The 41,471-nt window shown below is 73.8% G+C and carries 41 protein-coding genes and 3 tRNA genes; 18 read left to right on the forward strand and 26 right to left on the reverse strand.

Annotated elements, in window-relative coordinates:
* The first annotated feature begins 565 nt into the window (after window positions 1–565).
* Both H9624_RS15485 and H9624_RS15490 read left to right on the forward strand, forming a co-directional pair.
* A complete protein-coding gene (locus H9624_RS15485) occupies window positions 566–2,131 on the forward strand; it encodes an SPFH domain-containing protein (RefSeq protein WP_251840800.1) in 1,566 nt (521 codons plus the stop codon).
* A gap of 225 nt (window positions 2,132–2,356) precedes the next feature.
* A complete protein-coding gene (locus H9624_RS15490) occupies window positions 2,357–3,856 on the forward strand; it encodes a SulP family inorganic anion transporter (protein WP_251840838.1) in 1,500 nt (499 codons plus the stop codon).
* Here the strand turns inward: H9624_RS15490 and H9624_RS15495 are convergent.
* Complete coding sequence (locus tag H9624_RS15495) at window positions 3,853–5,331, reverse strand: MFS transporter (RefSeq protein WP_251840801.1); 1,479 nt, start codon at window positions 5,329–5,331, stop codon at window positions 3,853–3,855. The genes H9624_RS15490 and H9624_RS15495 overlap by 4 nt on opposite strands.
* 42 nt (window positions 5,332–5,373) lie before the next feature.
* On the opposite strand from H9624_RS15495, the gene H9624_RS15500 reads away from it, so the two are divergent.
* Window positions 5,374–6,735, forward strand: a complete 1,362-nt coding sequence (locus H9624_RS15500; protein ID WP_251840802.1) for an MFS transporter — start codon at window positions 5,374–5,376, stop codon at window positions 6,733–6,735.
* Here the strand turns inward: H9624_RS15500 and H9624_RS15505 are convergent.
* The 8 genes from H9624_RS15505 to H9624_RS15540 all read right to left on the reverse strand — a co-directional run bounded on the left by H9624_RS15505 (window position 6,702) and on the right by H9624_RS15540 (window position 15,925).
* Entirely contained in the window at window positions 6,702–7,946 is a 1,245-nt protein-coding gene (locus H9624_RS15505) for an APC family permease (protein ID WP_251840803.1), read from the reverse strand. The genes H9624_RS15500 and H9624_RS15505 overlap by 34 nt on opposite strands.
* Window positions 7,947–8,051: 105 nt before the next feature.
* On the reverse strand, window positions 8,052–9,704 hold the full coding sequence (locus H9624_RS15510) for an ABC transporter permease (RefSeq protein ID WP_251840804.1): 1,653 nt from the start codon (window positions 9,702–9,704) through the stop codon (window positions 8,052–8,054).
* Complete coding sequence (locus H9624_RS15515) at window positions 9,701–10,627, reverse strand: ABC transporter ATP-binding protein (RefSeq protein ID WP_251840805.1); 927 nt, start codon at window positions 10,625–10,627, stop codon at window positions 9,701–9,703. Before H9624_RS15515 ends, H9624_RS15510 begins: the two co-directional genes overlap by 4 nt.
* Before the next feature lie 11 nt (window positions 10,628–10,638).
* Window positions 10,639–11,301 carry a TetR/AcrR family transcriptional regulator gene (locus H9624_RS15520; RefSeq protein ID WP_251840806.1) on the reverse strand — a complete coding sequence of 221 codons (663 nt, stop codon included), beginning with the start codon at window positions 11,299–11,301 and terminating at the stop codon, window positions 10,639–10,641.
* Window positions 11,302–11,347: 46 nt separating this feature from the next.
* Window positions 11,348–12,571: an ABC transporter permease gene (locus H9624_RS15525; protein WP_251840807.1), complete on the reverse strand. Its 1,224-nt coding sequence runs from the start codon at window positions 12,569–12,571 to the stop codon at window positions 11,348–11,350.
* The gene (locus tag H9624_RS15530) at window positions 12,568–13,290 is read right to left on the reverse strand and encodes an ABC transporter ATP-binding protein (protein WP_251840808.1); all 723 of its coding nucleotides are present in this window, start codon (window positions 13,288–13,290) and stop codon (window positions 12,568–12,570) included. Before H9624_RS15530 ends, H9624_RS15525 begins: the two co-directional genes overlap by 4 nt.
* Window positions 13,287–14,873 (reverse strand): efflux RND transporter periplasmic adaptor subunit, encoded by a 1,587-nt coding sequence (locus H9624_RS15535; protein ID WP_251840809.1) that lies wholly within the window; start codon window positions 14,871–14,873, stop codon window positions 13,287–13,289. The genes H9624_RS15530 and H9624_RS15535 overlap by 4 nt, the downstream gene beginning before the upstream one ends.
* Entirely contained in the window at window positions 14,870–15,925 is a 1,056-nt protein-coding gene (locus H9624_RS15540) for a hypothetical protein (protein ID WP_251840810.1), read from the reverse strand. Before H9624_RS15540 ends, H9624_RS15535 begins: the two co-directional genes overlap by 4 nt.
* 154 nt (window positions 15,926–16,079) lie before the next feature.
* Here H9624_RS15540 and orn point away from each other — a divergent pair, with 154 nt between their 5' ends.
* The 4 genes from orn (at window position 16,080) to ribA (ending at window position 19,589) form a co-directional block, all read left to right on the forward strand.
* The gene (orn, locus tag H9624_RS15545; protein WP_307784974.1) at window positions 16,080–16,766 is read left to right on the forward strand and encodes an oligoribonuclease; all 687 of its coding nucleotides are present in this window, start codon (window positions 16,080–16,082) and stop codon (window positions 16,764–16,766) included.
* A gap of 74 nt (window positions 16,767–16,840) precedes the next feature.
* Window positions 16,841–16,913 (forward strand) — tRNA-His (locus H9624_RS15550).
* A gap of 536 nt (window positions 16,914–17,449) precedes the next feature.
* Window positions 17,450–18,136 (forward strand): HAD family hydrolase, encoded by a 687-nt coding sequence (locus H9624_RS15555; protein ID WP_251840811.1) that lies wholly within the window; start codon window positions 17,450–17,452, stop codon window positions 18,134–18,136.
* A 40-nt stretch (window positions 18,137–18,176) separates the two neighbouring features.
* On the forward strand, window positions 18,177–19,589 hold the full coding sequence (gene ribA, locus H9624_RS15560; protein ID WP_251840812.1) for a GTP cyclohydrolase II: 1,413 nt from the start codon (window positions 18,177–18,179) through the stop codon (window positions 19,587–19,589).
* On the opposite strand, the gene H9624_RS15565 is transcribed toward ribA, so the two are convergent.
* From H9624_RS15565 to H9624_RS15575, 3 genes are read right to left on the reverse strand one after another with little or no spacing between them, the layout of a single operon-like run.
* Entirely contained in the window at window positions 19,563–20,615 is a 1,053-nt protein-coding gene (locus H9624_RS15565; RefSeq protein ID WP_251840813.1) for a glycosyltransferase family 4 protein, read from the reverse strand. The two genes, ribA and H9624_RS15565, sit on opposite strands and share 27 nt — an antisense overlap.
* A 3-nt stretch (window positions 20,616–20,618) precedes the next feature.
* Window positions 20,619–21,005: a 6-pyruvoyl trahydropterin synthase family protein gene (locus H9624_RS15570; RefSeq protein ID WP_251840814.1), complete on the reverse strand. Its 387-nt coding sequence runs from the start codon at window positions 21,003–21,005 to the stop codon at window positions 20,619–20,621.
* On the reverse strand, window positions 21,006–21,980 hold the full coding sequence (locus H9624_RS15575) for an MDR/zinc-dependent alcohol dehydrogenase-like family protein (RefSeq protein WP_251840840.1): 975 nt from the start codon (window positions 21,978–21,980) through the stop codon (window positions 21,006–21,008). It abuts the gene before it with no gap.
* A gap of 136 nt (window positions 21,981–22,116) precedes the next feature.
* Between H9624_RS15575 and H9624_RS15580 the strand changes: the two genes are divergently transcribed.
* Complete coding sequence (locus H9624_RS15580; RefSeq protein ID WP_251840815.1) at window positions 22,117–23,067, forward strand: DUF808 domain-containing protein; 951 nt, start codon at window positions 22,117–22,119, stop codon at window positions 23,065–23,067.
* Between the two features lie 72 nt (window positions 23,068–23,139).
* Here the strand turns inward: H9624_RS15580 and nadE are convergent, their stop codons facing one another.
* Window positions 23,140–23,982, reverse strand: a complete 843-nt coding sequence (gene nadE, locus H9624_RS15585) for an NAD(+) synthase (protein WP_251840816.1) — start codon at window positions 23,980–23,982, stop codon at window positions 23,140–23,142.
* A 93-nt stretch (window positions 23,983–24,075) separates the two neighbouring features.
* On the opposite strand from nadE, the gene H9624_RS15590 reads away from it, so the two are divergent.
* Window positions 24,076–25,617, forward strand: a complete 1,542-nt coding sequence (locus H9624_RS15590; RefSeq protein WP_251840817.1) for an SDR family oxidoreductase — start codon at window positions 24,076–24,078, stop codon at window positions 25,615–25,617.
* A gap of 27 nt (window positions 25,618–25,644) precedes the next feature.
* Here the strand turns inward: H9624_RS15590 and H9624_RS15595 are convergent, their stop codons facing one another.
* Complete coding sequence (locus H9624_RS15595; RefSeq protein WP_251840818.1) at window positions 25,645–26,121, reverse strand: SRPBCC family protein; 477 nt, start codon at window positions 26,119–26,121, stop codon at window positions 25,645–25,647.
* Window positions 26,122–26,137: 16 nt separating this feature from the next.
* Between H9624_RS15595 and H9624_RS15600 the strand changes: the two genes are divergently transcribed.
* Together H9624_RS15600 and H9624_RS15605 are read left to right on the forward strand one after the other, a co-directional pair.
* Complete coding sequence (locus H9624_RS15600) at window positions 26,138–26,464, forward strand: ArsR/SmtB family transcription factor (RefSeq protein WP_251840819.1); 327 nt, start codon at window positions 26,138–26,140, stop codon at window positions 26,462–26,464.
* Between the two features lie 36 nt (window positions 26,465–26,500).
* A complete protein-coding gene (locus tag H9624_RS15605) occupies window positions 26,501–27,052 on the forward strand; it encodes a DUF488 domain-containing protein (RefSeq protein WP_251840820.1) in 552 nt (183 codons plus the stop codon).
* A gap of 69 nt (window positions 27,053–27,121) precedes the next feature.
* On the opposite strand, the gene H9624_RS15610 is transcribed toward H9624_RS15605, so the two are convergent.
* From H9624_RS15610 to H9624_RS15625, 4 genes are all read right to left on the reverse strand, one after another.
* Entirely contained in the window at window positions 27,122–27,700 is a 579-nt protein-coding gene (locus H9624_RS15610; RefSeq protein ID WP_251840821.1) for a dihydrofolate reductase family protein, read from the reverse strand.
* 128 nt (window positions 27,701–27,828) lie between these two features.
* On the reverse strand, window positions 27,829–28,053 hold the full coding sequence (locus H9624_RS15615) for a sulfurtransferase TusA family protein (RefSeq protein ID WP_251840822.1): 225 nt from the start codon (window positions 28,051–28,053) through the stop codon (window positions 27,829–27,831).
* A 13-nt stretch (window positions 28,054–28,066) separates the two neighbouring features.
* Window positions 28,067–29,122, reverse strand: coding sequence for a YeeE/YedE family protein (locus H9624_RS15620; RefSeq protein ID WP_251840823.1), 1,056 nt, complete (start codon window positions 29,120–29,122; stop codon window positions 28,067–28,069).
* A gap of 332 nt (window positions 29,123–29,454) precedes the next feature.
* Entirely contained in the window at window positions 29,455–30,369 is a 915-nt protein-coding gene (locus H9624_RS15625; RefSeq protein WP_251840824.1) for an ATP-grasp domain-containing protein, read from the reverse strand.
* 138 nt (window positions 30,370–30,507) lie between these two features.
* On the opposite strand from H9624_RS15625, the gene H9624_RS15630 reads away from it, so the two are divergent.
* Window positions 30,508–30,583, forward strand: a tRNA-Lys gene (locus H9624_RS15630).
* On the opposite strand, the gene H9624_RS15635 is transcribed toward H9624_RS15630, so the two are convergent.
* Complete coding sequence (locus tag H9624_RS15635) at window positions 30,562–31,458, reverse strand: M23 family metallopeptidase (RefSeq protein ID WP_251840825.1); 897 nt, start codon at window positions 31,456–31,458, stop codon at window positions 30,562–30,564. The two genes, H9624_RS15630 and H9624_RS15635, sit on opposite strands and share 22 nt — an antisense overlap.
* Window positions 31,455–31,946, reverse strand: a complete 492-nt coding sequence (locus tag H9624_RS15640; protein ID WP_251840826.1) for an ArsR/SmtB family transcription factor — start codon at window positions 31,944–31,946, stop codon at window positions 31,455–31,457. The genes H9624_RS15635 and H9624_RS15640 overlap by 4 nt, the downstream gene beginning before the upstream one ends.
* Window positions 31,947–32,044: 98 nt before the next feature.
* Here H9624_RS15640 and bcp point away from each other — a divergent pair, with 98 nt between their 5' ends.
* The 4 genes from bcp (at window position 32,045) to H9624_RS15660 (ending at window position 33,634) form a co-directional block, all read left to right on the forward strand.
* Entirely contained in the window at window positions 32,045–32,521 is a 477-nt protein-coding gene (gene bcp, locus H9624_RS15645) for a thioredoxin-dependent thiol peroxidase (RefSeq protein ID WP_251840827.1), read from the forward strand.
* Between the two features lie 19 nt (window positions 32,522–32,540).
* Window positions 32,541–32,622, forward strand: a tRNA-Leu gene (locus H9624_RS15650).
* A gap of 50 nt (window positions 32,623–32,672) precedes the next feature.
* Window positions 32,673–33,206, forward strand: coding sequence for an NUDIX hydrolase family protein (locus tag H9624_RS15655; protein ID WP_251840828.1), 534 nt, complete (start codon window positions 32,673–32,675; stop codon window positions 33,204–33,206).
* Entirely contained in the window at window positions 33,203–33,634 is a 432-nt protein-coding gene (locus H9624_RS15660) for a DUF3054 domain-containing protein (protein WP_251840829.1), read from the forward strand. The genes H9624_RS15655 and H9624_RS15660 overlap by 4 nt, the downstream gene beginning before the upstream one ends.
* Before the next feature lie 123 nt (window positions 33,635–33,757).
* Here the strand turns inward: H9624_RS15660 and rdgB are convergent, their stop codons facing one another.
* From rdgB to H9624_RS15675, 3 genes are all read right to left on the reverse strand, one after another.
* Window positions 33,758–34,381, reverse strand: coding sequence for an RdgB/HAM1 family non-canonical purine NTP pyrophosphatase (gene rdgB / locus H9624_RS15665; protein ID WP_251840830.1), 624 nt, complete (start codon window positions 34,379–34,381; stop codon window positions 33,758–33,760).
* The gene (rph, locus tag H9624_RS15670) at window positions 34,378–35,148 is read right to left on the reverse strand and encodes a ribonuclease PH (protein WP_251840831.1); all 771 of its coding nucleotides are present in this window, start codon (window positions 35,146–35,148) and stop codon (window positions 34,378–34,380) included. The genes rdgB and rph overlap by 4 nt, the downstream gene beginning before the upstream one ends.
* A 98-nt stretch (window positions 35,149–35,246) precedes the next feature.
* The gene (locus H9624_RS15675; protein ID WP_251840832.1) at window positions 35,247–35,975 is read right to left on the reverse strand and encodes a GAP family protein; all 729 of its coding nucleotides are present in this window, start codon (window positions 35,973–35,975) and stop codon (window positions 35,247–35,249) included.
* Between the two features lie 121 nt (window positions 35,976–36,096).
* On the opposite strand from H9624_RS15675, the gene H9624_RS15680 reads away from it, so the two are divergent.
* Window positions 36,097–37,308 (forward strand): sensor histidine kinase, encoded by a 1,212-nt coding sequence (locus H9624_RS15680; RefSeq protein ID WP_251840833.1) that lies wholly within the window; start codon window positions 36,097–36,099, stop codon window positions 37,306–37,308.
* A complete protein-coding gene (locus tag H9624_RS15685; protein ID WP_251840834.1) occupies window positions 37,305–37,952 on the forward strand; it encodes a response regulator in 648 nt (215 codons plus the stop codon). Before H9624_RS15680 ends, H9624_RS15685 begins: the two co-directional genes overlap by 4 nt.
* Window positions 37,953–38,009: 57 nt before the next feature.
* Here H9624_RS15685 and H9624_RS15690 read toward each other — a convergent pair whose 3' ends face one another.
* From H9624_RS15690 to H9624_RS15700, 3 genes are read right to left on the reverse strand one after another with little or no spacing between them, the layout of a single operon-like run.
* Window positions 38,010–39,455 carry a GH1 family beta-glucosidase gene (locus H9624_RS15690; protein ID WP_504740266.1) on the reverse strand — a complete coding sequence of 482 codons (1,446 nt, stop codon included), beginning with the start codon at window positions 39,453–39,455 and terminating at the stop codon, window positions 38,010–38,012.
* 46 nt (window positions 39,456–39,501) lie between these two features.
* Window positions 39,502–40,392 (reverse strand): carbohydrate ABC transporter permease, encoded by an 891-nt coding sequence (locus H9624_RS15695; protein WP_251840836.1) that lies wholly within the window; start codon window positions 40,390–40,392, stop codon window positions 39,502–39,504.
* Complete coding sequence (locus H9624_RS15700; protein WP_251840837.1) at window positions 40,389–41,396, reverse strand: carbohydrate ABC transporter permease; 1,008 nt, start codon at window positions 41,394–41,396, stop codon at window positions 40,389–40,391. Before H9624_RS15700 ends, H9624_RS15695 begins: the two co-directional genes overlap by 4 nt.
* Window positions 41,397–41,471 lie beyond the last annotated feature (75 nt).

A 41,471-nucleotide genomic window follows, 5' to 3' on the forward strand; every position in this document is an offset into this window, starting at 1 on the left:
CGACCCCACCCCCTCTGCGGGTTCCGACTGCTCTGCCGTCCTGCTCCAAGGCTATGACCGACCACTGACATCCGAGCTCCGTCCGTCCTCAGGGCAGCTCGGACGTCCGCAGCCCGGAGAGGGGCGCCGCAGAGGAGGTGGCGAGGCGAGCCACAGCGCCGTCATCGCACTGGTCATGACCAAGGCGCCCCACTTCCGGCGACGACGGCGGTGAGCGGCACGACGCCGAGCATCTACCCGCTGGCCACCAGGACGGTGCCCAGCGCCCGCGACGGCGCGAGACGGGACACGAAGCTGGCCCCCCACCATCGCGATGGAATGAGCACCGCCGGCGAGAGCCGACTGGCTGGAAGCGCCACAACTCGACCGGTCCACGAAGAAGAGGGGCAGCGGCAGCAGGCTCGTTGCCCGAGACGGTCCTGGCCGTCCCATGAAAAACGACAGCTGTCGAGGCCGACGTCGGTAGGGTGGCGGTGCCCGCCGATCTGCGGGCACCAGTCCCCGCCGGCAACGCTCGCCGGCGGCGGCTGCGCACGGCCGTACCGCTCACCTGCATAGGAGCTCCATGGAACTCGCCGGCACCGCCCTGATCGTCGTCGTGGCGGTCGTTGCCCTCATCGCCCTCGTCATCATCGGCTTCGTCTACGCCAAGGTGCGCTTCAAGATCGCCACCCCGGACGAGGCGCTCATCATCACCGGCCGCAAGAGCGGCAAGCCCGTCATCAACCCGGAGACCGGGGACGAGACCACCGACCTGTCCGGCCAGCGCGTCGTCATCGGGGGCGGCACCTTCGTCAAGCCGGTCTTCGAGCAGGTCGTGCGCCTGTCGCTGGCCTCCCAGAGCTTCTCGGTCGCCGCCGAGGACGCGACGACGAAGAGCGGTGTCGGCGTCACGCTGCGCTCCATCGCCGTCGTCAAGGTCGGTGGCACCGAGCGGATGGTGCGCGCCGCCGCCCAGCGCTTCGCGGGCCGCAGCCAGGAGCAGGTCATCGAGCAGCAGACGAGCGAGGTGCTCGTCGGTGTGCTCCGCACGATCGCCGGAACGCTGACCGTCGAGTCGATCCTCTACGAGCGCCAGGAGTTCTCGAAGGAGGTCAAGGACATCGCCGTCCCGATGCTCGCCGAGCGTGGCCTCGTCCTGGAGAACTTCGAGATCCAGACCGTCGAGGACTCCGGGGACTACATCCGCAACCTCGGGCGTCCCCGCGCCGCCGCCGTCGCCCGTGACGCGGAGATCGCCGAGGCGCAGGCGCAGCAGGAGAGCACCGAGCGGTCCAACGAGGCCGCGGTCCAGATCGCCGAGTCGAACAAGGCCCTGGCCCTGCGCAACGCCCAGATCGCCCAGCAGACGGCGCAGGCGCAGGCCGAGGCGGAGGCGGCGAAGGAGCGCGCCGAGGCTGAGGCCCAGCAGGCCGTCCTCGTCGAGCAGGAGCAGGTCGCCGTGCGCCGCGCCGCGCTGCGCGAGCAGGAGCTGCAGACCGAGGTCCGCAAGCCCGCCGAGGCCCGCAAGTACGAGGCCGCGCAGGAGGCCGACGCCCGCAAGTACTCCGTCGAGCAGGAGGCGGAGGCGTCCAAGACCACCGCCATCCGTAAGGCCGAGGCGGAGGCCCAGCGGACCATCGCGCAGGCCGACGCCGAGGCGTCCGCCGCCCGCGCCCGCGCCGAGGCCGACCTCGTCCAGCAGCAGCGCCGCGCCGAGGGTGCGCTCGCCCTCGCTCGTGCCGAGGCGGACGGCGTCCAGGCCCGCGGTGAGGCCGAGGCGGCCGCCGAGCGCGCCAAGGGTGAGGCCCGCGGTGCCGCGATCAAGGCCGAGTCCGACGCCTACCAGGCGTTCCCCGAGTCGGCCCGTCTCCAGATGATCCTCGACGCGCTGCCCCGCATGGCCCAGCCCTACGCGGACGCGCTCGGCAGCATCGACGACATCACCGTCATCGACAAGGCCGGCGCCTCGCGCCTCACCGAGCAGGTCTCCGTGGGTGTCCAGGAGCTCGGCACGCTGCTCAAGGCCCAGACCGGCATCGACCTGCTCGACCTCGTCCGCGGCCGCACGATGGACGCGCAGCAGCCCGCGCCGGTGGGCGTGGGGCGCCCCACCGCGGGCGACGACAGCGAGAGCAGCACCTCCGCCTGACACCACCCGGCGGTCCCGGCACGGCCGGGACCGCCGGGTGAGCGAGGTCATCTGGGCCGCGCCACGCCGCGCCACTAAGGTGGACGGTCGGAGCAGGCCGGTCCCCCGCGCCTCGCTCATCAGGCCCGACGGCGCGCCTCCCAGTCCTGACCACCGGCGCCTGCGCCGTCGACCACGGGAGACCTCGTGACCTCACCCCTCGCTGCGCCCACCGGCCCCAGCCCCATGGAGCGTCGACGGGCCCACAGCGAGGACGTCACCTCCGTCGTCGGCGCGCTGCGCAGCCCGCGCCGCCTGCGCACCGAGGTCCTGGCCGGCCTCGTCGTCGCCCTCGCGCTCATCCCCGAGGCGATCTCGTTCTCGATCATCGCCGGCGTGGACCCCCGCGTGGGCCTCTTCGCCTCCTTCACCATGGCGGTCTCCATCGCCTTCCTCGGTGGTCGGCCCGCGATGATCTCGGCGGCGACCGGTGCCGTCGCGCTCGTCATCGCGCCGGTCATGCGCGAGCACGGGATGGACTACCTCATCGCGACCGTGATCCTCGCCGGGCTCATCCAGGTGCTGCTCGCCGTCGTCGGCGTGGCCCGGCTCATGCGGTTCATCCCGCGCAGCGTCATGGTCGGCTTCGTCAACGCGCTGGCGATCCTCGTCCTGCTCGCCCAGCTCCCCTACCTCACCGACGTCTCCTGGCACGTCTACGCCATGGTCGCGGCCGGGATCGCGATGATCGTCCTCGTCCCCCGGCTCACCAGGGCGGTGCCCGGCCCGCTCGTCGCCATCGTCGTCCTCACGACGGTGACGGTCGCCTTCGGGCTCGCGGTCCCGGACGTGGGCGACCAGGGCGAGCTGCCCGACTCCCTGCCCTCGTTCTTCCTGCCCGACGTCCCGCTCACGCTGGAGACGCTGCAGACCATCGGCCCGTTCGCCGTCGCCATGGCCCTCGTCGGGCTCATGGAGTCGCTCATGACGGCGAAGCTCGTCGACGACGTCACCGACACGCACTCCGACAAGACCCGCGAGGCGTGGGGCCAGGGCGCCGCCAACGTCATCACCGGCTTCCTCGGCGGGATGGGCGGCTGCGCGATGATCGGCCAGACGATGATCAACACGAAGGTCTCCGGCGCCCGCACCCGCATCTCGACCTTCGTCGCCGGAGTCTTCCTCCTCGTCCTCGTCGTCGCGCTCGGTGACGTCGTCGGCACGATCCCGATGGCGGCGCTCGTCGCGGTGATGGTCATGGTGTGCGTCGCCACCTTCGACTGGCACTCCGTGCGTCCCTCGACGCTGCGCCGCATGCCGAAGAGCGAGACGACCGTCATGCTGTCGACCGTCGTCGTCACCGTGCTCACCGAGAACCTCGCCTACGGCGTCGTCGCGGGCGTCGTCGTCGCGGCCGTCATGTTCGTCAACCGGGTCGCCCACGTCACCGAGGTCGTCGAGGTGGCCCACCCCGACGAGGACACCCGCGTCTACGCGGTCGTCGGTGAGCTGCTGTGGGCGTCGTCCAACGACCTCGTCTACCAGTTCGACTACACCGGGGACCCGAAGAACGTCGTCATCGACCTCTCGCGGTCCCACATCTGGGACGCGTCGACCGTCGCGACGCTCGACGCGATCACGACGAAGTACGCCGCAAAGGGCAAGAACGTCACCATCACCGGGCTGAACGAGGCGAGCGCCCAGCGTCACGCCCGCCTCGCCGGCCACCTCGGCGGGGAGTCCTAGGAGCGGACCTCGCCCGCCGTCCCCCTCCGCGCGTCGACGACGGCGACCACGAGGGTGACGAGCAGCAGTGCCGCCGTGGTCGCGAACCCCGCGGTGACGGCGAGCGGCCAGCCGTTGCCGTCGAGCACCGCGAAGGCGACGGCGGTGATGACGCCCAGCCCCATCGCGGTGCCGATGCGCTGGCCGGTCTGGAGCACGCCACCGGCGCTGCCCGCGTACTCGAGGGGCACCTCCCCCAGCGTGATCGTCTGGTTCGGGGTGATGACCAGGCCCTGAGCGCCGCCGACGAAGGCGAGCGTGAGGAGCATCCACCACACGCTCACCCGGCCCGCGTCGACGAGCTGGACGACGGCGATGCTCAGCCCCAGGCCGACGATCGCGCTGCAGATCCCGGCGACGACGATGCGCCGGCCGTGGCGGCTCACCCGCCGGCCGGACCAGTTCGCGGTGAACGCGGACAGGACCGCGGCGGGCATGCCGATGAGCCCCGCCTCCAGGGCGCTGCGGCCCAGGCCGTTCTGCACGTAGAGCGCGACGAGCACCCACACGGACGTCACGCCCATGAAGTACAGGCCGGCGATGAGCGTGCCGGTGGTGAAGCTGCGGACCCGGAAGAGCGCGAGGTCGACCATGGGCGCGTGCCCGCGGTCGCGGTAGCGGCGCTCCCACCACAGCCACACGCCGAGGAGCACGACGGCGACGGGCAGGACGAGCCAGCCGCCCGGCCCGAGGGACCGCTCGACGAAGGGCAGGAGCAGGGCGAGGACCGCGAGGCCGAGCAGGACGGCGCCCACCGGGTCGAGCTCGCGCACCACCGACCGCCCGCCGCGCTCGCGCGGGTTCCGCAGCGGGCGGGGCAGCCAGCGCAGCGCGAGGACGATCGCGGCGATGCCGACGGGCACGTTGACGAGGAAGGTCCACCGCCAGCCCTGGGCGTCCCCGGCGAGCTGGACGATGAGCCCGCCGATGACGGGGCCGATGGCGACGGACACTCCGATGACGCTGCCGAGCGCGCCGTAGGCGCGGCCCCGTTCGGGCCCGCGGAAGTACTGCTGGATCATCCCCACGGCCTGCGGGTTGAGCAGGCCCGACCCCAGGCCCTGAAGGACGCGCGCGATGTTGAGGCTCAGCGGGTCGGGAGCGAGACCGCCGGCGATCGAGGAGAGGGTGAAGAGGGCGACGCCGGCGATGAACAGCGGGCCCCGGCCGAGGATGTCCCCGGCGCGGCCGGCGGCGACGAGGACGACGCCGAAGGTGAGGGCGTAGCCGGTGAGCACCCACTGCAGCTCGGAGTCCGAGGCGTCCAGCCCGCGCTGGATCGAGGGCAGGACGACGTTGATGATGCTCACGCCCACGAGCGACATGAAGATCGCGACGAGGAGCACCGCGAGGATGCGCCAGCGCCGCGGGTCGGGGGTGGTGCCGTCGTCCGCCGGGCTCAGGGTGGGCCGCCTCTCCTCGGTGTTCTGCCCCACGAATGCTACGCACCGCCACCGTCAGGTGGATCATGGAGCATCGTGACCACACCTCTCTCCCGCTTCGGTGACCGTGCCCGCCGGTCGGCGTGGGCCGTGTGGCTGGCCGGCGGCGGGGTCTACTTCCTCGCCCTTCTCCACCGCGCCTCGCTCGGCGTGGCGGGCCCGGACGCGGTGGACCGTCTCGGGATCACGTCCACCCAGCTCGGCTCCTTCGTCATGGTCCAGCTGGGCCTGTACGCCGTCATGCAGGTGCCCGCCGGCGTCGCCATCGACCGCTTCGGGCCGCGACGCGTCCTGTTCGTCGCCACGCTCGTCCTCGGGACGGCACAGCTGGGCTTCGCGCTCGCCACGAGCTACCCCGTCGCCCTCGGGGCCCGCGCCCTGCTCGGCATCGGGGACGCGGCCGTCTTCATCGCCGTCCTGCGGCTGGCCGCGATGTGGTTCCCGCACCACCGGTACGCCTTCCTCACGATGCTCACCGGGCTCATCGGGATGGCCGGGAACCTCGCCGCCACCGTCCCGCTCGCCGCCGCCCTGGGCTGGCTGGGCTGGACACGCACCTTCGCCTTCACCGCGGGCGCCTCGCTCCTCTACGCGCTCCTGCTGCTGCGCCCCGCGGTCGCTGCGCCCTACCGTGCGGTGCCGTCGCCTGACGTGCCCGCCGTCCCGCGCAGCGCCGTCGCCGACGTCCGCGCCGCCTGGACCCGCCGCGAGACCCGCCTGGGCTTCTGGACCCACCAGGCCACGATGACCCCCGGCGTCGTCATCTCCCTCGTCTGGGGCTTCCCCTACCTCACCGGCGGGCTCGGCTGGTCCGACGCCGCGGCCGCCTCCCAGCTGTCGGTCTTCGTCCTCGGCACGCTCGCGATGAGCTTCGTCGTCGGGCCGCTCGCGGGGCGCAGGCCCACGTGGCGCTCCCCGATGGCGATCGCCGTCGCGCTCCTCGGCATCCTCGCCCTCGCCCTCCTCGTCCTGTGGCCGGGCGGGCAGCCGCCGCACGCCGTCGTGACGATCGCCTTCCTCATGCTCGCGATCGGTGGCCCCGGCTCGCAGATCGGCTTCCACATCGCCCGCGACTACAACGCGCCCGTGCGGATCTCGACGGCGACCGGCCTGGTCAACGCGGGTGGCTTCGTCGGGGCGATGGTCGCCGCCATCGTCGTCGGGCGGGTCCTGGACCTGCGCGGTGGCACCGACCCCAGCCTGCTCGACTACCGGTGGGCCGTGGCCTCCATCGCCCTCATCGCCGTCTTCTCCACCCTCGCGCAGGTCCTCACGCTCCTCGGGGTGCGCGCGGACATCCTCGAGCGGATGGCCCGCGGCGAGCACGTCGTCGTCCCGCAGACCGAGCACTGGTGGGACCGCGCCTACCGGCGGCTGGCCCGCCGCCCGCGCCCGTAGCGGTAGCCGGCCCCGGCGAGGAGCACGACGACGCCGCCCGCCACCGCCGTCGGCGGCAGTGACGCGGCGAGGACGAGGCACCCGACGACGCCCAGGACCTGCAGCAGCCGCGGGGACCGGCGCCGGTGGCGGGGCTGGGTGAAGGCCGCCGCGTTGGCCACGGCGTAGTAGAGCAGGACGCCGAAGGAGGAGAAGCCGATCGCCTCGCGCAGGTCGACGACCAGCACCAGGACGGCGCCGACGACGGCGAGCACCACCTCCGCGCGGTGGGGCACCCGGAAGCGCGGGTGCACGGCGGCGAGCCACCCCGGCAGGTCGCCGTTCCGGGCCATGGCCAGGCTCGTCCGGCCGATGCCGGCGAGGAGCGCGAGCAGCGCGCCGAGCGCCGCGAGCGCCGCCGCGACCCGCACGAGCGGCGCGAGCCACGTCCCGGCGACGGCCTCGGCCACCGGAGCGGCCGAGGCCGCCAGCCGCTCGGGGCCGAGGGCGAGGAGGACCGTGCCGCCCACGAGCGCGTAGAGCACGAGCGTCAGGCCCAGCGCCGTGAGGATCGCACGGGGGATCACCCGCTCGGGGTCGCGCACCTCCTCGCCCAGCGTCGCGACGCGTGCGTAGCCGGCGAAGGCGAAGAAGAGGAGACCCGCCGACTGCAGGACACCGAACCAGGACAGCTCGGTCGGCACGAGCACCGCCAGGTCGCGGTCTGCCGTGCCCACCCCGACGGTGACCGCGAGCAGCAGGACGAGGACGACGACCGTGACGATCACGCGGGCGACCGCTGCGGTGCGGGTGACGCCGACGTAGTTGACCGCGGCGAGGGCGAGGACCGCGAGCGCCGCGGACGGTCGCTGCCACCCCGGCGGGGCCGCGTAGGCGGCGAAGGTCAGCGCCATGGCGGCGCAGCTCGCGGTCTTGCCGACGACGAAGGACCAGCCGGCGAGGAAGCCGGGCCACGCACCGAGCCGTTCGCGGCCGTACACGTACGTCCCGCCGGACGTGGGGTACTGCGCGGCGAGCTGGGCCGAGGCCGTCGCGTTGCACCAGGCGACGAGGCCCGCGACCGCGAGCCCGACGAGGAGGCCGGCGCCGGCCACGGCGGCCGCGGGCGCGAAGGCCGCGAAGACCCCGGCACCGACCATCGAGGACAGCCCGATGACGACGGCGTCCCCCGTGCCCAGCCGTCGGGCCAGGTCGTCCTCACCGGCGCTCATGACGACTCACCTCCTCCTCCGGCCGGGCGCGGCGTGCGGCCCGGCGGCACACGGTAGGTCCGCCGGGTGTCCGGACGGTGAACGGGCACCGGCACGACGGCGGGGTCAGGCGGCCCCGACGTCGCGGCGGCGCAGCCCGACCAGTCCGGCGAGCAGGAGCAGGGCGGCGAGTGCGGCCATGACGACCAGCGGGGCGGGCGCGAGGTCGGCGTCGGGGACCGCCGGGGTGTGGGCGAGGGGTGAGACGTCGCGCGCCCAGTCGGGCAGCCCGAGGAGGTCCCCGAGGACGGCGACGATCACCACCCACACCACCAGTGCCCACGCGAGGGAGGCCGCCCGTGGGGCGAGGCCGTACAGCGCCACGGCCAGCGCGCCGACGAGCAGGATCGCGGGCAGGTGGGCGAGCGCGGCGAGCGTGAGCTCACCGACCCAGCCGGCCTCACCGGTGGCCAGCGCGACACCGGCTCCCACGCCGAGCCCGATGAGCACCTGGACGAGGACGGTCTCGACGAGCACGACGGCGACCCACCGGACGAGGAGGGCGGTGCGCGAGCTCCCGGAGACGAGCAGGCCCTCCACCCGGCCCGCCCGCTCCTCCGCCCGCAGCTGCAGGACGCCGGAGACGACGAGCGCGGCCGGCCCGACGGCGAGGAACCCGAGCATGACCGCGGCGAAGGAGCGGGTGAGGTCGCTGAGGTCGAGGTCGATCCACTCCCCCACCGCGGGGATGTCGGCGACCATGCCCTCGAGGGAGTTCGCGAGCGTCCCGAAGGCGAGGGCGAAGAGGAACAGGGCGACGGCCCAGCCGATGAAGGTGCCGGACACGAGGCGCCGGGCGAGACCGGTGGGTGCGAGCAGCGACCGGGACGCGGCCGGCGGCCCGGGGCGGGCGGGCCGCAGCCCGGCGCCGAGGTCGCGCTGCCGGGCGAGGGAGACCGCGAGGACGAGCAGCAGGACGGTGACGAGGGCCGACACCGCCAGTGGCCACCAGCGCAGGTCGACGTAGAGGCGGGTCTGCTGCGCCCACGCGAAGGGGGAGAGCCACGACAGCCAGGAGCCCTGGGGCTCGATGACGTCACCGATCCCGCGGACGAGGAACGCGACGGCCACCGCCCCCAGCGCCATGCCCGAGGCGGCCCGGGCGTGCTCGGTGAGCTGCGCCGTGACCGCGGCGACCGCGCCGAAGACGAGGCCGGTGAGTGCCGTAGCGACGCCGAGCGCCACGGAGTCCGCCACGGCCATCCCGGTTCCCACGAGCGCGCCCGTGACGGCGGCACCCACGGCGAGGTCGGCGACGGTGACGGTGAGCACGGCGGCCAGCGCCGGGGCGAAGCGGCCCACGGGCAGTGAGCGCAGCATCTCCAGGCGGCCGGACTCCTCCTCGCCGCGGGTGTGGCGCACGACGAGGAGCACGCTCATGATCGCGGCCGGCAGGAACACCCACAGCGAGAGCTCGTTGGCGAGCATGGCGCCGAAGGTGTAGTCGTCCAGCGCGAACGCGGGCCCGGTCATCATGACGGCGGCCGGGCTGTCCATGAGGGCGGCGCGGGCCTGCAGCGCCTGCGCGTCGGGGTAGGTGTCCTCGAGCGTGGCCACCGAGCCGGCGACGAGGGCGGCGAAGGCGAGCGCCCAGATGAGGATCTGCCGGCGCGAGACCCGCAGGAAGAGGCGCAGCAGCCCACCCGTGGCGGTGAGGAGCTCACCGCCGTCGGCCCTCGCGGGCACGGTGGCCGCCGGGGCGGTGCTCGTCGTCGTCATCGTGCGGCCCTCCCCCCTGCGGTCTCGTGCTCCGGCTCGTCGCCGTAGTGGCGCAGGAACAGGTCCTCGAGCGAGGGCGGGGTGATGGTGAGGTTGTGCACGCCGAGCTCCGCGAGCACGGGGAGCAGCTGCGGGACGGCGGTGTCGTCGACGTCGAAGCGCAGCCGGCCGCCGTCGACGGCGAGGTCGTGCACCCCCGGTGCCCGTCGGACGCGGGCGAGGTCCGCCGTCGTCGTGGCCGTGACGGTGGACCGGGTGAGGTGGCGCAGCTCGGCCAGGGTGCCGGTCTCGACGTCGCGGCCCGCGCGGATGATCGTCACGGTGTCGCAGAGCTTCTCGACCTCGGCGAGGATGTGGCTGGAGAGCAGGACGGTGCGTCCCTGGTCCCGCAGGCGGCGGACCTCCTCGGTGAAGACGGCCTCCATGAGGGGGTCCAGGCCGGAGGTCGGCTCGTCGAGCAGGTAGAGCTCGACGTCGCGGGACAGGGCCGCGACGAGCGCGACCTTCTGGCGGTTGCCCTTGGAGTAGGTCCGGGTCCGCTTGGTGGGGTCGAGCTCGAAGCGCTCGAGCAGCTCGGCGCGCCGGCGGCGGTGGGCGGTGCCCGTCTCGTGCCGGGTGAGCACGTCGATCGCCTCACCGCCCGTGAGGGCCGGCCACAGGCTCGTGTCACCGGGGACGTAGGCGAGGCGGCGGTGGACGGCGACGGCGTCGCTCCACGGGTCACGGCCGAGGACCTGGGCGGTGCCCGAGTCCGCTCGCAGCATGCCGAGCAGGACGCGGATGGTCGTCGACTTGCCCGACCCGTTGGGGCCGAGGAAGCCGGTGACCTGACCGGCCGGCACGCGGAGCGAGAAGCCGTCGAGGGCGCGGGTGGAGCCGAAGGTCTTGACGAGGTCCTGCGCGAGGATGGCGGTGTCCGACATCGTGTCTCCTGTCAGCGTTCGGGTGCCTGGCCGGTGCGGCTCTCGACGTAGGAGTCGAGCAGGGACCGGTCGGTGAGCAACGGCTCGGTGTAGACCTCGAGGAGCGGGCCGACGATGCGCTCGGAGTAGGCGCGCAGCCAGCCCGGCAGCTCGTCGAGGTCGAGGTGCTCCTGCTGGGCGGGCAGCTGGAGGAGCAGCGCGCCGAGCGCCTGCTCGGTGAGGACCCGCGCACGGGCCTCGGGGTTCCTGCTGGGCCGGACGACGCCGGCCGCCTCCCCCTGCCGGAGGTACTCGACGGCGTCGCTGACGAAGCCGTCGACGAGCTGGGTGGCCAGCGGGCCGCCGGCCTGCAGCCGGCGCAGGACGTAGCCGACGACAGGCGCGTAGCCCTCGATCTGCGCCAGCTGCGTGAGCATCGCCCCCGCCCCACCGCCACCGCCGAGCACGGGGGCCTTGTTCTCGCGGGCCACCGTGAGGACGTGGGCGTCGCATGCCTCGCGCAGCCCGTCGCGGGAGCCGAAGTGGTGGAGGATGAGCGCCGCGCTCACCCCGGCGTCGGCCGCGACGGTGCGGAGCGGGGCGGCCACGCCGTCGGCGGCGAAGCGACGCACGGCGGCGTGGAGGATGCGGGCACGGGCGGTGAGCTCGCCACCGACGGCCTGGGCTGAACCCATGTTCAATAGGCTAAACACGTGTTCAGCCGCGGTCAAGGGGAGCGCCTCAGAGTCCTCCGCGCAGTGCTGCCACCGGCTCGAGGGACGCCGCCTTGAGCGCCGGGTAGGCCCCGGCGAGCAGGCCGATGACACCGCCGAGGGCTGCCGAGCCGGCGACCAGGCCGAGGTCGAGGATGGGCGTCCACTTCTGGACCACGCTGATCCCCACGACGGCGAAGGCGCCCATCGAGGCCCCGATGAGCCCGCCGAGCAGGCCGATGGTCACCGACTCGGCGATGAACTGGGTGGCGATCTGTCGGCGGCTGGCGCCCAGCGCCCGCCGCAGGCCGATCTCCCCCACCCGCTCCATGACGCCCAGCAGCGTGACGTTGGCGATCCCGAGCCCACCGACGAGCAGGGCCACCCCGCCGAGCGCGAGGAAGATCGCGTTGATGTCGCCCTGGACGTTCTCCCGCAGCACGTTCCCCAGGGACGGCGCCTGGACGGTGACGTTCTCCGGGGTGTTCGGCGAGAGCGCGAGCGGTGCCTGCTCGGCCAGCAGCGGGCCGGCGCCGACGGCGATGCGCACCTGCACCTCGGTGGCCGCCGTGAGGTCGAGGTCGGCGCGCGCGGTCCCCAGCGGGAGGATGACGGCGTCGAGGACGTCCTTGCGGCGGGCGACGTCGTCGATGATGCCGATGACCGTGTAGGCCTCCTCACCGATGAAGATGGCGGGCTGGGAGTCCACGCGGTTGATGCTCAGCCGCTGGGCGGCGCCGGAGCCGAGGACGACGACGCGGTCGGCGCGGGCGTCGTGCCCGGCGTCGAACATGCGCCCGGTGGCCAGCTCCCCGCGCAGGGCGGGCAGCAGCTGGTCCGAGCTCGCCACGAGGCTGGGCTGCGCCTGGGTGGCCGCCGCGGGGTCGACGAGCGGCACGGAGGTGATCCGGCGTCCCCCGGCGTCGAGGTCGGCCATGAGGACGGCGGCCTCGACCCCGGCCAGGCGCTCGAGCCGCTCGGAGCTGTCCCACGGCAGCGCCGTGCGTGAGCGGCTCGCGCCGCCCGCGCCCTCCGCGGTGCCGGGCGTGACGACGGCCTGGGTGGCCGCGACGGCGTCGAACTGGCGGGCGATCTGCCCGCCACCGGTCTGGGCCATCCCGATGGTGACGACGAGCGCCGCGATGCCGAGCACCGTGCCGAGGATCGTGAGGGCGAGCTTGCCCGGGCGCGCGCCGATGCCGTGCGCGGACTCGCGCAGCAGGTCGCGCAGCCCGAAGCCGTTGCCGTTCACGGCACCTCCCGCAGCACGCCGTCGGTGATCCGCACGCGGCGCTGGGCGCGGGCGGCGACGGCGTCGTCGTGGGTGATGACGAGGAGGGTGAGGCCGTCGGCGTGCAGCTCGTCGAAGAGGTCGAGGACCTCCCCGGACGTCACGGTGTCGAGGTTGCCGGTGGGCTCGTCGGCGAGCAGCAGCCGCGGCGCGGTGACGACCGCCCGGGCGACGGCGACGCGCTGGCGCTCCCCGCCGGAGAGCGTGGTGGGGCGGAAGCCGATGCGGTGCTCGAGGCCCACCCGCTGCAGGGCGGCGTAGGCGCGGTGCAGCCGCTCCTCGCGCGGCAGGCCGGAGTACATCGTGGCGAGCAGGACGTTCTCCAGGACCGTGCGGTGCGGGAGCAGGTGGAAGGCCTGGAAGACGAAGCCGATGAGCCCGCCACGCAGCGCCGTGCGCTGCCGCTCGCCCACCGTGTGGGTGGGGATGCCGTCGAGCCAGTACTCCCCGGCCGAGGGCCGGTCGAGGAGGCCGAGGAGGTTGAGCAGCGTCGACTTGCCCGAGCCGGAAGGCCCGACGATGGAGAGGTACTCCCCGCGTGGCACCCGCAGGGAGACCGGGTGCAGCGCCGTGACGGCGGGCGGTCCGGGGAAGGAGCGGGAGACCTCACGCAGGTCGACGACGGGCGGCACCTCGCCGTCCTCGACGACCGCGTCCTCGCGGACCGGCGCGGCCGTCACCGGCCGACCACCACGAGGTCGCCGACGGCCAGGCCCTCAGCGCTGACCTCGACGTACCCGTCGGCCGTGAGGCCGGTCTCGACGACGACGATCTCGGTGCGCTCACCGCCGCGGTCGACCTCCACACGGCTCTCCCCGCCGGCGCCGGCGGTCAGCGCGGCGACGGGCACGACGAGGACCTCCCCGCCGGTCGACTCGAGCGGGACCGTCACGCGGACGTTGGAGCCGACGATCTCGGCGCGCTGCTCCTCGGTGATCTCGACCGGGACGAGGACGAGCTCGTGCCGGTCCCCGCCGCCACCGCCACCGCCGCCGTCCTCGCCGTCGCCCTCGCCGTCGGCGGTGGGCCGGGCGCTGGGGGTGCGCGTCTCCGTGACGGTCGCCTCGATCTCCTCCTCCCCCACGGTGAAGTAGGCCGTCGTCCCCTCGGGCACGAGGGCGGCGTCGGCGTCGGAGACGCTGGCGAGGACCTGGAGGGTCGCCCCGGAGATGGTGAGGGCCTCCCCGCTCACCGTGTCCCCGCGGCGCACCATGACGGAGTCGACCCGGCGCGGCAGGGTGTCGACGTAGACGACCTCCGCCGCGGGCAGCGGGGTCATCGCGGTGTTGCGCGCCTCGGCGAGCGCGCGCGCGGCGTCCTCGACGGCGGTGGCGGCGGCGTCACGGGCGGAGCGCTCGGCGGAGGTGTCCGGGGCGGTGAGCGCCTCCTCGCGCTCGGCGCGGACGACCGCCAGCTCCTCCCGGGCCTGGGTGACGGCCTCGGCGCCCTCCGGCGCGGCGAGCTGGACGGCTCGCTCGGCGCGGGCCACCGCGGTGTCCAGCCGCAGCCGCTCCGAGCGGGGCAGCCCGCCGGCCGCACGGTCGACCTCTGCCTGCGCCTGCGCGTAGGCCTCCTCGGCCATCCGCAGCCCCTCACGGGCGGCGGTGAGCGCCTCGCCGGCCCCCTCCTCCGCGACGGGCGACGCGTAACCGGCCTCCTGGTAGAGGGCGTCGACGGCGGCGGAGGTGGCGGCGTCGAAGACGTCGGAGTCGCGGTTGCCGACGCCCAGGCCCAGCGAGTGCAGCGCGTCCTTGAGCTGGGTGACGTCGGGGCCCGAGCTGCCCACGCGCAGCGTGCGGTAGACGGGCAGCTCCCCGGGCAGCACGATGACCGGCCGCCCGGCGACCTCCATGATCACCTGCCCGGCCTCGACGAGGTCCCCGACCTCGGGCACCTGCCCGGTGACGATGGCGGGTCCACCCATGTCGGTGGTCTCGAGGGCCACGGAGACCGGGTCGTCGTAGAGCGCGTCACCGCGCAGGGTGAGGTCGGTGGACAGCTCGCGCTCCTCGACCGGCACGGTGATGAGCCCGGCCTCGGGCGGCGCGGCCTCCGCCGCACGCTGCGCCGGGGAGATGACGAGGTTGCTCACCCCGATCCCGGCCGCGAGGCTCGCGACGGCGGTCGCGGCGACGACGACGATCGTCCGGTTCGCGCGGGGCGGCCGGACCCCGGGCGGCAGCTCCTCCTCGGGCTCCCCCGGCAGGTCGAGGACGGCGTCGACCGGCTCGCCGGGCTGCTGCCGGCGGCGGAGGCGGATCACGCGTCCTTCCCGTACGCCGCGACGACGGCGTCGATGTCCGCCTGGTAGGTCTCGATGAACTTCTTCTCGAGCTCGAACTGGATCTCGAGCGACCGGGCCTCCACGTCCAGCTCCTCCTGGCAGCGGAAGTCGGCGACGGCGGCGGCGATCTCGCGCTCGCGGAGCTCGGCGAGCCCCATCTCCTCCATGACCTCCGCGACGGGGTCGCCACCGCCCGCGGCGTCCAGGGCCTCCCAGTCGAGGTTCTCCCAGTCGATCTCGGCGTCGGCCTTCTGGTAGAGCGCGTCGTACTCCTCGTAGAACTGCTCGGTCGCCGCCATGGGGGTGGTCATGCCGGTGATGCCGGCGTCAGCCATGCAGGCGGCCCACTCGTCGTTGACCTCCCGCATGCGGGGGTCCTTCTCACCGTCCTGGTAGAGCTGGTCCATGGCCTCGAAGAGCTCGGTGAAGGCCGGGTCGGACCACGGGTCCCCCTCCTCGTAGACCTCGTGGGTGGCCAGGCCCTGGCAGCCGGCCTCCTCCCAGTCGTACTCCTCGAGGATCTCCTCGTCCTCGACCCACTCCTCCTCCTCGAAGGTCTGTGGGCCGTAGAGGGCCTCGAAGTAGGCCTCCTGCTCGGAGGCCGACATCCCGTTGACGTACTCGTCGTTGGGGTCGACCCACTCCTCCTCGGGCTCCGCGACCTCCTCCTCCTGCGCCGACCACGGGTCGGTGGTCACCCCGTAGCCGTACTGCTGGGCCCACTCCTCGGTGTTCCAGTCCTCGTCCTCGGTGACGATCGTGGTACCCATGTCGTACTCGACGGGCGTGTACTCGAAGCCCTCGTCCGCCATGCAGGAGGCGACGGTCTCCTCGACCTGCCGCATGCGCTCCGCCTCCTCGCGCTCCATCTCCTCCGGGTCCTGCCCGCTGCCCCAGACGACGCCGAGCGCCTCGTTGAGGGGGCTGTCCTCCCAGGTGAGCTCGGCGCTCTCGGCGGCGGGGCCGTCCGAACAGGCGGTCAGCGCCGCGAGAGCAGCGACGGAGGCAAGGACGACTCGGGCGGTGCGCATGGGCATCTCCTCGGGTGGGGCGCGCTCCAGTGCGAGCCGATGCGAGTGACGCTAGTGAGCGGGCCACCTCGGCGGCGTCGTACCAAGGAATGATTTCCGTCGCCCGGGGGACTCGATTCGGTAACGGTCGGGCGCCAGCACCTAGAGTGGGACGGTGCCTGCAACCATCAAGGACCCGATCGTCTGGATCGACTGCGAGATGACCGGGCTGGACCTCAGCCGGGACGCGCTCATCGAGGTCGCCGTCGTCGTCACCGACTCCGAGCTGCGGCCGGTGGACGCGGGGATCGACCTCGTCATCGCACCGCCCGCCGAGGCCGTGGAGCAGATGGGTGACGTCGTGCGCGAGATGCACACGACCTCCGGCCTCCTCGAGGAGCTCGACGCCGGGCTCACCATGGCCGACGCGCAGGAGCGGGTCCTGGCCTACGTGCGCCGCTGGGTGCCCGAGCCGCGCAAGGCCCCGCTCGCGGGCAACTCCGTGGGCACCGACCGCACCTTCCTCGAGCGCGACATGCCCGCGCTCGTCGAGCACCTGCACTACCGGATCATCGACGTGTCCTCGGTCAAGGAGCTGGCCCGGCGCTGGTACCCGCGCGCCTACTTCCACTCCCCGCAGAAGCACGGTGGCCACCGCGCGCTGGCGGACATCCTCGAGAGCATCGACGAGCTGCGCTACTACCGCGCCGTCCTGTGGCCCGAGGGGGAGGGACCGGACACGCCCACCGTCAAGGCGGCCGCCGAGGCCGTCACCTCGAGCCCGACGGCGGCGGAGGTCGAGCGCCTCGCCGCGAAGGCGGCCGCCAGGGCCGCCGGTGAGACACGCATCACCGGCTCCTGAGCCGTCCGGATTCCACACCGCTGGGGTCCAGCGGCTACAGTGGGTGACTGCTGCGCCTCCCTGAGGCGTGCATGGTGGGTGTAGCTCAGCTGGTAGAGCGCCGCGTTGTGGTCGCGGATGTCGCGGGTTCAAGTCCCGTCACTCACCCGGAGAGCGAGGCCCGGACCGACAGGTCCGGGCCTCGCCCATTTCCCGCGGCCCCGGCAGCGCCTCCGGCCCCCGGCTCCCGCCTCCGGGCCCCAGCTCCCGCCTCCGGGCCCCAGCTCCCGCCTCGGGGCCCCAGCTCCCGCCTCCGGGCCCCAGCTCCCGCCTCCCCCGGTCCACGCTGCTGATGCTGATCCGCGCGGCGGATATACCAGCAGCGCGGACCGGTATCAGCAGCGGGGTCCGCCCGGCATCACCAGCGGGGTCCGCCCACCTCCCCGCCCCCGGCTCCCGCCTCCGGGGCGCCGGTTCCCGCCTCCGGGCCCCAGCCTCCGGGGCGCCGGCTCGCGCCTCCGGGGCGCCGGCTCCCGCCTCCCCCGGTCCACGCTGCTGATGCTGATCCGCGCGGCGGATATATCAGCAGCGCGGACCGGTATCAGCAGCGGGGCCCGACCGATATCAGCAGCGGGGTCCGCCCGGCAGCAGCGGGTCCGGTTCAGCAGCGAGGTCCGCGGGGGCGCGGACCGTACGATCACGCGGTGGACGACGATCTCGGCGCGGCGCGCGCGCTCCTCAGCACCCGGCGCCTCGTGGTGCTCGACCTCGACGGTCCCCTCACCCGGCTCCTGCCCGGCCAGGAGTACCTCCGCGTGACGGCCGGCGCTCTCGAGCTCGCCCTCTCGCTCGGGCTCGAGCCCGACGACGACCTCGGCACCGAGACCGACCACGTCCAGCTCCTGCGCCTCGTCGCCGAGCGGGACCCGGACGCCGGACGCGTCGTCGAGCGGTGGTGCACCGAGCGGGAGGTCGCGGCGGCGGCCGGCGCCCTGCTCGTTCCCGGGGCCGAGGCCTTCGTCGTCACGTGCCTCGACCGGGGTGCCGCCGTCGCCGTCGTCACGAACAACGCACCGGAGGCGGCGGCCGCCGTCCTCGCCACGGGTGGGCCGGTCCTCGCAGGGCTCCCGGTGCACGGGCGGGACCCGGAGCGGCCGGAGCACCTCAAGCCCTCCCCGCACCCGCTGCTGGCCGCGGCCGAAGGCGCCGGCGTGGCTCCCGCGGACGCCGTCATGGTCGGCGACTCGCCCAGCGACGTCCACGCGGCGACGGCGGCCGGGATGCCGTGCATCGGCCTGTCCCCTGACTCCGGGCGGCGCGCGGAGCTGCGCGCCGTGGGCGCGGTCGCGGCGGCGCCGAACCTGGCCGTTCTGCGCCCCGGCCCCGTCTAGAGTGGCGAGGTCGCCAGACCGGTGCAGGAAGGATCAACCGATGTCCCAGCTCGAGGAGCGTGCCGAACCCCTGGCCGCGCAGCCGCCCGCCGTCGTCGAGCGTGAGGTCGAGACCGTCCTGCCCACCCGGCACGGCGCCTTCCGGATGCTCGGCTTCCGTGACGTCACCGGCACCGAGCACGTCGCCCTGGTCATGGGGCTCACCGAGCCGGACCCGCTCGACGCGCCGCTCGTGCGGGTCCACTCCGAGTGCCTCACCGGTGACGCCTTCGGCTCCTGGCGCTGCGACTGCGGCGAGCAGCTGGACGCCGCGCTGGCGGCGGTGGCCGCCGAGGGCGAGGGCGCCGTCGTCTACGTCCGGGGGCACGAGGGCCGCGGCATCGGTCTCCTCGAGAAGCTGCGCGCCTACGCCCTGCAGGACCTCGGCGCCGACACCGTCGACGCCAACCTCGCCCTCGGGCACAGCGCCGACGCCCGCAGCTACGACCAGTCCGCCGCGATCCTCCACGACCTCGGCGTGCACCGGATCCGCCTCCTGTCCTCCAACCCCGCCAAGGAGGAGGCCCTCAGCGCCCTGGGCGTCGACGTCGTCGAGCGGGTGAGCCTCATCGTCCCCGCCCACCCCGAGAACGAGGCGTACCTCGCGACCAAGCGCGAGCGCATGCGGCACGACCGCCCGCGCGCGGACGACGCCTGGGACGCCCTCCTGGGGGGTGCGGTTCCCGCCGTGACACCGGACGACCCCGCGCACGAGCTGGTGGAGCGCTACGGCCCGCTCGTCGCCCTCGGCTCCCACGCCGTCGTCGCCCAGCTCGGCCAGAGCCTGGACGGCTTCATCGCCTCGAGGACCGGTGACGCGGAGTTCGTCACCGGTGAGGAGGACCGCGAGCACCTGCACCGGCTGCGGGCGCTCGTGGACGCCGTCGTCGTCGGGGTCGGGACGGTCACCGCCGACGACTGCCGCCTCACCGTGCGCGCCGTCCCCGGCCACCACCCCGTCCGGGTGGTCCTCGACCCGCGTGCCCGCACGCCCCTCGCCTCCCACGTGCTCACCGACGGCGCGGCGCCGACCCTGTGGCTCGTCGGCCCCGGCGCCGTCGTGCCCGACGACCTCCCCGGCCACGTCCACGTCGTCCGCCTGGACGACGACGGCCCGGCGGCCCCGGCGCGCGTGCTCGAGCTGCTGCGCGAGCGCGGCCTGGGCCGGGTGCTCGTCGAGGGCGGGGGCCGCGTCGTCTCCGCCTTCCTCGACGCCGGCGTGCTCGACCGCCTCTTCCTCACGACGGCGCCGGTCCTCATCGGCGACGGCGTCCCCGGGGTCCGCTTCACCGGCTCCGACCTCCTCGCCGACGCCGTCCGCACCCGCACGCGCCGGTTCCTCCTGGGCGAGGACGTGTGCACCGAGCTGGACCTGCGGGCGCTGCGCTCAGCCCGGGCCGAGACCGCGCCGTAGGTCCGCCGCGGTGTCGGCCCACGTGCGCAGGTGCTGCCGGCGCGCGAGGGCGGCCGCGCGCCACGCCGCGCGCTGCTCCGTGTCGGTCAGCCACCGGCGCAGCACCCGCGCCCACGCGCCGGGGTCCGCGGGCGGCACGGCGGTGCCGGCCGCGTCGTCGGGCAGCGGCTCGGGCCGGCCGGTGAGGGCCTCGACGGCGCCGGTGCCCGCGGACACGACCGCGGGCACGCCGTGGGCGAGCGCCTCGGTGACGACGAGCCCGTAGGTCTCCACGAGCGAGGGGACGAGCAGCAGGTCGGTGCGCTGCCACAGCCCCTCGAGGGCGTCCCCGGTGACGACGCCGGGAAGCGACACCCGGTCCGCCAGCCCCACCGTGTCGAGCGCGCGGAGCAGGTGCTCGGCGACGGCGGGCTGGGCGGTGCCCGGACCCGCGAAGGTCGCCTGCCACGGCAGGTCGCGCACGGCGTCGAGCGCCGGGACGAGCCCGGCGTGGTTCTTCACCCGGGTGAGGGCGCCGAGCGCGAGGAGGTGCGGCGGGCGGCTACCTGCCGCGACCGCGGCGGGCTCGGCCCCGGGCTTGGCCACGAGGACGCCGGTCCGCCCGTAGCGGCGGGTGAGGTCCGCGGCCGCCCAGCGGCTCGTCGTGACGACGGCGGACGCGGCGTGGACGGTACGGGACTCCAGCGCGGCGAGCCGGTCCGCGTCCGCGCGCGGTAGTCCGAGCTCGGCCGGCAGCGGGAGGTGGACGAGGAGGACCACGCGCACGCCGGCGGCGACGGCGGCACTCACCTCCCCGGGGCAGGCACTGCCCACGAGGCCGTCGAGCACGACGGTGCCGGACGTGCCCAGCGCCCCTCGCAGCGCCTCCCGCTCGGCCGGCCCGGGCCGCGGCCACGACCCCGGCAGGGCGAGCACCTCCACCGGCCCGTGCGCGGCCTGCCAGGCGCGGGCCAGGCACGCGTCGTAGACGTCGCCCCCGCTCGGCCCGTCCCCGCGCGCGGGGACGACGAACCGCAGCGCCGGCACCGGCTAGCTCCCGGGGAGCTCGAGTCGGTAGGTCGCCCAGGCGTCGGGGTGCTCGCGCAGCGTGACCTCCAGCGCCGTGTACGGGGTCATGTCCAGCCCCTCGGCGAGACGGTGGGCCACGTGCCGGGCCACGACCTCGGTGGTGGTGACGAGCCCCGCGAAGTCCTCGAGGTCGTCGAGGTTTCGGTAGCGCAGCGCGCCGGTGACCTCACCGAGCCGCTCGGTCGCCGCGCCGATGTCGATGACGACGCCGTGCTCGTCGAGCTCGGGGCGGAACCACGTCGCCTCGACGACGTAGGTGACGCCGTGCAGCCCCTGGGCGGGGCCGAAGAACGGGTCGGGCAGGCTGTGGGCGACCATCATGTGGTCGCGGACCGTCACGCTGAACACTCAGCTCTCCTCGGGGTAGCGGATGACGTGGCACAGGGCCGGGAGCCGGCCGGAGGCGATGTCCGCCATGGTCCCGGGCAGCTCGGCGAAGGCGCTGGCGCCGGTGAGGAGGGCGTCGAAGCGCGGGTCGCGCAGCGCGTCCAGGGCCACTCCCAGCCGGTCCGCGGTGGTGCGGCGGGCGCGGCGGGCGGCGCTGACGGCACCGACCTGGCTGGCGCGGACGGTGAGCCGACGGGCGTGGAAGGCCTCCCCCAGCGGGACGCGCGGCGCGTCGGTGCCGTACCACGACAGCTCGACGACCTCCGCCTCCTCCCCGGCCAGCCGCAGGGCGGTGGCGAGGCCGGCCTCGCTCGCCGAGCAGTGCAGGACGACGTCGCAGTCCCCGGCGGCCTCCTCCGGGGTGACGAGCTCCAGCCCGAGGCGCGCGGCGAGCTCCCCACGGCGCGGGTCGACGTCCACCACCTGGAGCCGCCCGAGCGGGAAGCCGCCGAGCAGGGCGGCGACGGACGCGCCGATCATCCCCATGCCGACGACGGCGACCCTGTCGCCCAGCCGTGGGGCGGCGTCCCACAGGGCGTTGACGGCGGTCTCGACGGCGCCGGCGAGCAGGGCGCGCTCGGTGGGCACGTCGTCGGGCACGGGGACGACGGCGGTGGCGGGCACGACGTACCGCGTCTGGTGGGGGTACAGGCAGAACACCCGCCGGCCGACCAGCTCCTCGGGGCCGGCGTCGACGACGCCGACGGAGAGGTAGCCGTACTTCACCGGGCCGGGCAGGTCGCCCTCCTGAAACGGGGCGCGCATGAGCGGGCGGACGGCCTCGGGCACCGCGTGGCGGTGGACGAGCGTCTCGGTGCCCCGGCTGATCGCCGAGGCCAGGGTGCGGACGAGCACCTCGCCGGGTCCGGGAGCGTCGAGGGACGTCTGCCGGAGCTGTCCCTCCTCGGGACCGACCGTCCAGTACGCCTCGACCATCACGGGCCCATCCTGCCCGCCGGGCACGTGTCGACGCGAACGGGCACGCGCGCGCCGACGGGCGTCCCAGCACTTATGCTCACGCTGACCCAGGGGCGCGGGGAACCCGTGCCCGCGTGAACGGAAGTGAGATCTCATGGCCGGTGGCCTTGCTGCACTGCTCGACGACATCGCCGCCCTGGCCAAGATCGCCGCGGCCTCGGTCGACGACATCGGTGCCGCAGCGGGCCGCGCCAGCGCCAAGGCCGTGGGCGTCGTCATCGACGACACCGCGGTGACGCCGCGCTACGTCCACGGCTTCACCTCCAACCGCGAGCTGCCGATGATCCGGAAGATCGCGACCGGCTCCCTGCGCAACAAGCTCGTCTTCATCCTCCCGGCGATCCTGCTGCTCAGCCAGTTCCTCCCGTGGCTGCTCACCCCGATCCTCATGGTCGGTGGTCTCTACCTCAGTTACGAGGGCGCGGAGAAGCTCTACGAGTACGTCACCGGGCACCACAAGGAGAAGACGGCGGCCCCCGCCGCCGCGAAGGGCGAGGACCACGAGAAGACGATGGTGAGCGGCGCGATCCGCACCGACTTCATCCTCTCCGCCGAGATCATGGTCATCGCGCTCAACGAGGTCGCCGACGAGCCGCTCCTCAACCGGGCGATCATCCTCGTCGTCGTGGCCCTGGGGATCACGGCGCTCGTCTACGGCGTCGTCGCGCTCATCGTTAAGATGGACGACATCGGCCTCAGCCTCGCGAAGCGGGACTCCGCCGGCTCCCAGAAGGTCGGCCGCCTCCTCGTCAAGGGGATGCCGAAGGTGCTCGCGGTGCTCTCCGTCGTCGGCGTCGTGGCGATGCTCTGGGTCGGTGGGCACATCCTGCTCGTCGGGGTCGACGACCTCGGCTGGCACGCGCCCTACGAGCTCGTCCACCACCTCGAGGAGGCCGTGGCCGGTGGGCTCGGAGCGCTGAGCGGCTTCGTCACCTGGCTCGTCAACACGCTGTCCTCGGCGGTCGTCGGGCTCGTCGTGGGCGCCGTCGTCGTCGTCATCATGCACCTGGTCCCGCGCCGGAAGAAGGACGCCGCCGCCCACTGACCCAGGAACAAGTCAGCTCTCGGCGACGGGCGTCCTGTCGCCGAGAGCTGACGTGTTACTGGGCCCTGAGTCTCAGGGGCGGCCGAGGTAGCCGTCGGGCGTGACGGGCAGTGCCCGCTTGTGGCCGGTGCGGCGGTACCAGCCGACGATGGTCGCCTCGTCCTCGGCCGAGACCTCGCGGCCCTCGAGGTAGTCGTCCACGGCCTCGTAGCGCACCCCGAGCGCCTCCTCGTCGGCGAGCAGCGGCTTGTCCGACTCGAGGTCGGCGGTGGGGACCTTGTTGACGAGCTCGTCCGGCGTGCCGAGGCGGCGCCCGATGTCGCGCACCCGACGCTTGGGCAGCCCGAACAGCGGGGTGACGTCCGCGGCGCCGTCGCCGTGCTTGGTGTAGAAGCCGACGCACGCCTCGGCCGCCTGGTCGGTGCCGACGACGAGCATGCCGCGAGCACCGGCGATCGCGTACTGGCTGACCATCCGCATCCGGGCCTTGACGTTGCCCTTGTGGTAGTCGTCCTTGGCGTCGGTGACCGGTGTGCGCGAGGCGAGGACCTGGTCCCACAGGGCGTCGGTGGCCGGCCCGATGTCGATGGTCTCGACGAGGTCGGCGTCGATGAACTCGATGGCGGCGACGGCGTCGTGCTCGTCCTTCTGCACCCGGTAGGGCAGGCGCACGGCCACGAACTGGGCCTCGCCGCCTGCCTCGCGCACCCGCTCGCAGGCGAGCTGGCACAGGCGTCCGGCGACCGTCGAGTCGACGCCGCCGCTGATCCCGAGGACGAGGCCCTTGGCCCCGGTGTCCTGGAGGTACCGGGCGAGGAACTCGATGCGACGCTCCGCCTCGGCGGCGGCGTCGAACGTCTCGGGGTCGACGACCTCGAGCGCGGCGATGATCTCCGACTGCAGCTGGGTGTCCATTCCCGTGAATCTACTGGTGCAATGTTTCGTCGTCATTCCGGACGGCCGGACTCTCGGCGGGTGCCCGGGGCGCGGCGCCTCTAGCGTGGGCGGATGAGCCCACGCCCCGCCTCACCGCTCGACCTGTCCCTGCCCGACGGCGGTGGCCGGCGGGTCCTCGTCACCGGTGCCAGCGGCTACGTCGGCGGACGCCTCGTCCCCGAGCTCGTCGCCGCCGGCTTCACGGTGCGTGCCGGGGCGCGCGACCCGCGCAAGCTCGAGGACCGGCCCTGGGCCAAGGACGTCGAGCTCGTCACCGCCGACCTCGAGGACGCCGAGCAGGTGGGCGCCGCGATGGCCGACGTCCACACGGTCCTCTACCTCGTCCACTCGATGGGTGGGGGCGGGGACTTCGTCGAGCGGGAGGCGCAGATCGCCCGGACGGTGGCCGAGGCGGCCGCCGCACAGGGCGTGCAGCAGATCGTCTACCTCGGCGGCCTGCACCCGGACCGGGAGCTCGACGAGCTGTCGGACCACATGCGCTCGCGCGAGCAGGTGGGCCGCATCCTGCTCGGCTCCAGCGTCCCCACGGTCGTGCTGCGCGCCGGCGTCGTCATCGGGTCCGGCTCGGCCTCCTTCGAGATGATCCGCCACCTCACCGAACGGCTGCCCGTCATGCCCGGGCCCCGCTGGCTCGACAACCTCATCGAGCCGATCGCCATCCGCGACGTCCTCTACTACCTCGCCCACGCGAGCGCGCTGGCGGAGCCGGTCAACCGCACCTTCGACATCGGCTCCGGCAAGCCGCAGCCCTTCAAGGACCTGCTCTCGGACTACGCGAAGGTGGCCGGGCTGCGGCCCCGGCGGATCTGGGCGCTGCCGATCCCGGCCCCGCGCCTGTCAGGCTTCTGGATCGGGATGACGACGCCGATCCCCCGCGCGCTGGCGATGCCGCTCGCCGCGTCGATGGCCGAGGACGCCGTGGCCGGGGACCACGAGATCGCCACGGTCATCCCCGACCCGCCCGGCGGGCTCACCCAGTACCCCGACGCGTGCCGGCTCGCGATCGAGCGGCAGGTCTCCGGCCGGGTGACGGCCAGCTGGGACGACGACGTCACCGCGTCCGCCGGCCCCGCCGACCCGCTGCCCTCGGACCCCGACTGGGCCGGGCACACCGTCTACACCGACGTCCGCGAGCGCGACGGCAGGGCCGCGCCGGAGTCGGTGTGGCGGGTGGTCCAGGGCATCGGCGGCGAGAACGGGTGGTACTCCCCGGCGTTGCTGTGGAGGCTGCGCGGGTTCCTCGACAAGCTCGTCGGCGGGCCCGGCATGGCGCGCGGACGGCGCCACCCGCACCGGCTGCAGGTCGGGGACCACGTGGACTTCTGGCGGGTGGAGTCGGTGGAGCCCGGACGGCGTCTCACGCTGCGCGCCGAGATGCGCGCGTCCGGCCGGGCCTGGCTGGAGCTGTCCGTCGACGCCCTGCCGAGCGGCGGCTCCCGCTACCGGCAGCGCGCGATCTTCTTCCCCCGCGGCATCTTCGGGCGCCTGTACTGGCTGGCCGTGCTGCCTTTCCACACCCTGATCTTCCCGGTCATGGCGCGCAACATCCTCCACGAGGCCGAGCGGCACCCGGTGACCGGCAGCGCGTCCTGACGCTGGGAGCCCGGTCCGTCGCGAGGGTCAGACGTAGAAGCCCTCGCGCAGGTTGATGCCGTGCTCGACCCAGGCCTTCATCGCGCCCAGCATGCTCGTCCAGCCCTCGCAGTTGTCGAAGGCCCGGCGCGCGCCGTCCGGCGTCGCGCGCCACGAGGACTCGGTGATGGTGACGAGGGTGCGCGAGTCGTCGTCGAGCGGCTCGAGCTCGAAGACGACCGTCGTCGTCCCCCGCTCGCTCGTCGTCGCCTCGCCGTCCCACTCGATGACGATGCGCCGGGGCTTGTCGGCCTCGAGGACGCGCACGGGGAAGGCGCCGGGGAAGTCGTGGAAGTCCCACGTCACCTCGGCGCCGGCCTCGAGGCGTCCGCGCGCGCCGCCGGTGGTGAAGTACCTCGAGAGCCGCTCGGGGTCGGCGATCGCCTCGTAGACCTCGGCGCAGGGCCGTGAGACGCGGCCCGACACGGTGAAGCTCAGCTCGCTCAGCTGCTCTGACGTGTTCATGTGATATTTTTACAACGTGTCTGCGGGTGAGGTCAACGGGTCCGACGACGATCTCGTCTTCAAGGCGCTCGCCTCCCCCACCCGCCGCCGCATCCTCGACCTCCTCAGGGCCGGCTCGAGGACCACCGGCGAGGTCGCGGCCCACGTCCCCGAGCTCGACCGCACGACCGTCCTCCAGCACCTGCGGGTGCTGGAGCGCGCCGAGCTCGTCACCGGGCGCAAGGTCGGGCGCGAGCGCCACCTGTCCCTCGCACCGCTGCCGATCAAGCGCATCCACGACCGCTGGATCGGCGAGTACGCCCGCGCGGCCGTCGAGCTGCTCGAGGACCTCGACCGCCACTGACCTGCGCCCGGTCGCCGCCTGTCGAAGAATGGCCAGATGCCTCTGCTCACCGTGGGACACGGATCGCTCGAGAGTGCCGGGCTCGCCTCCCTCCTCACCAACCGGCGGGTGGCCGCCGTCGTCGACATCCGCCGCTTCCCCGGCAGCCGCCGCAACGCCGACGTCGCGCGGGACGCCATGGCGCAGTGGCTGCCCGAGGCTGGGGTCGCCTACCGGTGGGAGCCGCGCCTGGGCGGGCGCCGCCACCTCCGCAAGGCCGAGGACGCCGCCTCCCCGGACACGTGGTGGCAGGTGGACGCCTTCCGCGCCTACGCGGGCTACACGCGGACCGAGGAGTTCACGGCCGCTCTCGGCGAGGTGGCCGAGGAGGCCCGCGGGGACGCTCGCATCGCCGTCATGTGCTCCGAGGCGGTGTGGTGGCGCTGCCACCGCCGGCTGGTCGCCGACGTCGCGACGCTGCTGCTCGACCTGCCCGTCCACCACCTCATGCACGACGGCGAGGTGCGCCTCCACGAGCCGTCCGACGGCGCCCGGGTGCGTGACGGCGTCGTCGTGTGGGACGGCACGCCCGCCCCAGCGGACCCGTGAACGGCTCCTGAACGTCGGCACGCGCCGCCGCGAGCGGTGGCCGCCCGGTGCGGCCGGCGACGGTCGCGCTCAGCGGCGCCGGTCGTAGGTGAGCACGACGTTCCCGCCGGCGAAGGTCCGCACGTCCGTGAGCTCGACCTCGCTCGGGGCGAAGCCGGCTCCCTCGAGCATCGGGTGCCCGGCGCCGGCGACCACGGGGTAGACCTTGACGATGAACCGGTCGATCTCCGCCAGCAGCGCCCCGGCCAGCCGCGCACCGCCCGCGAGGTAGATGTCGAGCGGGGAGTCCTCGGCCTTGAGCCGGCGCACGAGCGCGACCGGGTCGTCACGGACGATGGTGACGTCGGGGTCCAGCTCCTCCTGCGTCGTCGAGACGACGTACTGGCGCAGGTGCGCGTACGGGCTGGTGACGCCCTCCCGCAGTCCCGGCTCGTAGGTCCGCCTGCCCATGACGACGGTGTCGAAGCGCGTGTTCGGGCGGTCGGTGAGGCCGAGGTGCGCACGGCCGTGGCTGGGGATCGTGTCCGGGTACTCCTCCAGCATCCACGCGGTGTAGTCCTCCGGCTGCGGGTAGAAGTCGAACTCGTCGCTCGGGCCGGAGATCCGGCCGTCGAGCGAGACGGCGATGTAGTAGGTGAGGCGGCGCACGGAGTCTCCCCCTGTCGGTGACGTCGGTTCGCGGCCATCCTGGCGGTGACGGCCCACCGCGCGCCAGGGAATACGCGAGGACGATGACGGCGGGCAGCCCCGCCGTCGTCGTCCTCGCGCCTCCCGGGCTACTTCTTCTGGACGGTGATCGACCACTCCGCGTCACCGATGCGGCGGTAGTCCGTCACCGGGTAGCCCTCCTGCGCGGCCCAGCGCGGGATGGCGTCGGTGGCCTGGGTGCAGTCGAAGTGGATGGTGAGGTGGTCGCCCTCGGGCAGGGCCGCGATGGCGTCCTTGGCCTCGACGAGCGGGAAGGGGCAGACCTGTCCGGAGGTCTGAAGGGTGATGGGCACGGGTGGTCCTTTCTCAGGCGTCCACGAGGGACGGGGTCGAGCTGCGCTGCGCCACCGGGCGGTGGCGCAGGATGAAGACGTGCGTGGCGGCGCCGGTGCCGAGCACCATGAAGCCGAAGGACAGCCAGCCCTGGTAGGAGAACTGGGCCGTGTTGACCATGGCGTTGCCGATGGTGCAGCCGCCCGCGAGCGCCGCACCGACGCCCATGAGCGTGCCGCCGGTGATCGAGCGGACCATGGTCGTGGCGTCGGGGACGCGCAGGCGGAACTCCCCGGAGGCCTTGGCGGCGATGAACGCGCCGACGAGGATGCCGAGGACGAGGAGGACGCCCCAGTCGACGAGCTCGACGTCGCCGGTGACGAGGAAGGCGACGGTGTTGGCCGACGGCGTGGTGATCCCGAGGCCCGCGGGACGGCCCGCGGCGGTGCTCAGCGGCCACGCGACGATGGCGATGACGCCGATGACGACGGCCGTGGCGAAGGCGTGCCACGGCCTCTCGAGGAGCAGGTGGGCCAGGCCGGTGCGGCGCGGCGGCAGCGACGCGAGCGTCGGCTCGGCCGCGAGGTGGCGGCTTGCCGCGTACCCGACAGCGAGGACGAGGGCGGCGACGAGCCACCACGGGGAGATGCCGAGGGTCTCGTGGATCGAGGTGAGCCCCACGGTCTGGGCGCGGGCGGCGGCGGTGAGGTCGGCGAAGACGCCGTACTTCATGGCCGCCGCCGAGCCGGCGTAGAAGATGAGCGCGAACCAGGAGCCGATGAGGCCCTCGCCGGAGCGGTAGAAGGTGCCGGTGGCGCAGCCCCCGGCGAGGACGATCGCGAAACCGAAGATGAAGGCGCCGACGATCGTCGCGACGGGCGCCAGCTCCCCGGAGCTCAGCTGGATGACGCCGAGGGCGTCGAGGGCGAAGATCCCGACGCTCTGGACCGCGATGACGATGAGGAACGCGGTGATCCAGCGCGTGTTGCGCCCGATCCACACGTCGCGGAAGGCACCGGTGACGCAGAAGCGTCCCCGCTGCATGGCGAAGCCGAGGGCTCCGCCGACGGCAAGTCCGGTGAGGACCATGAGTGGTGTTCCTTTGCCAGGTGTGGGTGCAGGTCCCGGCGCGGCGGCGCGCGCGGGCAGGGCGCGCCGGCACGGCGCGCGGACATGGCGAAGGTGCGAAAGGGCCGGCGCACCGCCGGGGTCGGTCGCTCGAGCCGGTCAGGCGAGCGGGGTCACCGACACTCGCCGGTACACAGGCGACGGGCAGCAGCGCGCGGCGACAGGTACGTGTGGCTGAGCATGGTGGTCCCCCTTGTCAGGTCCTTCGACCTGGGGGCGACGCTAGGAGCGGGCGCGCGGGCGGGTCCACCGCCGTCCGGTCACTGAGACGGGCGCGGTGGCGCGCCCGCGGGTCACCAGAAGGCGCGGGAGGCGATGGCGTCGGCGAAGCCGCCCACGGCACCGTCGACGGCACCGAGGTAGAGGGACGCGTCGACGAGCGAGACCTCCATGACGCAGGGCTCGCCGTTGTCGCCCTCGACCATGTCGATACGGCTGAACAGGAGCTGGGCGTCGCGGCCCATCCGCGACTTGATGTACCCGTGGATCGCGGCCCGGGCGCGCTCACCGACGCGCAGCTCGGCCTCGGTGGCGTGCCGGGCGACGGCGACCTCGTCGCCCGTCTCGTCGGCGGCGGCCTGCTCACCGAGGAGCATGGGCTCCTTCTCCACGACGTGCGACAGCACACCGTTGAGGTAGATCAGCGCCGTCTCACCGCGCTCGTCCACCGACTCCACGTACCGCTGCACCATGACGGCGCGCCCGTCCTGGAGGAGCTGGTAGGCGTGCTGGATCGCGTGCATGCGCGACGTCGCGTCGCGGGCGGTGTACCGGCCGGTGTCGCGGGAGCCGGAGGACACGGCCGGCTTGACGACGAAGTCGCCCAGCGAGGGGAAGCGCGTGTGCACCTGGTGCTTGGACAGGTTCTTCTCCGGCTCCAGCCACACGGTGTCGATCGTGGGCATGCCGCGCCGGCCGAGCTCCTGGAGGTAGTGCTTGTCGGTGTTCCACTCGACGGTGTCCGCGCTGTTGAGCAGCTTGCCGATGCCCTTGGCCCACGCGAGGAAGTCCTGCCGACGGGTCGCGTAGTTGTGGACCGAGCGCAGCACGACGATGCCCGCCTCGGACCAGTCCACGGACTCGTCGTCCCACGCGGCGACGCGCGGGTCGATGCCCCGCTCGGCGAGGGCGTCCGGCAGCCCCTCCTCCCCCTGGTCCAGCTCGGGGTGGTCCAGGCAGGTCGCGAGAGTGACACGAGGCTTCGACACGCGCTCAACCTATCCGAAACCGCGGTATGCCGCGGCTTGCTCGCGAGGGCCGGTGATACTCGTCACGAGGGGCCCTCCCGGCTGGGCAGCGCCCGGAGCCGGTGGTAATGTTTGGGACTGCCGCAAGGGCAACAGCAAGCGCCATTAGCTCAATTGGCAGAGCAACTGACTCTTAATCAGTGGGTTCTAGGTTCAAGTCCTAGATGGCGCACCAGCCGAAGGCCGTCTCCCCCGGGAGGCGGCCTTTCGCGTTCCCTCACCGAGCTCGAGCACCTGGCCGTTCTCCGGGAAGTCCGGCAGCGCGCTCGGCCTGCGCCGGCCCGTCGCCCACCGCGGGTCGCGCTCGCCGTCGGCGCCGACACCGCGCCACCGCATCGGGACACCCGCCGCCGCGGTGGGCCGCTCACGGTCCATCAGCTGCACGTGCAGGTGCGGCTCGGAGGTGTTGCCGGTGTTGCCCACCTCGGCGAGCACCTCACCGGCACGCACCACCTCGCCGTCCCGGACACCGACCGAGCCGCGGCGCAGGTGGGCGTAGACGGCGACCGTGCCGTCGTCGTGCCGCACGACGACGTGGTTGCCGAGGATCCTGCCGACACCGGCCAGGTCCCGGAGGAACCCCTCGGCGGTCATCATCCACACGAGCAGCGGCCACGTGTCCCGGGCCCCGTGGTCCCGCTGGGAGTCGCGGGCGCGGACCACCGTGCCGCCGGCCACGGCGTGCACCGGACGGCCGAAGGACGGGTAGGTCTCCGGACGGCGGGGACGCAGTCCCCAGCCGATCGAGGTCGGCGCGTCGGGAGCGGGCTGGAGGACGTCGACGGCGTACGCCTGTCCGTAGGCCTTGACCCCGTGGCTGGGCACCGCCGTCCCCGGGCCGTTGACGACGACCCAGCGGCCCCGCAGCGGCGGATCGACCTCGACCGGCTCGCGGGTGGTCGCCGGCGGGCGGACGAGGGACAGGGCGAAGAGCACGGCGGCGACGACGAGCCCCCAGGGCCGCGGGACCGGCAGGAGCGCCGCGGCGAGGACGGCCGCGACGAACAGCCGCGTCCACCACGTCTGCCAGCGGGCGACCGCGCGCTTCATCGCCGCCCCCCGAGGACGACGGCGAGCAGCGGGACGACCCGCGCGACGGGGACCTCGTACCGGCCGCCGCCCAGCGCCCGCAGCCAGCCGGCGGCGGTGAGCTGACGCAGGTGGTGGTAGACCTGCCCGCTCGTGCCGACGCCGTCGGTGTCGACGAGCTCCGCGACGGTCGTCGCGCCACCGAGGACGCGCTGGAGCAGGCGCAGCCGCACCGGGTGCCCGAGCGCGACGAGCACGTCGGCCTCCTCGGTCCAGTCCGCGCCGAGGAGGTCGTCGGTCACGGCCCCGAGCTGCCACTGTGCGCGGCGCCCGTCAGGGAGCTCGACGTGCCCGACGAGGAGCACGGCGCCGGGGTCCTCCACCCGCTCCTGCAGGCCCTCGAGCGCCCACAGCGGGCTGTCGGGCGTGACCGCGGCAGCGGGGGTGGCGAGGCGGGACTCGAGGGCGGCGACGCGCTCCTCGAGGGCGGCGAGGCGTTCTGCTGACATGCCGCAACGCTATTACGAACTTCCGTACTTGCATAGTCCGCGGTGGCGGCGGGCCGTGCGATGCTGGACGGGACGCCCACGACGACGACGGAGGACCCGTGCCCCAGCTCTCCCCCGGCGAGACCGCCCCGGACTTCACCCTGCCCACCGCCGACGGCGCCTCGGTGAGCCTCGCGGAGCTGCGCGCCTCGGCCGACAAGGGCGTCGTCGTCTACTTCTACCCGGCCGCGTCCACGCCCGGCTGCACCACCCAGGCCTGCGACTTCCGCGACAGCCTGGCGGCCCTCCAGGGCCAGGGCTACGCCGTCGTCGGCGTCTCGCCCGACGGCACCGACAAGCTCGCCCGCTTCGCCGAGGCCGAGTCCCTCACCTTCCCGCTCGCCTCCGACCCCGACCACGAGGTCATCGAGGCGTGGGGCGCCTGGGGCGAGAAGAAGAACTACGGGCGCACCTACACGGGCCTCATCCGCTCCACGGTCGTCGTCGACGCCGAGGGCACCGTCACGCTGGCGCGGTACAACGTCAAGGCCACCGGCCACGTCGCCCGCCTGCGCAAGGACCTGGGCATCGACTGACCCCGTAGGCTTGTCCCGCGCGCGAGTGGCGTAACTGGCAGCCGCGCCAGGTTTAGGTCCTGGTGTCCTCGGACGTGCGGGTTCGAGTCCCGCCTCGCGCACGACGTACTCGCCCCGCGCGGGCACCCACGCAACACGGAAGAGAAGCACCATGAGCGGACTGGCCTCGGACGACATCACCCCCTGGCTCCCGCCGGAGGACCTCGAGAGGGTCCGCCGCCAGGTCCCGATGCTCTACGTCGACGTCCTGCCCGTGCGGGTGGACGCCACCGGCCAGGTCCAGCAGGTGGGCCTGCTCCTGCGCGCCACGGACGGCCGCCTCCAGCGCGCGCTGGTCTCCGGCCGCGTCCTCTTCCACGAGACCCTGCGCGAGGCGCTCACGCGCCACCTGGAGAAGGACCTCGGCTCGCTGTGCCTGCCCCGCGTGCCGCTCTCCCCGCAGCCCTTCACGGTCGGTGAGTACTTCCCGACCCCCGGTCAGGGCTTCCACGACCCGCGCCAGCACGCGGTGTCGCTCGCCTACGTCGTCCCCGTCGACGGCGACTGCCACCCCCAGCAGGACACCCTCGAGGTCGGCTGGTTCACCCCCCGCGAGGCGCTGCTCCCCGAGGTGCAGGCCGAGCTCGTCGACGGGCACAGCACCCTCCTGCGCCAGGCGCTGGCGCACGTGGGCCGCCTGCCGTGAGCATCCAGCCCGGCACCGGCCCGCAGGGGCTGGACGTGGGCCGCGCGTCGCGGGCCGCCGGGCCCGGGACGTGGGGCCAGCGGGGCGCCGCGATGCTGCTCGACATGGCGGCGGTCGTGCTCTTCGCCTACCTCGGGCGCGGGGCGCACGAGGGCGGTCGGTCGGTGACCGACGTCCTCGAGGTGGCGCTGCCCTTCCTCCTCGCGCGGCTCCTCGTCACCGTGCTCGTCCAGCACGGGTCGCTGCGGCTGTGGCCCGGTGGCGTCGTCGCCTGGCTCGTCACGTGGGCCGGCGGCCTGGGACTGCGGGCCGCGCTGGGCGACGGCACGGCGCTGCCCTTCGTCCTCGTGGCGCTCGGGGTGCTGGGCGCGCTGCTCCTCGGCTGGCGCGCCGTCTGGCTGATGGTGGCGCGAGCCCGCCGCCCCTGACCCACGTCCTTCTCGCCGAGTACGCACATACGGTCGCCTGGACGCCCGGCGGGCGCCCCCCAGGTGACCGTGTGTGCGTACTCGCGGGGTCCGGGGCGGGCGTGGCGAGGCGGGGGCTGCGGGTCAGCCGGCAAGGACGCGCACGACGTGCGGCGCGAGAGCGCGGAATGCCTTGCCGCGGTGGGAGATCGCGTTCTTCTCCTCCGCGCTGAGCTCGGCCGCGGAGCGGTCCTCGCCGTCCGGCTGGAGGATCGGGTCGTAGCCGAAGCCGCCGCTGCCCCGGGGCGCGGTGAGCAGCCGCCCGGGCATCTCGCCGGTCTCGACGACCTCCTCGCCGCCGGGCGTGACGAGTGCGGCGGCGCAGACGAAGCGGGCGCGCCGGTGCTCGGCCGGCACGTCGGAGAGCTGGGCGAGGAGGAGCTCGAGGTTGGCGCGGTCGTCCCCGTGCCGGCCGGACCAGCGCGCGGAGAAGATGCCCGGCGCCCCGCCGAGGACGTCGACGGCGAGGCCGGAGTCGTCCGCGACGGCCGGCAGGCCCGTGGCGGCGGCCAGCGCACGGGCCTTGATGAGCGCGTTCTCGGCGAAGGTGACGCCGTCCTCGACGGGCTCGGGCGCCCCGCCGTCGGCGGCGCCCACCCCCGAGGCGGGGTCGAGGTCGGGCAGGAGCGGGGCGAGGATCGCGCGCAGCTCCCCGATCTTGTGCGCGTTGTGCGTGGCGAGGACGAGCCGCGCCGGGCTCCCGGTCACCGGCCGGGGACCGGCGCGGCGAGCGCCGTGCGCTGGAGCTCGGTGAGCTTGGCGGTGCCGGTGACGGCGAGGTCGAGCAGCTCGTCGAGCTCGTGGCGCTCGAACGGCTTGCGCTCGGCCGTGCCCTGGACCTCGACGAAGCCGCCGGACCCGGTGACGACGACGTTCATGTCGGTCTCGGCGGCGACGTCCTCGACGTAGGGCAGGTCGAGGACCGGCTGCCCGTCGACGATGCCGACGGAGACGGCGGCGACGGAGTCGGTGAGCACCGGCGTCGCGCCCTGGGTGATGGCGCCCTTGGCGATGCCCCACGCGACGGCGTCGGCGAGCGCGACGTAGGCGCCGGTGATGGCAGCGGTGCGGGTGCCGCCGTCGGCCTGGAGGACGTCGCAGTCGAGGACGATCGTGTTCTCGCCCAGCGCGCTCACGTCGATGATCGCGCGCAGGGAGCGTCCGATGAGGCGGGAGATCTCGTGGGTGCGGCCGCCGACGCGGCCCTTGATGGACTCGCGGTCGCTGCGGGTGTTGGTGGAGCGGGGCAGCATCGCGTACTCGGCGGTGACCCAGCCCTGGCCCGAGCCCTTGCGCCAGCGCGGGACGCCCGGGGTGAAGGAGGCGGCGCACAGCACCCGGGTGCCGCCGAACTCGACGAGGACGCTGCCCTCGGCACTGTCGAGCCAGCCTCGGGTGAACCGGACCTCACGGAGCTCGTCGGGGGCGCGGCCGTCGGCGCGCGGAACGATGGTGCTCGCGGAGGTTGAGGTCATCCCGACAGGCTAGCGACTACCCCGCCGTCAGGGCGAGGCGCCGACGCCCGAGGTGACCTTCCTCGCCACGTCCACCCGCGGCGCCGCGCGTCGGGCCGTCACATCGCGTCGAGGAAGGAGAGCAGCTCGGGGATCCGGCCGAGGGCGTCGCGCGCGACGAGGAAGCCGACGATCCCGACGATCCACGCCGTCGTCTCCCCTCCGGTCCGCTCCATCCAGGCCGCCACCCGCTCGAGCAGCGGCTGCACGAGGCGTGCCGCGGCGAGCCGGCCGCCGAGCAGCAGGAGCGCCGGCAGCACCATGACGACGCAGTACGCGGCGAGCACCCCGAGGCGGGCCGGCGCCGCGAGCGAGGAGGAGCCGATGATGCCCGTCGCCGCGAGGTAGGGCAGCATCGTCGCGACCTCGAGCAGCGCGGCGGCGAGCGCGAGCGTGACGAGGCCGCCCACGCCGGTGTCGGTCTCCGTCCCCATCGCCCGCTCCCGCCACCGCAGCAGCCTGCCGGGCCGCGCGGGCTCCCCCGGCCGCTTGCGCCCGACGAAGAAGCTGCCGACGAGCATCGCCGTCCCGAGCACGAGCTGGAGCCGGGCGACGAGCGGGTTCTCGAGGACGGTGTCGAGGTCGCCGAGCACCGCGCCTAGCCCGGCGACGAGCGCGATGCCGAGGAGCAGGTAGAACCCCGCCACCGTCCCGAGGAAGACGAGGATCCGCCCGACCCGGACCCGGCCGGGCGTGAGGAGGAACCAGATCGGGATGAGGAGCGTGCCGAAGCTCGTCGAGTCGACGAGGGCGAGGACGGCGAGGGTCGCGGCGGTCGCGGTGGTCATGCCCTCGACGGTGCCGCCCGCCCGCCCTCGCCGTCGTCCGCCGACGGGCCGACGCCACCACCACCGCGCGTACATCCTTCGACGGACCTGGTCGCGTCCGGGCGTGTGCTGGGATGGGGACGTGCCAGGCCTGGTCGGGACGTTGCGGGAGCGGGTGCGCGGGACCGAGCGCGCCCGTGTGGTGAGCGACGCCCTCGCCACGTTCGTCGCCGGCCTGGCCCTCCTCGCCGTCGGGCTGGTCGGCCTGTGGGGCGGCGGCCCGTCGCTCGCGACGAACCGGTGGTGGTTCGTCCTCACCCTCGCCGTCATGTGCGCCGTCATGCTCGCGAAGGCGCGCACCCCGCTGCTCTCGCTCGGTGCGGGCGTGCTCGTCTTCGCGGTCGACGCGCTGCTCGGAGGCAGCATGGGCGCGATGCTCGGCCTGCTCGACCTCATCTACTCGGCCGCCCTGCGGGTGAGCGGCTCCGCCCTCCGCAGGCTGAGCGTGGCGGTCGTCCTCAGCGTCACGGGCGGCGCGGCGGCGGCCTTCGTCGCGACCGGTGACCTGCGGGCCACGGCGAACGTCGCCCTCCTCGCGTTCGCGGTGCTCGGCACCCCGCTCTGGTGGGGACGGTCGGTACGCCAGCAGACCGAGCTCGCCGCGCTGGCCTCGGCCCGCGCCCGCGATCTGGCCCGGATCGGTGAGCTGCGGGAGCAGGAGGTGGTCCACGCCGAGCGCACCCGGATGGCCGGTGACCTGCACGACGCGCTCGCCAGCCACCTCTCCGCGATCGCGATCCACTCCGAGGCCGCCCTGAGCTCGCCGCGACCCGACGAGGAGGACCGTGCGGCCCGCCGCGACCGGCAGGCACTCACCGCGATCCGCTCGGCGAGCGTGGCGGCCCTGCGGGAGATGCGCGCGATGATCGATCTCCTGCGCACGGGCGACGAGGCCCGCACGAGCCCCGCCCGGCTCGCCGAGCTCGACGCGCTCGCCGCCGGGTTCCGCGGCCAGGGGATGGAGCTCACCGTCGCGTCCCCCGCCGCGTCCCCCGAGCTGCCCGCGGCCGTCGACCAGGCCGCCTACCGCATCGTCCAGGAGTCCCTCGCCAACGCCCTCAAGCACGGCCGCAGCGGGCCCGTCGACGTCACCGTCGCCCTCACCGGCGCGGCGGTGCGGGTCGAGGTCGCCAACGCCGTCGACGGCGTGCTCCCCCCGCCCCCGGCGGGCACGGGCGTCGGCCTGCTCACCATGCGGGAGCGCGCCGAGGCCCTCGGCGGGAGCTTCCACGCCGGCCCGTCCGACGGCCGGTGGCACGTCCGCGCCACCATCCCCCTCGAGGAGACCCCGTGACCATCCGCGTCCTCGTCGCCGACGACCACGCCGCGATCCGCTCCGGGCTGCGGCTCATCCTCGAGGGCGACGAGGACGTCGCCGTCGTCGCCGAGGCCGCCGACGGCGCGAGCGCCCTGACGAACGCGCGGGCGCTGCGCCCCGACGTCGTCCTCATGGACATCCGCATGCCCGGGACCGACGGGATCGCCGCGACCCGGGCGATCGTCGCGGAGGGGCTGGCCGACGTCCTCGTCCTCACCACCTTCGACCTCGACGAGTACGTCTTCGGGGCGCTCCGGGCCGGCGCCGCGGGCTTCCTCCTCAAGACCGCCGACGCCGCGACGCTCCTCGACGCCGTCCGCCGCGTCGCTGCCGGGGAGGGTGTCGTCGCGCCGGAGGTGACCCGTCGGCTGCTCGCCGCCTTCGCGCAGGCACCGGAGCCCGTGGAGGCGGAGGTCCCGGCCGACGTCGCCGCACTCACCGACAGGGAGCGGGAGGTGCTGGCCGGGCTCGGGCAGGGGCTCTCGAACGCGGGCCTGGCGCAGGCGCTGCACATCGGTGAGGCGACCGCCAAGACCCACGTGTCGCGCGTGCTCGCCAAGCTGGGCTGCACCTCGCGGGTGCAGGCCGCCATCCGCGCCCGCGAGGCCGGCCTCGCGTGAGACGGCCCCGCACGCCGCACCGGGCAGGTGGCGCGATGTGCGGGGCCGAGCGGTTCCTCAGGCCTGCTGGGCCTTGATGAGGTCGGCGTACCAGTGGGCGCTGGCCTTCTTCGTGCGCTCCTGGGTCTCGTAGTTCACGTGGACGATGCCGAAGCGCTTGGAGTAGCCGTAGCCCCACTCGAAGTTGTCGAGCAGTGACCACACGTAGTAGCCGCGCACGGGCGCACCGGCCGCGACGGCGTCGCTCACGGCCTGGACGTGGTCGCGCAGGTACTCGATGCGGTCCAGGTCCTGGATGCTGCCGTCGGTCTCGACACGGTCGGGGAAGGCCGCCCCGTTCTCGGTCACCATGAGCTGCAGGCCCGGGTGCTCGCGGTGCATCCGCACGAGGAGCTCGGTGAGGCCGCGGGCGTCGATGGACCAGCCCATCTCGGTGTACGGGCCGGGCTGCTGCGGGAACTCGATGTCCGAGCAGGCGGGCCACGGGCTGGCCGTGCTCGCCCCGTGACCGTCGGCCTCCTCGCGCTCCCCCACACCGTCGTACGCCCGCACGACGGTGGGGCTGTAGTAGTTCACCCCGAGGACGTCGAGGGGCTGGCGGATGAGCTCGAGGTCGCCGTCCCGGACGAAGGACCAGTCACTGACCGAGGCCGTCGCCTCGATGATGTCCTGCGGGTAGGAGCCCGTGAGCACCGGGTCGAGGAAGACCCGGTTCTGCAGGCCGTCGATGCGCTGCGCGGCCGCGACGTCGGCGGGGGCGTCGGTGGCCGGGTTCACCCAGGCGAGGTTGAGCGTGAGCCCGACCGTCGCGTCGGGACGCTCGGCGCGGATCGCCGTCGTCGCCAGGCCGTGGGCGAGGTTGAGGTGGTGGACGGCGGCGAGGACGTCGGCGTGGTCCGTGCGGCCGGGGGCGTGGACACCGCTGCCGTAGCCGAGGTAGGCCGAGCACCACGGCTCGTTGAGGGTGATGAAGGTGCGCAGGCGGTCACCGAGGCGGGCGGCGACGACGCCCGCGTACTCGGCGAAGCGCTCCGCCGTCGCCCGTGCCGGCCAGCCGCCGGCGTCCTCGAGCGCCTGGGGCAGGTCCCAGTGGTAGAGCGTCGCGGCCGGGGTGATGCCGGCGGCGAGGAGCTCGTCGACGAGGCGGGAGTAGAAGTCGATGCCCTCCTCGTTGACCGGGCCGAGGCTGTCGGCGGTGACCTGCGGGGTGATGCGGGGCCAGGCGATGGAGAAGCGGTAGGTCTGCAGACCCAGCTCCTTCATGGTCGCGACGTCCTCGCGGAAGCGGTGGTAGTGGTCGTCGGCGACGTCGCCGGTGTCCCCGTTCTGCACCTTGCCGGGGGTGTGGCTGTAGGTGTCCCAGATGGAGGGGGTACGGCCGCCCGCGTCGGCGGCGCCCTCGATCTGGTAGGCCGCGGTCGCCGCGCCCCAGACGAAGCTCTTGGGCAGGTCGAGGCGGAGCGCGTCGGGCGCGGTGGTGGTCTGGATGCTCATGGTGTGAATCAGGGCGCTGACGCCCTGCTCCCTTCTTCGTGGGTGAGAGGTGGCGTCAGCCCTTGACGGCGCCGGCCATGATGCCGCTGACGATCTGGCGGCCGAGCAGGATGAAGACGACGACGACGGGAAGCGTGCCGATGAGCGTGCCGGCCATGATGATGGCGGTGTCGGGCACGTAGCCGCTGCCGAGGTTGTTGAGCGCGACCTGGACGGTCGGGTTGGTGGAGTTCAGGGTGATGACCGGCCAGAAGAAGTCGTTCCAGGCCGTCATGAACGTGAGCATGCCGAGCACCGCCATCCCGGGGCGCGCGATCGGCAGGACGATGCTCCAGAAGGTGCGCAGCGACGTCGCGCCGTCCACACGCGCGGCCTCGATGAGCTCGTCCGGCAGGGACTGCATGAGGTACTGGCGCATGAAGAAGACGCCGAAGGCCGAGACCAGCGTGGGGAGGATGACCGAGGACAGCCGCCCGGCGAGGTCCAGCTCGGACATCACCATGTAGAGCGGCACGACGCCGAGCGTCGGCGGGATCATCATCGTGCCCAGCGTCATGGCGAACAGCTGCTTCTTGCCCTTGAAGTGGAGCTTGGCGAAGGCGAAGCCGGCCAGCGTGCAGAAGAGCAGCGTCGCGACGGTGACCGTGCCGGAGACGATGACCGAGTTCGTGATGGCCAGGCCGATGTTCTGCTGGTCGAGCGCCGTCTGGATGTTCGCCACCAGGTTCGGGCCCGGGGTGAGCGGCGGCGGGGACTGGACCATCTCCGACATCGGCCGGCTCGCCGCGACGATCATGTAGTAGAAGGGCGCGATGAAGAGGAAGGCCGTGACGCCGAGGACGACGTAGGTGAGCCAGCCGGCCCCGTGGTTGTCGCGCTTGCGCGAACGGCGCGGCGCGGCCAGCGGCGTGCCGGGGATGGCAGGCGGTCGGGTGATCGTCGTCATCGGTCTCCCCCGTCGGTGAGGCGCTGGCGGGTGCGCAGGCGCACGAGTGCGGTGTTGAGCAGGACCAGGACGATGATGAGCAGGAAGGTCACCCACGCGACGGCGGCCGCCCGGCCGAGGCTGCCGAACTGCCAGCCCTGCTGGTACATGAACAGCCCCAGCGTCTGGTACTGGTTGACGGCGCCGCCGTTGGGCGTGCCACCGCCGAAGAGCAAGGGTTCACCGAAGAGCTGGGTCGCGCCGATGGTCGAGACGACGACGGTGAACACGATCGTCGGGCGCAGGCCCGGCAGGGTGATGTGGCGGAACTGCTGCCACCGGCTCGCGCCGTCGAGCGAGGCCGCCTCGTAGAGGTCGAAGGGGATCGACTGCATGCCGGCGAGGTAGATGAGCGCGTTGTAGCCCGTCCATCGCCAGGTGACGATGACCGCGATGGCGATCTGCGCGGTGACGTTGCCGTTGCGCCAGTCGATGGCGTCCATGCCGATGAGCGAGAGCATCCAGTTCGCGAAGCCGCCGTCACGCCCGAAGATCTGGGCGAAGACGAGCGTCGACGCCGCGACGGAGGTCGCGTACGGCATGATCATCGCGATCCGGAAGAAGTTCCGGGCCCGCATCCGGTAGTTGAGCAGGTGCGCCAGGCCGAGGGCGAGAATCAGCTGCGGCACCGTCGAGAGGACCCCGATGGTGAAGGTCTTGAGCAGCGCGTTGTAGAACTTCGGGTTCTCGAAGAGCCAGACGAAGTTGTCCAGCCCCACCCAGGTCATCTCCGAGTTGAGGCGGAAGTCGTAGAGGCTCACCCACACCGTGTAGATGAGGGGGAACAGCCCGAAGGCGGCGAAGAGCAGGAAGAACGGCGCGACGTAGACGTAGGGCGCCGTCACGGCCTCCCACCGGAAGATCCGGGACCGCAGGGTGCGGCGGGGCGGCTCGGGCGCGGGACGCGCGGGGGGCTCGGGGGCCGGCGCGCTCGCTGCCGGCCGCACGGGGGCGGTGGAAGTCATGGGGGCCTCTCGTCTGGTCAGGGCGGGACGGACCGGTGGGGGGGGGGGGGGGGGGCCCCCCCCCCCCCGGGGGGG

The organism is Oceanitalea stevensii, from assembly GCF_014837105.1.
GTDB classification, from domain to species: domain Bacteria; phylum Actinomycetota; class Actinomycetes; order Actinomycetales; family Actinomycetaceae; genus Oceanitalea; species Oceanitalea stevensii.

Coding starts and splice junctions, on each gene's coding strand:
- H9624_RS15485 (WP_251840800.1), top strand. CDS start 566: ATGGAACTCGCCGGCACCGCCCTGATCGTCGTCGTGGCGGTCGTTGCC.
- H9624_RS15490 (WP_251840838.1), top strand. CDS start 2,357: ATGGAGCGTCGACGGGCCCACAGCGAGGACGTCACCTCCGTCGTCGGC.
- H9624_RS15505 (WP_251840803.1), bottom strand. CDS start 7,946: ATGAGCGCCGGTGAGGACGACCTGGCCCGACGGCTGGGCACGGGGGAC.
- H9624_RS15510 (WP_251840804.1), bottom strand. CDS start 9,704: ATGACGACGACGAGCACCGCCCCGGCGGCCACCGTGCCCGCGAGGGCC.
- H9624_RS15515 (WP_251840805.1), bottom strand. CDS start 10,627: ATGTCGGACACCGCCATCCTCGCGCAGGACCTCGTCAAGACCTTCGGC.
- H9624_RS15520 (WP_251840806.1), bottom strand. CDS start 11,301: ATGGGTTCAGCCCAGGCCGTCGGTGGCGAGCTCACCGCCCGTGCCCGC.
- H9624_RS15540 (WP_251840810.1), bottom strand. CDS start 15,925: ATGCGCACCGCCCGAGTCGTCCTTGCCTCCGTCGCTGCTCTCGCGGCG.
- ribA (WP_251840812.1), top strand. CDS start 18,177: ATGTCCCAGCTCGAGGAGCGTGCCGAACCCCTGGCCGCGCAGCCGCCC.
- H9624_RS15575 (WP_251840840.1), bottom strand. CDS start 21,980: ATGGTCGAGGCGTACTGGACGGTCGGTCCCGAGGAGGGACAGCTCCGG.
- H9624_RS15580 (WP_251840815.1), top strand. CDS start 22,117: ATGGCCGGTGGCCTTGCTGCACTGCTCGACGACATCGCCGCCCTGGCC.
- nadE (WP_251840816.1), bottom strand. CDS start 23,982: ATGGACACCCAGCTGCAGTCGGAGATCATCGCCGCGCTCGAGGTCGTC.
- H9624_RS15590 (WP_251840817.1), top strand. CDS start 24,076: ATGAGCCCACGCCCCGCCTCACCGCTCGACCTGTCCCTGCCCGACGGC.
- H9624_RS15595 (WP_251840818.1), bottom strand. CDS start 26,121: ATGAACACGTCAGAGCAGCTGAGCGAGCTGAGCTTCACCGTGTCGGGC.
- H9624_RS15605 (WP_251840820.1), top strand. CDS start 26,501: ATGCCTCTGCTCACCGTGGGACACGGATCGCTCGAGAGTGCCGGGCTC.
- H9624_RS15620 (WP_251840823.1), bottom strand. CDS start 29,122: ATGGTCCTCACCGGACTTGCCGTCGGCGGAGCCCTCGGCTTCGCCATG.
- H9624_RS15635 (WP_251840825.1), bottom strand. CDS start 31,458: ATGAAGCGCGCGGTCGCCCGCTGGCAGACGTGGTGGACGCGGCTGTTC.
- H9624_RS15640 (WP_251840826.1), bottom strand. CDS start 31,946: ATGTCAGCAGAACGCCTCGCCGCCCTCGAGGAGCGCGTCGCCGCCCTC.
- H9624_RS15655 (WP_251840828.1), top strand. CDS start 32,673: ATGAGCGGACTGGCCTCGGACGACATCACCCCCTGGCTCCCGCCGGAG.
- rph (WP_251840831.1), bottom strand. CDS start 35,148: ATGACCTCAACCTCCGCGAGCACCATCGTTCCGCGCGCCGACGGCCGC.
- H9624_RS15675 (WP_251840832.1), bottom strand. CDS start 35,975: ATGACCACCGCGACCGCCGCGACCCTCGCCGTCCTCGCCCTCGTCGAC.
- H9624_RS15695 (WP_251840836.1), bottom strand. CDS start 40,392: ATGACGACGATCACCCGACCGCCTGCCATCCCCGGCACGCCGCTGGCC.
- H9624_RS15700 (WP_251840837.1), bottom strand. CDS start 41,396: ATGACTTCCACCGCCCCCGTGCGGCCGGCAGCGAGCGCGCCGGCCCCC.